A 57,671-nucleotide genomic window follows, 5' to 3' on the forward strand; every position below is an offset into this window, starting at 1 on the left:
TATAAAATCGGGGTTGGCGGCACTATCACTTATGAACGCGCCAATAAAACTCGTCAAGCAATCGCGAAGTTGCCTCTTGATGCCTTAGTGTTGGAAACAGATAGTCCAGATATGCCTGTATTTGGTTTTCAAGGCCAACCTAATCGACCAGAACGTATTGTGGAAAGTTTCAAAGCCCTTTGTGCCTTAAGAAATGAACCTGCTGAATTGATTAAAAAAGTCACATGGGAAAATGCTTGCCAGATTTTTTCTTGATCCACGTCACATTACTGAAATTATTTTGAATTAAATACTAGAAAAAAGAAACTGAGCATAATAATATCCGCCTCGTAGAAAGTTTTTCTCAACACACAATAAGGATATATTATGTCGCAAATCTATACTCAGGTGAGAAAGTTAGCGGAACAGTTTATTGAGCCTTACGCCGACGAACTCGATCAAAAAAAAGAATTTCCTGTTCAGGCATTTAAGGAATTAGGTAAAGCTGGTTGGTTTTCACTTTTAATTCCAAAAGAATACGGCGGAATGGGATTAACCCTAAAAGAACACGCTGAAGTCTGCATGGCGTTAGCTGAAAGTTCAGCCTCTGCTGGTCTCTGTTACATGATGAGTAACGTTGCAGTGAATTGCTTAAATCTATTCGGCAGCGATCAACTCAAACAAAAAATCTTTTCTGACATTGTTCAAAATCAAACCTTTGCCGCACTCGCCTATAGTGAATTAGGCACAGGTACTCACTTCTATATTACCGATGCAACCGCGCAATTTAATGCTGAACATGCGGTATTCAATGGCTTAAAATCCATGGTGACATCTGGCAATTATGCTTCTTATTATTTAGCGCTTTTGCCTTCCGAAAATGGTGAAACTATTGATAACTGGGTGCTTCCACTTGGTACTCAAGGCTTAACTTTTGAAGCCGATAGCTGGAATGGCTTAGGTATGCGTAGCAATGTCTCTTGCTTTATGCGAATGACCGATATGCCATTAGATCGTGGCTGGCGCATTGGCGAAGTTGGCGCAGGCGCAGAACAAGTATTTGGTGGCATTGCACCTGCCTTTATTTGTGGCTTGGCTGCTGTCTATAGTGGCGTCTGTAAAGCCGTGCTTACTGAAGCAATTAAACATTCAACACACCGTAAATACACATCGGGCACTGCATTAGCTGAAATCGAAACCGTGCAAATTCACTTAGCTAAAATCTATGCAAACACAAACGCTGCTGTATGTGCTACGCGAGATGCGGCTCGTGCAGCCACAGAAGGTGATGCAGATGCATTAGCTAAATTATTAGCCGCCCGAATTCTCGCAAGCGAAAACGCTATTACTCTTGCACAAATTGGTATGCGTATTGGCGGTGGTAAGGCCTATAACAAAATAGGGCCAATGGAACGCTATTTACGTGATGCATTAGCAAGTCAAGTAATGGCGCCAAGTGTCGATGTGCTAAATATTTGGTTAGGTAAAGCCATTACAGGTCAACAAATTCCATAAAGTGCGGTGAAAAATGAGTGAGAAATTAAAAATTGGGGCGGTCATCTACGCCCCACAAGTGACGGTTATTTGGGGCATTATTGCTGACTTTTTCGAAAAAGAAGGCTTCCCTATTGAACCCGTGTATTTCAAAGACTACAAAGGACAAGTTGATGCGTTACTCAATAATGAAATTGATGTGGCGTGGAACTCTCCCCTAGCTTGGTTAGATGGTTACTTACGTAGTGGTGGTAAAACCTTAAATGGTGCCATGCGTGATACCGACCAAGATCGTCAAAGCTATTTAGTTGTTAATGATCCAACTATCCAATCGATTGAAGATTTAAAAAATAAAACTATTGCTTTTGGTGCAATTGATTCCCCACAAGCGCGGTTAATTCCTATTGAGTTTTTACATCAACATGGCTTGGAATTTGGTCAAGATTATGTAGAAAAACGCTTTGATGTGGGTGTTGGTTTGCACGGCGATCATGTAGGCGGTGAATTAGATGCAGCCAATGCATTAAAAGATCGCCAAGTTTCTGCAACATGGATGTTAGATTTCAACTTTGAACGTTGGACAAAAGATGGCACGCTCGATCCAGCAACAGTTCGAGTACTTGCAAAAACACCATCATTTGACCATTGTATTTTCAGTGGACGCGTGGGATTAGATGAAACCAAATTCAATGCATTCACCGAAACCTTGTTCAAAATGGATTACAACAATCCAGAACATAAAGAAATGATGGATTTGGAAGGATTAAAACTTTGGGTTGCGGGCAGAACAAAAGGTTTTGCTCAATTACAAGCTGCCAATGAATATTTAAAATTCTTTTAATATCAATATGTCATGATGGGCGTGTAATAAACGCCCATCATTGTGGATTTTCTATGAAACCTTTCACAACTTCCCTTTTAGGCTCAATGCCTCGTAGCCAAGCACTTTTGATGGCGCGTAAAAAGCATGCACTCGGCAAAATAACCACAGCAGAGCTTGAGCAAATCGTTGTTCAAGAAACAAAACAAATTGTCGAACTTCAACAACGTACTGGCACTGATATTATCACGAGTGGCGAATTACTTCGCGACAATTACCTTTCTTTTATTGCACAAAAAATTCAAGGCGCGACCTTAATGAGCATGAGTGAAATGCTCGATCACATTAAAGAAAAGCAAATTTTTGAGTCAATGCTAGAAACCTTGGATGTTCCCGCACTTTCCATAAAAAATGCGATTTGCGTGGGAAAAATCAGCTACAAACAATCTTTAGTAGCAGATGAAATGTTGCTACTAAAAAATCTAACCAAGCAACCAATTAAAGCAACCTTGCCAGGGCCTTACTTAATGGCTCGCTCCATGTGGCTTTCGCCTGTGTCAGGGCAACATTATTCATCAAAAGAAGAAATGGCAAAAGATGTTGTTACTATCTTAAAGCAAGAAATTGATCATTTATGTGAGCTAGACGTAAGTGTAGTTCAATTTGATGAGCCTGTTTTGACAGAAGTTATTTTTAGCCATCATCAAACACGTTCATTTATGTGTGCTGCGTTAAGCGAAAAACAAGATTTTGCAGCGGAACTACAGTTTGCAAAAAGTTTAATTACTCAAATCTTTGAGTATGCAAGAAATAAAAATATCAAAACTGCATTACATGTATGCCGTGGCAACTGGAGCAAAGATGAAAGCGTATTACTGCGCGGGCCTTATACATCATTAGTGGATTTATTTGAATCGGCATTACCTGATATTTTAATGCTCGAATTTTCTACGCCAAGAGCGGGAGAATTAAGTTCGTTATTAGAAAGTGAAATCTTAAGACAAAAATGTATTTTAGGCTTAGGCGTCATCAATCCTCGTTCTGACGAGGTGGAAAGCGTAGCGCAGATAGTTCAGAGCGCAGAAAAAGCCTTAAATTACCTACCACCAGAGCAAATTTGGCTAAATCCAGATTGTGGATTTGCCACTTTTTCTAACCGCCCTTTAAATGGTTTTGATATTATTGAAGCCAAACTTAAGGTATTAAATGAAGCAAAATCAATATTGAGGGAACGTTATGTATAACGTACCTGAAAGTGAATGTTTTACAGCAAAATATCGAGCCGTATTACGCGGAGAAGAAATTAAATTATTCACACCGAATGACAGCATTTCTCTCTATTCACAAGTCAATTTCGATAACCAATCATTACAAAAAAGTGCGGTAGATTATTTTGCTGTTTCTATTTTAGGTGGAATTTTGAGCAGTGTAAAAGCCCATTTTGCTCAACAACGTGCCGATATTGTAGAAATGGAAGGAAAAATTTGGCTCAACCTCGCCAATCCTTTAACCTTACTGGGCGTTCGCGGTTATAATGAACAACCCCAAATAACAGATTGTAAAATCAAGATTTTTATTTCATCTGATTTAGATGATCAAACATTTGATCACCTCACTCAAACTGCATTAAGGAATTGTTTTATCTATAACACATTAAATAAAACGTTTTCTTTTACCGTCTTGTTTGAGCAAGTGTTGTAATTCATTATATTAGTCAAAAATACAACTTAAACACCATTGATATTTTTCTAATTTGAAATAATTATTACTTTTTGATATAATAAATGAAATTTTGGAAACAATCCTTCATATTCTACTGAGCGTTTCCTTCAAAATCGCACTTCTCCGTGCTGTCATTTGCGATGGTTCCATCGCACCATTTAGGGCTTAAGGCCTTGTTTTATTTAATCTGATTTTATTTTTATTCACTTAATTTTTAAGGGGAAAGCGTTGTCTTTATCTAAATTTATGGAAAAGCAAACGTCGTTCAATCCTTTGGTGATTGGTACAACGTTATTTTTTGTGGTGTTACTTGTCGCAATGATTTTAATCGCACCGGAACAAACACAAACTTTATTAAATGCCGCCAAATCGGGCATTTTTGCTAACTTTAGTTGGTTTTACATATTAGCATTCTCAGTGTTTTTGGGCTTTTTAGTCATTTTATCAGTCAGTAGCCTAGGTAATATTAAATTAGGCAATGATGAAGAAGAGCCTGAGTTCAGTTTTCTCTCTTGGTTGGCGATGTTATTTGCTGCCGGAATGGGGGTAGGGTTGATGTTCTTTGGTGTAGCCGAACCCTTAACGCATTATTTATCTGATATTACCGCAGGTACAGCAGAACACAAACAACAAGAGGCCTTGTTACACACCTTATTCCACTGGGGAATTCATGCCTGGGCGGTGTATGGCACGATTGCGTTGGCATTGGCTTACTTTGGATTCCGTTACAAATTACCTTTGGCATTACGTTCTTGTTTCTATCCGTTATTGAAAGAGCGTATTAATGGCAAGTTAGGCGATCTTATCGACATTATGGCGTTACTTGCCACCTTATTTGGTGTTATCACAACATTAGGTTTTGGTGCATCACAATTGGGGGCAGGCTTACATCAATTAGGCTGGATTAGTGAAAATAGCTTCAGCTTGCAAATTGTCGTGATTGCCGTAGTAATGAGTTTAGCGACATTTTCCGCGATTTCTGGCGTAGGGAAAGGGGTAAAAATCTTAAGTGAGCTGAATTTAACATTAGCTTTTTGTTTGTTAATTTTCGTATTAGTGGCAGGACCAACACTTTATTTGTTATCCGCTTTCAGCGACAACATCGGAACTTATCTCAGCAACTTAGTACAATTAAGCTTCAAAACCTATGTTTATGAACAAGAACATACTGGCTGGTTTAGCGGTTGGACAATTCTGTATTGGGCATGGTGGTGTTCTTGGGCGCCATTTGTAGGTTTATTTATTGCGCGAATCTCGAAAGGGCGTACCATTCGCGAATTTATTTTTGGTGTGTTGGTGATTCCTAGCATGTTCGGAATCTTGTGGTTTACCGTATTTGGTAATACGGCTATTTGGTTAAATGATGGGGAAGCTGCAGGTACGTTAGGACAAATGATTTCCTCGCCTGAAACGTTGCTTTTTAAATTCTTGGATTATTTACCGCTTTCTGGTGTGACCGGTTTAGTGAGTTTGGTGGTGATTTCTTTATTCTTTATCACCTCAGCAGACTCCGGTATTTATGTATTAAATAACATTGCATCACGCGATAAAAGCCTTGCAGCACCTCGTTGGCAGGCCGTGATGTGGGGTGTATTAATGTCAGTCGTCGCGATTGTTTTAATGCAATCAGGTGGCTTAGCTAATCTACAGGCAATGACCTTGTTAGTAGCGTTACCTTTCGCAATGTTGATGTTATTGATGTGTTTTAGTTTATGGAAAGGCTTGAATGCAGACAAAAAATATTTTGATACCAAAGTTAATCCAACCAGTATCTTCTGGACGGGGGATAAGTGGAAAGAACGTTTGGAACAAATGATGAACCAAACGCAAGAAAAAGATATTTTGCGATTCCTTAAGCATACGGTATTACCGGCTATGCGAGAATTACGCCAAGAGTTGATTAGCAAATATGACTTGAGCGTGCAAATTAACACGTTATTTGATCAAGATGAGCCTGCAGTCGAGTTAGTCATTCAGAAAGAGTTGATGCGAGACTTTATGTACGGGGTAAAATCTATTGGTCGCGAGGTATCAGAGCAATTAATCAATGATGATAACTTGCCACATATCCAACATAGCATGACCTATGAGCCATACACCTATTTCTTTGATGGTCGAGTGGGTTATGATGTGCAATATATGGATCAAGACGAATTGATTGCTGATATGTTGAAACATTATGAACGCTACTTAAGTTTGTTAGATGATGTGGGGCAAGAATTGATGGCGCACGAGCAAACAGAACTGGCTGAATAATAAGACTAAAGTGCGGTTGAAAATAACCTTCTTTTTGATCGCACTTTTAAAATTACCTCTTGAGGCCAATGCATAAAAAGAGTATATTCAAGCCCAAATTTTCAATTTAATTCTAACGGAGTTTTTCTATGTTTGGTTTATCCCCAGCACAAATGATTATTTTATTAGTCGTGATTTTATTAGTATTTGGTACTAAAAAGTTACGCAATGCGGGCTCTGATCTTGGTGCAGCAGTAAAAGGTTTTAAAAAAGCAATGTCTGATGACGAGCCTAAAAAAGATGCTGAGTTTACCCAAATTAAAGACGCTACGACAACCGCTGAAAAAACTGAAACTGTAAAAGATAAAGAACAGGCATAACCGTGTTTGATATTGGTTTTTCCGAACTTGTTTTATTGATGCTTGTGGGCTTAGTGGTGCTAGGCCCTAAGCGTTTGCCTGTGGCTATTCGTACAGTTATGAGTTGGGTAAAAACCATTCGCGGCTTAGCTGCCAATGTGCAAAACGAATTAAAACAAGAACTAAAATTACAAGAATTACAAGACAGCATTAAAAAAGCTGAATCTTTAAATTTACAAACACTTTCTCCAGAATTAAGTAAAACGGTAGAAGAATTAAAAGCACAAGCAGATAAAATGAAATCTGAGCTAGAAGCCAAAGCTGCTGAAGCAGGCACGACAGTAGAAGAACAAATCAAAGAAATTAAAAATGCGGCAGAAAATGGGGACAAATCCAAAGATGCTGTAGTAGCACTGGATTCATCAGAAATTTTGCCGAAAGAAGAAAATCAACTTACTGATTTAACCACGCTTGATGCTCACGAACAGGCAGAACTCACAGAACGCCTATCTGATTACTATCCCCCTGATGATATTGAAGTCATACCTGTATCGAAATCTCAAACGAAAAAATCTGAATTATAGGGAATTTGTATGAGCAATGTGGATGAATCTCAACCCCTAATTACACACCTTGTTGAATTAAGAAACCGTCTTTTACGCAGTGTGATTTGCGTTGCATTGGTATTTATTGCGCTCGTTTATTTTTCAAATGATATTTATCATTTTGTTGCAGCTCCCTTAACTAACGTTATGCCAAAAGGCGCAACAATGATCGCAACAAATATTCAAACACCCTTCTTTACGCCTATTAAATTAACGGCAATCGTTGCAGTATTTATTTCCGTTCCTTATTTGCTCTACCAGGTTTGGGCATTTGTTGCACCAGCTCTATACCAACATGAAAAAAGAATGATTTACCCATTGTTATTTTCAAGCACTATTCTTTTTTATTGTGGGGTGGCTTTTGCTTATTATGTAGTGTTTCCCTTTGTATTTAGCTTTTTTACCCAAACTGCACCTGAAGGTGTCGCGATTGCCACAGATATTAGTAGTTATTTAGATTTTGCATTGGCATTATTTTTAGCTTTTGGCGTCTGTTTTGAAGTCCCAATTGCTATTATTTTACTTTGTTGGACAGGTGTAACAACGGTAAAAGCCCTTACTGAAAAACGCCCTTATATCATTGTCGGTGCATTTTTTATTGGAATGATTCTAACCCCACCAGATGTATTTTCACAAACGCTACTTGCTGTACCAATGATTCTTCTATTTGAATTAGGTTTATTAGTTGCTCGTTTTTATCAGCCAAAAGAAGATGAAAGTGCGGTTGAAAATACTGAAGAATCAAATAAAATGGAATAATAATTGGGGGGCATCGCCCCCTTTCTCATTATATAAGAAAGAGGACTATAACATGACTCAACAAATTTTTACAGGATTTCCTACCCGCCGCCTACGTCGTTTACGTAAACATGATTTTAGTCGTCGCTTAATGGCTGAAAATAAACTCACCGTAGACGATCTTATTTATCCGGTATTTATTCTTGAAGGTGAAAACTATCGTGAGGCTGTTCCCTCTATGCCAGGTGTTGAACGTTTAACTATCGATCAACTTCTTATTGAAGCAGGTTTACTAGTTAAATATGGTGTCCCTGTTATTTCATTATTTCCTGTAATTGAACAAGATAAAAAATCTCTAATGGCAGAAGAAGCCTATAATTCAAATGGTCTAGTGCAACGCGCAGTTCGAGCATTAAAAAATACTTATCCAGAATTAGGTGTATTAACTGATGTTGCACTTGATCCTTATACAAGCCATGGACAAGATGGAATTATTGATGAAGACGGCTATGTTCTTAACGACATCACCTCTGATATTCTCATCAAACAAGCTATTTCTCATGCTGAAGCAGGCGCTGATATTGTTGCGCCAAGTGATATGATGGATGGTCGTATTGGCCGTATTCGACAAGCATTAGAAGAAAAAGGATTTATTAACACACAAATTATGGCGTATTCTGCTAAATATGCTTCTAATTATTATGGACCATTTCGTGATGCTGTCGGCTCATCAGGTAATTTAAAAGGCGGAGATAAAAAAACTTATCAACTTGATCCTGCAAATGGAGATGAAGGTTTACAAGAAGTCGCATTAGATCTACAAGAAGGCGCTGACATGGTCATGGTAAAACCAGGTATGCCATACTTAGATATGGTGTATCGCGTAAAAACACATTTTGGCGTACCTACTTTCGCTTATCAAGTTTCAGGTGAATACGCAATGCATATGGCAGCCATTCAAAATGGCTGGCTAAAAGAAAAAGAATGTATTATGGAATCACTACTTTGCTTCAAACGAGCTGGTGCCGACGGAATTTTGACTTATTTTGCAAAACAAGTCGCAGAATGGCTTTATTTAGAAGGGAAAAATAAGTAAAACCATAATATTATGATTAATAATTTAGATTTCATCTAAAAAAAAGCAAGAAATTTTAATTTTCTTGCTTTTTTTATTCTCTTTTTATCTTTTTATCACAATAAATATTGCAATATTAAGTCTCTCGTTACATATTGTCATTAAGCCCCATCTAGAGGGTGATTCAAATACATACAGAAAAATACAACATCAATAGAGGAAACACATTATGACAATAATTACATCATTAGACGAATTTCTTGGGAAAATCGCTCAAAGAGATGCTCACCAACCTGAATTTCTACAGGCTGTTCGTGAAGTCTTCACTTCAATCTGGCCTTTCTTGGAAGCAAACCCTAAATACCGTTCAGAAGCTTTATTAGAGCGTTTAGTTGAGCCAGAGCGAGCATTCCAATTCCGTGTGGCATGGACTGATGATAAAGGCCAAGTTCAAGTAAACCGAGCTTTCCGTGTACAATTCAACAGTGCAATTGGTCCTTTTAAAGGGGGAATGCGTTTTCATCCATCCGTTAACTTATCGATTTTAAAATTCTTAGGTTTTGAACAGATCTTTAAAAATGCCTTAACCACATTGCCAATGGGTGGTGCGAAAGGGGGATCAGATTTTGATCCTAAAGGAAAATCAGATGCTGAAGTGATGCGTTTCTGTCAAGCTTTAATGGCCGAATTGTATCGCCATGTTGGCCCAGATACCGATGTGCCTGCCGGTGATATTGGTGTAGGTGGTCGTGAAGTAGGATATCTTGCAGGCTATATGAAAAAATTATCAAACCAAGCAGCTTGTGTGTTTACTGGTCGTGGTCTTTCATTTGGAGGGAGCTTAATTCGCCCAGAAGCAACAGGTTATGGATTGGTTTATTTTGCCCAAGCAATGCTTGCTGAGAAAGGGGATAGCTTCCAAGATAAAACGGTTTTAGTTTCCGGTTCAGGTAACGTGGCACAATATGCGATTGAAAAAGCGATGGAGCTTGGTGCGAAAGTCGTAACCTGTTCAGACTCAGCAGGTTATGTGTATTTGCCTGAAGGATTTGATCGTGAAAAATTAGAGGCTTTATTAGAGCTCAAAAATGTAAAACGTGGTCGAGTAGAAGAATTTGCAAAACAATTTGGTCTTCAATATTTTGCAGGAAAACGCCCTTGGGAAGTGAAAGCCGATATTGCTCTTCCTTGCGCAACCCAAAACGAATTAGAGATTTTAGATGCGAAAGCCTTGATTAAAAATGGTGTGAAATTAGTCGCTGAAGGTGCAAACATGCCAACTACTATCGAAGCAACAGACGCATTCTTAGAGGCTGGTGTATTATTTGGTCCAGGTAAAGCAGCCAATGCTGGTGGCGTAGCGACCTCTGGCTTAGAAATGGCACAAAGTTCCCAACGCTTATATTGGACAGCAGAAGAAGTTGATGCCAAATTGCATCGTATTATGTTAGATATTCATGCTAACTGCAAAAAATATGGTTCTATCGCAGGTCAACAAAATATTAACTATGTGGTAGGAGCGAATATTGCAGGTTTTGTTAAAGTTGCTGATGCCATGTTGGCTCAGGGTGTATATTAATTTAACACATATAACATAAATGTTTCTTATCAACCGCACTTTAATTAGTTAAAGTGCGGTTATTTCTTATCACTTAATTTGATACTACATTTCTATATCTGGAAACAACATTTTAATGACGTTTTTAGTCAATCTTCTTGATTTACCTTGATAAGGGAAAATATGCATCATCATCATTGGATTAAAATTAGCTTCAATTACTCCCCAAGAGTTTAAGGATGATTCAGCTTGTTTTGTTAAATCAGGAATAATTAAATCGACCCCGCAAACTTTAGCCCCCATTGCATGAGCAACCCCTACAGCAATCTGTTTATAACTCTCATGCATGTTATCAGTCATATCAATAGAATCACCACCTGTACTGATATTAGAATTAGCACGTAACTGAACAATTTGACCAGCCTGAGGTACACTATCAGGTGTTAATCCTTGTTCTTTTAACTGTAATAATTCTATGTCACCTAAAGCGATCTTTTTGAGAGGTGAACGAGAACCATCTCCCCGTAAAGGATCCGCATTTTTTATCTCGACCAATTCACGTACCGTGTTCTTTCCATCACCTATAACATTTGCAGGTACACGCAACAACACTGCAAGCGTTTCATCCCCCAAAACAAAGAAGCGATATTCTGTACCAACTAAATAATCTTCAACCATCACTTCTTTATCTTCGCGAAAAGCAATCTCAATCGCTTTAACAAAATCATCTCGGTGTGTCACACCCTGTTTGAAAATTGTGATACCTAAACCATAATTTGTGGATTTTGGTTTAATAACAACAGCGCGTCCTTCAAATAAAGCATAATGTGCAACAGCCTGTTCAATCGATGTAAATTCCAAGCTTTTTGGTACATTAAAACCAGCCTTTGATAATACTTTCTTTGTCACTACCTTATTTTCCATAATCAATGGAGAGATATATTGATCATGACTAGTCATATTACCATTTTTAACATATTCAAGGTGTTCACCAAATTTAAGCGCAAGAAATTGATCATTCTCATCTAAAATTTCAGTCGTAACACCTTTTTGAATTAAATCAAATAATAAAGCTTGAGTGGAGAGTTCCATATTATCAAATGAAGATAAAGCATAAAAACGTTTAAAAGCTTGAGCTTTATATTGCTTCGCAAGTTTTACCCCCAAGGCTTTATAACTTCCCTCCTGCTCAATCGCTTTGAGCAATTTTCCATTTACTGTTAGACTTGGTTCTGCCAATTGCACCAATTTTTCTTCCGAAATTTTAACCGCTCTTTCATCTGCATTGATAATTTTCAACATATCAATAATTTGGCTTAATATTGCTTCACCTTCTTCTCTAAATGCTGTTTGCTCACGAGGATCTTCAAGAGATACTTGATATAATCTTTGTTTACCAAGCTCTACTTCTTTTTGACCACTTGTCTCATCAAGCCATAACATTCCTAATAAGAAAATATGAATAAATTTTGCATCATCTAGACTGATACCATATGGCTCAAGTGGATTCAAATCAAACAAACGAAATTCTGCATATTGAACGCCTTTTTCTAGCAATTCACGAGCTTTTTTCGAACCTCGTAAACGAACATTAGAATAAAATTCTTTTTCTGCAATCAAATGACCAGATTTAACTTGAAACTCTAATGTTTCTACATAATTTTCAAGGTTATCATGATTCACCACAACATTAGATGAATTAACGTAACCATAGGGACTAGAACGTAAACTACGTACTAACTGCCCCTCTTTCAAAGGAAAATTAAGTACGCCATTTCGAGAAAAATAATTTGCTTCCACTGTCGGACTTGCAGCAAGTAAATAAACTAAAATCCACTGATAGCGTAGAAAATTATTAGCTAATTTCATATATAGGGCATTTTGAAAATCTTTAAGATGAGCATATTCATCTTGCAACAAGAATATAGCTTTCACAAATTCAGATGACAGTTGGAAATTGTAGTGAATTCCACTTACCATTTGCTTGTATTTGCCATATTGTTTAGACAGATGCTCGCGATATTCAACATCTTCCTGTTTATCAAGCTGCGCCTCTTGAATCTCATTTTCTGGTGGTAATCCCGCTGGCATACTAAATGGGAAAATGTATTCATTTTCAGGTAAAGAACGCAACACCACCTCATGAATTGCAGAAAGCCAACGTAGGCTATCTTCCAGTTTAGCATTTGGTGGCGTAATCAACTCAAGCTGGCTTTCGGCAAAATCTGTTTGAATATAGGGATGATAAGAACGATTACCAAATACAGGTGGATGAGGCGTCGTTACAATATTTCCCTTATCGTCAATACGTTGACTTTCCTTTTCTAAACCAAATTGACCTTGCTGAAAAAGTAAACCTAGTTGATATTGTTTAACCCATTGTTGTAATTTCATTATGTACCCTTTCAAGTAAAACTTTTATTGAAATAATATCACACTAAAAGGGTCTGCTTTATGTTGAAATGGAACTGAATAGATGATTTAGTTATATAAAAATTAACTAAATAAACTAAAAGGGCCAAGTTCCTCAAATAACAGAACTCAGCCCTTAAATTATTTTTTAGGGGCCGACTTAAATTAGCTAGCATGCTAGTCTAAGTCAGCCCCAAGCTTAATCAAAAAAATTCAGTCTAAATAGACCGCACTTTGCACTTTAAAGAAATAAATTTATTTAATAATATCAATCACTTCCCTAACCAATCGTCCAATTTCGCCCCAATTTTTGGATTGAATCAATTTTTTCTCCACAAACCAAGAGCCACCGCAAGCCACAATGTTTGGAATAGCTAAGTAATCTTTAATATTATGTAAACCGATTCCCCCTGTTGGCATAATTTGAAGTTGAGCATAAGGTCCTAACAATGCTTTGATCATCTTCACACCACCCGATGTTTCTGCAGGGAAGAATTTTACCGCAGAAATTCCCATTTCTAATGCGGTTTCAATGGCCATAGGATTATTCACCCCTGGCGTTATTGGAAAATTTAAATCTTGACATAATTTCACAATTTTTGGATTAAATCCTGGTGTTACCACAAAATCCGCCCCACTATTTCTTGCTAGCATCACTTGTTCAGCTGTTAAAACTGTACCGGCAGCAATTAAAAAGTCAGGTCTATTTGCACGCAACAAACGGATCGCATCTGCTGCTGCTTCAGAACGAAATGTAATTTCCGCCACTGGCAAACCATTTTTATCCAACGTATCTGCTAGCGGCAAAATATCTTCCGCATAATCCAACGCAATTACAGGCACCACTTTCAATTGGCAGAGTTTTTCAATAATTTGTTGAGTTGTATATGACATAATTTTCCCTATTTAAAATAATTTTTTGCATTGTTGAAACAAATATCTTCAATCATTTTACCCAGTAATGAAATGTCATTTGGCACTTCACCTTTTTCAACCCATCCACCAATCATTTCACATAAAATACGGCGGAAATACTCATGGCGAGTGTAAGATAAAAAACTACGTGAATCAGTTAGCATTCCAACAAATTGACTAAGTAACCCTAATTGAGAAAGCTGTTGTAGCTGGCGCTCCATACCATCTTTTTGGTCATTAAACCACCAGCCTGATCCAAATTGAATTTTACCAGCTACGCCACCGGTTTGGAAATTACCAATCATACTGCCAATCATCTCGTTATCACGAGGATTCAGACAGTACAAAATTGTTTTTGGTAACTGATTTTGACGATCCATCGCATCCAATAAATGGGAAAGCGGTTCTGCATAAGCACGATCGCCAATAGAATCAAATCCACTATCCGCACCAAGCAATGTAAACATTCTAGTATTATTGTTTCGGATTGCACCAATATGAATTTGCATCACCCATTGGCGTTTACAATATTCCGAAGCAAGCCATACCAGAATTGCTGTGCTAAATTGTGCAATTTCTTCTTCTAATAGAGGTTGATTTTGCAAACGTTTTTGAAGAATATCATCTAATACTGATTCGTCCGGGATTGGAGCAAAACGAACAATTTCCATACCATGATCAGCCGATTTACAACCATGTTCATCAAAGTGATTTAAGCGTTTTACTAAGGCTTTTTGTAAATCAGCAAATGAACAAATTTCAATATCAGCGACTTGGCTAAGCTGGGCGATATAATCATTGAATGGTGGCAACTCAATTTTAAACACTTTATCCGGTCGCCAACTTGGTACAACCTCAATATCAAAACTATCATCATTTTTTATCGTTTGATGATATTCCAATGAGTCAATTGGATCATCTGTTGTTCCTACCAATTTCACATTCATTTTCTTCATAATTCCACGAGCTGAAAATTCAGGTTGCTGCAACATTTCATTGCATTGATACCAAATTTTATCTGCATTTTGTGGATTAAATAATGTATTAGTAATTCCAAAAGGACGACGTAATTCTAAATGTGTCCAGTGATAAATTGGATTACCAATACAAAGCGGAACAGTTTTTGCCCAAGCTAAATATTTTTGGTAATTATCCGCTTTGCCTGTAATTAATTCTTCCGGCACACCCGCCGTACGTAAAGCACGCCATTTATAATGGTCGCCTTCTAACCAAATTTCAGCCAAATCTTTAAATTGGCGATTTTCAGCCACTTCTTTTGGACTTAAATGACAGTGGTAATCAAAAATAGACTGATGTTTTGCATAGTCATGGTAAAGCGTTTTTGCTGTATTTGTTGAAAGAAGAAAATCTTCATCCATAAATTGTTTCATATTATCCTCCTACACACCGCTATAAGCAGAGAATCCACCATCAACCGGTACAATCACACCATTGACAAAACTCGAATAATTTTCATCGATTAAGAATAATAATGCGCCAAGTAATTCTTCTGGTTCACCAAAACGCCCCATTGGCGTGTTAGTGAGGATTTTATTTGCGCGAGCGGTTGGATGACCTTCTGCATCAAATAATAAAGCGCGATTTTGGTTACTGACTAAAAAGCCCGGAGCTATGGCATTACAACGAACACCCACTTTAGAAAAATACACAGCAAGCCATTGTGTGAAATTACTGATCGCAGATTTTGCACCGGAATAAGCAGGTATTTTCGTTAACGGTGTAAAGGCATTCATACTTGAAATATTGATGATATTTGCACCTTTTTTACCAATCATATCTTTTGCAAAAACTTGAGTTGGCAATAACGTACCCAAGTAGTTAAGATTAAATACAAATTCAATGCCTGATTTATCCAAATCAAAGAACGTTTTTGTTGTTTCATTCAAATCAAATTGATGAAATTCATTATCAGTAGTCGCTTTTGGATTATTCCCACCTGCACCATTAATTAAAATGTCACAAGTGCCAAAATCGGTTTCAATTTGATTTCTCACTTCTTTAATATTTTCAAGCTCTAACACATTTGTTTTATAAGCTTTTGCATGACCACCTGCTTGATTAATCTCTTGCGCCACTTTATCGGCTGCTTCAAAATTAATATCTAATAAAGCGAGATTAGCTTTTGTATGCGCCAACTTTTTTGCTAAAAATGCGCACAACACACCGCCAGCACCGGTAATGACGATCAATTTATTTTCTAAATGATGGTTAGCTGCAATATTCATATTGTACTCCGTTAATTAAATTCAGATTGAAGATGAGAAATGGCGTGTTTATCAATAATCGCGCCTTTATGTTGAATCACAATGCCCGCCACACAATTGCCTTGTTGACAACAAATTTTTAAAGGTTTATTTCGTAAATAACCATTTAAAAAGCCGGCATTAAAAGAATCGCCTGCAGATGTAGTATCCACAACATTCGAAATAGGTTTAGGTACAACTTGTCCATATTGGAAAGTTTGAGAATCTGAAAAAATCGCGCCATTTCGACCGCACTTTACAACCACTTTTGGTATACCAATTTTATGTAGACGAGTTAAAGTACCTTTCTCATCTTCATCATTCCACAATAATTGCTCATCATCAAAGGTGACAAGTGCGAGACTCACATAAGGCAACAATTGCATATAGCAATCTTGGGCATCTTTTAATGAATCCCAAAGTTTAGGGCGGAAGTTACTATCAAAAGCGACTTGCACACCTTTTTGAGCTAATTTGATCAGTTGTTCAACAAGAAAAGTGCGGTCATTTTTAGATAAGATCGCAAGTGAGATCCCGCTTAAATAAATCATATCCACTTGCTCTAGATCTGATAGAACCTTTGAAAAATCAGGATGTTGTACCATATAATGCGCAGCAGACTGATTACGCCAATAAAGAAACGTACGTTCTCCTTGTTCATCAAGCTGGATAAGATATAAACCAGGTTGGTGCTTTTCATCTTTTAACACCCAATCCGTATTTATACCATCAGCCTGCCAACGAGCACACATTTGGTCACTTAAATTATCGGTTCCTAATGCTGACACATAGTGAACTTGAAGGTCATTTGACAAACTCACCCGACTAAGATAAGTGGCTGAATTTAATGTATCCCCGCCATAACCTTGCCACATTTCACCAAATGGTTTCCCATTTAGCTCAATCATACATTCGCCGATGAATGCTATTTTTTTCATATTCACTCCCGAAATGAAAGGATACGCAAAGGCGTATCCTCCCGATATCAACTACTTGGTTGCTAAGCTGTCAATATGCTCAATATATTCTTTAAGCAAATGATTAGCTTTTGCAGCATCATGCATACTTTTTGTTGCATCAATAAACGGTTGTTTATCGACTTTTACAAATTCTACACCCAATTTATCTTTAGCTTCTTGAGTCGTTTCCGCGATCATTTTTTTCCATAAATCTTTGTGATACATCATGGAGTCATCAGCGGCTTTTTTGAGTGCTTTTTGTTGCTCTGGAGTCAATTTATCCCAAGATTTTTGACCAATTACAAGCACATCAGGAATCATAGTATGTTCATCTTCACTAAAGAATTTAGCCACTTCACCATGACGAGCCAGGGTTAATGCAGTTTGGTTATTTTCAGCACCATCAACTACTTTTTGTTGCAATGCTGTATAGAGTTCACCATAAGCTAAAGGTGTTGGCGAAGCCCCCATTAATTTGATCATTTCTACAGCAGTAGGACTTGGTTGAACACGAATTTTCATTCCTTTTAGATCTTCTGGTGATTTAATTGGCTTAGCTGCATAAAAACTGCGCGCACCACCATCATAATAAGTTAAACCGATAAACCCCTTGCCTTTTGATGAATCCAAAATTTTTTGTCCAACTTCAGGAGCAAGTAATGCACGATAATAATGGTCCACATTATGGAAAAGGTAAGGAATATTATATGCGCCATAAGATGGCTCAAAAGCTTCCAATTCACTCGCATTGGATTTTGCCATATCAAGTGAACCTGATTGCAGTAATTCCATTGACTCGCGTTGCGTACCAAGTTGACTATTCGGATAAATACGGATCACCACTTCACCATTAGTTAATTTTTTCACTTCATCTGCCATATATTGCATTGAAATATGGACAGGATGGGTTTTGTCATTATTGTGACTTAACTTCAATACAGTTTTAGCAGAAGCTGAAAATGCCATACCTGCTGATAACGCCAAGCTCAATACACAAGAAAGAACATTTTTTTTGATTTGCATAACGCATCTCCCATAAGTTAGTAAATTGAAAAACAATCCTGAACAACTTGGATGTTGGGAAGATGATAGACCAAAAAAATTAAAGTGGTCAATTCGATTATTTTAAATTGGTGATCCACATCACACTTTTAAATAAAAAAACTTGCAAAAAAGAAATTTCAAACCATAATTGGTTTACCAATTTAAGTGTAACGGCAAAAAGGAGTTATAATGAACAAGTTCATATCCATCATAAATAGGGTCTTATCAACACTTTGTGTTGCATTAAGTTCATTCTTGGTCATCTGTGTAGTTTGGCAAGTTTTATCTCGATATATTCTTAACACACCAAGTACTTATACCGATGAGATAGCTCGTTTTCTCTTCATTTGGGTTGGCCTAATGGGGGCCGCCTATGCATTAGGTCAAAAGAAACACCTTGCAATTGATCTTTTAGTTAGCAAGTTTGAAAACTCACCACTTAACCAAAACCGTTTACAACTTATTATTAATCTTATCAGTGTGGTATTCGCTACTGTTATTATGTGCTATGGCGGATTTAAACTTGTTATAGATACCGTTAATAATGGGCAAATATCACCAGTATTAGGTATTCAGATGGGACTAGTCTACCTTGCAATTCCTTTGAGTGGTTGTTTTATGTTGCTTTATCTTTTAAGGGATATTGTTGATAACATTCACAACATAAACTCAGCACATTTACCAACATCAGCTCATCAAGGAGAATAAAAATGGAATGGTCAAATATCATTGTACTTTGCTCTAGTTTCTTTGTACTTCTATTTATTGGTGCACCAATTTCATTTTCTATTGGTATTGCATCACTTCTTACTATAATGCTATCAATTCCTTTTGATGCTGCTATTGCCGTTATTTCTCAAAAAATGGCTTCTGGTTTAGATAGTTTCTCTTTGCTTGCTATCCCATTTTTTATCTTAGCTGGCAACATTATGAATCGTGGTGGCATTGCAATACGACTAATTGAATTTGCTAAAGTAATTGGTGGACGATTACCTGGCTCTTTAGCTCATGTGAATGTATTAGCTAATATGATGTTTGGTTCAATTTCTGGCTCTGCTGTAGCATCAGGAGCAGCAATGGGTGGGATTATGTCACCTTTACAAAAGAAAGAAGGATATGATCCAGCTTTCTCTGCTGCAGTGAATATCTCATCTTGTCCTACTGGATTATTAATACCCCCTAGCAATACATTCATTGTTTACTCTTTAATCTCTGGTGGTACATCGATTGGTGCATTATTCCTTGCTGGTTACATTCCTGGGATTTTGATGGGATTATCCATCATGATAATTGTGGCTATTATTGCGAAAAAAAGAAAATATCCTGTTTCACCTAAACCAACTCGCTCAGAAGCAATGAAAAAAACGCTAGATGCCTTACCTAGCCTCGGTTTAATAATCGTTATCATGGGTGGCATCATTGGCGGTATCTTTACTGCAACAGAAGCATCTGCTTTTGCCGTTGTTTATACCTTAATTCTTGCAGTTGTTTTCTACCGTGAAGTAACCATCAAAGAATTACCAAAAATTATTTTAGATTCTGTTGTTACAACCGCTATTGTGCTTCTCTTAATTGGTACATCAATGGGTATGTCCTGGGCAATGGCAAACGCAGATATTCCTTACACTATTAGTGATGCATTATTAAATATCTCTAACAATCCAATTGTTATCCTATTAATCATCAACATTATTCTATTAATTGTCGGTGTATTCATGGATATGACCCCTGCATTACTTATTTTTACTCCAATTTTCTTACCTATCGTAACAGAATTAGGTATGGATCCCGTTCACTTCGGTGTATTGATGGCATTTAACCTTTCTATCGGTATTTGCACTCCACCAGTTGGTAGCGCATTATTCATTGGTTGTTCCGTTGGTGGTGTAAAAATTAATCAGGTTATTAAACCATTATTACCATTCTATTTCGCACTTATTCTAACATTATTATTAGTGACTTACGTTCCATCATTAAGTTTATCGTTACCACAAATGTTATTAGGTTACTAATCTATTGATTGGAGAAAAATAAAGATGAAAACGCTTAAAAATTGGCAGTTTATAAAAAATCATAATCATCGTATTGATATTTCTTGTGATCATGGTTACCAACTTCATATTTTCGTATTAGAAAATGATATGCTGAGAGTAGCATTTACGAAAAATAACGAATTTAAAGTACCACATACCTGGGCTATTACCCCAAATCAAACTGATGTTGATTGGCAAGGTCGCGATAAATGGTCATTAGATGGTTTTACTTGTCCTGATTATGAAATAAAACAAACAGAAAAAACACTTGAAATTTCGACCGAACTTTTAAAACTAACCATTCATCAACCACTCTATTTAGAGTGGGAATACAAACAAGATGGTAAATGGAAACCTCTCTTTACTGATAGAAAAACCGGTGCTTATTTAATGAGCATTTCAAATACAGAAATCTCTCATTATTTACAAAGAAATACACAAGATCATTACTACGGTCTCGGTGAAAAAACAGGTAATTTAAATCGTCATGGACGTAGATTTGAGATGCGTAACCTTGATGCAATGGGCTATAACGCAGAATGTACGGATCCACTTTATAAACATATTCCGTTTTATGTTACTCACACAGAAGATGTTAGCTATGGTCTATATTACGACAATCTTGCATTATGCTGGTTTATTTTAGGCAGTGAAATCGATAACTACCATGCCTATTACCGCACTTATAAAGCAGAAGATGGTGATCTTGATTACTACGTTATTCTAGGTCCAAAAGTTTTAGATGTAACTAAAAAATATTGCAAATTAACTGGTGGAACAACCTTTGGACCTAAATGGAGCCTTGGTTATAGCGGTTCTACAATGCACTATACCGATGCACCTGATGCACAAGAACAACTTAAAAAATTTGTAGATTTATGTGATCAGCACAATATTCCTTGTGACTCATTCCAGCTTTCGTCAGGTTATACGTCTATCAATAGGAAACGTTATGTCTTTAACTGGAACTATGACAAAGTTCCACAACCAAAAGAAATGACAAAATATTTCCATGATGCAGGAATGAAATTAGCCGCTAATATTAAACCTTGTTTATTACAAGACCATCCACGTTATCAAGAAGTGGAAAAATTAGGATTGTTTATTAAAGATTCCGAATCTGAGAACTCAGAAAGATCTATGTTTTGGGATGATGAAGGTTCACATTTAGATTTTACTAATATGGATACCGTCAATTGGTGGAAAACAAATGTAAAACACCAATTACTGGATTATGGAATTGATTCTACATGGAATGATAATAATGAATTTGAAATATGGGATAATTATGCCAGATGCCATTATTTTGGAAAAGGTATGCCAATTAAGCTACTTCGCCCATTACAACCTTTATTGATGATGAAATCGTCTTATGAAGCGCAATTAGAATATGCGCCAAATAAACGACCTTATCTTATTTCACGTTCTGGCTCTCCAGGCATGAATAGATATGTTCAAACTTGGTCTGGAGATAATCGTACCAGTTGGAACACATTACGTTACAACATCAAAATGGGATTAGGTATGAGCCTTTCCGCTCTTTATAACGTCGGTCATGATGTTGGTGGTTTTTCAGGTAATAAACCAGATCCTGAACTATTTGTTCGCTGGGTTCAAAATGGTGTGATGCATCCACGTTTTACCATCCACTCTTGGAACGATGATAAAACAGTCAATGAACCTTGGATGTATCCACAAGTAACAAATATTATTCGTGATGCTATTGAACTACGTTATGTATTAATGCCTTATTTATACAACACTCTTTGGAAAGCACACCATGATAATGAACCAATGTTACGTCCAACGTTCCTTGACCACGAGCATGATAAAAACACATTTACAGAAAATGATGATTATCTTTTTGGCGAAGATTTATTAGTTGCATCAGTGGTAGAACCAAACCAAAGAGTACGCGATGTCTATCTTCCACAAAATTTTGTAGGTTGGTATGACTTTTACTCTCATAAGTGGTTTAATGGCGGCAAAAAAATCAAGGTAGATGCTCCATTAGAAAAAATTCCTTTATTCTTAAGAGCAGGAAGCATTATTTCAATGGCGAGAAAAGGACATAAAAATACATTATCTGATGACTATCGAGAATTATTAATTATGCCTTTTATAAATCAAGGAGAAAGAAATATTATAGTGTTTGATGATGATGGAGAAAGTTTTGATTATTTAAAAGGTAAATATTTGAAACTTGACATTCATCTAAAATGCACTAGCCAGACAATCGAACTCACTTTAGAAAAATCAGGTGACTACTTACCTAAATATACGGAAATCAATTTCCGCCTTCCGAAACAAGAAAGAAGAAAATTTATTATCAACGGTAAATTAGCTAACCAAAATTATAAATTGAGTTTATCAAACTAAAATTAGGAAAACTTATGAACTTAGATGACTTACGATCCTATAAAAAAATAGGAAATGAGTTAAAACAACAGCTAAATAATCATCAATATAAAATAGGCGATAAACTACCTGCGGAGCGAGACTTGGCTGATTATTTTGATGTAAGTCGTACAGTCATTCGAGAGGCCATCATTATGCTTGAATTAGAAAACCTTGTTGAAGTACGCAAAGGTTCTGGAGTGTATGTGATTGCATTGCCACAACGCGCTGCAAGTAATGATGAATTTTTAGATAAGGTTGATGTAGGCCCTTTTGAACTTTTACAAGCTCGCCAATTATTAGAAAGTAGTATGGCTGAATTTGCTGCGTTACAAGTAACAAGAGCAGATATTACTAAATTAAAAGACATTCTAGCAAGAGAGCGAAATACACTTGAACAAGGTGATGAAGATTATGTGGCAGATGAAGATTTTCATCGTACGATAGCAGAAATAACCCAAAATGAAGTTATCTTGCAAATGCAAAAAGCACTGTGGGATCTTCGTACTAATAGTCAAATGTGGAAAGGTTTACATCTTCATATTCCAAATCAAAGTTATCGTCACCTTTGGTTACAAGATCATGAAAATATTATTACAGCCCTGCAGAGAAAAGATCCTGCAATGGCAAAAAAAGCAATGTGGCAACATTTAGAAAATGTTAAGCAAAAACTTTTTGAATTATCTGATGTAGATGATCCTAATTTTGATGGTTATCTATTTAATATGAGCCCAATTGTTGTTGATCGTTAGAAAACTATAGGAGTTAAAAATGGAACAAGCATGGCGTTGGTATGGACCAAAAGATCCTGTTTCTTTATCTGATATTCGTCAAGCAGGCGCAACTGGTATAGTCACTGCACTTCACCATATTCCTAACGGTGAAATATGGAGTATTGAAGAAATTAAAAAACGCAAAACTGAAATAGAGAATGCTGGTTTAGTCTGGTCAGTAGTGGAAAGTGTACCAGTTCATGAAGAGATTAAAACTCAAACTGGAAATTATCAAAAATGGATTAATAACTACAAACAAACTCTTCGCAATCTTGCTCAATGCGGAATTGACACTGTTTGTTACAATTTTATGCCAGTTTTAGACTGGACTCGTACCGATCTTGCTTATGAATTACCAGATGGTTCTAAAGCATTACGCTTTGATCACATCGCTTTTGCCGCATTTGAACTTCATATTCTAAAACGTCCTGATGCAGAAAAAACCTATAATCAAGAAGAACAAGTTGCAGCAAGAACCTATTATGACAATATGTCAGAGCAAGATATAACGCAATTAACGCGTAATATTATTGCGGGCTTACCCGGTGCAGAAGAAGGTTATACTCTTGATGAATTTCAAACTCAATTAGATCGCTATAAAGATATTTCACCCGAAAAATTCCGTACGCATTTGGCTTATTTTTTAAATGAGATCGTACCTATTGCCCAAGAAGTAGGAATCAAAATGGCGATTCATCCAGACGATCCTCCACGCCCAATCTTAGGCTTACCACGCATAGTTTCAACTATTGAAGATATGCAGTGGTTTGTAGAAACTCAACCATTGCCAGCAAATGGTTTTACAATGTGTACGGGTTCTTATGGCGTACGTTCCGATAATGATCTCGTAAAAATGACAGAACAATTTGCAGATCGTATTTACTTCGCACATTTACGTTCTACTCAACGTGAAGGTAATCCACTAACCTTCCATGAGGCAGCTCATCTAGAGGGAGACGTAGATATGTTTAATGTAGTAAAAGCTTTATTAAATGAAGAATATCGTCGATTAAATCTAGGAGAAACACGTTTAATCCCAATGCGCCCAGATCATGGGCATCAAATGTTGGATGACTTACGTAAAAAAACCAACCCTGGCTACTCTGCCATTGGTCGGTTAAAAGGTCTAGCTGAATTTCGCGGTTTAGAGATGGCACTAAAAAAAGTGTATTTCAATAAGTAAAAGAAAAAGTGCGGTCATAAAAAACATTATTTTTATCGACCGCACTTTCTCTTATTTCATCAATCTTCTCATTCTAATATTTATCATTTCGACCACAACAGAGAATCCCATTGCAAAATAGATATAACCTTTAGGGATGTGAATATCTAAACTTTCTGCAATTAAACTAATTCCGACTAAAACCAAGAAGGCTAAAGCTAGAATTTTCAACGTTGAATGCGTATCTACGAAATCGCCGATTGGTTTTGCTGCAAACATCATCACACCAACGGCAATAATAATCGCCAAAATCATAACAGGAAGGTGGCTTGCCATACCTACCGCTGTAATCACGGAATCTAAAGAAAATACAATATCTAGCACTGCAATTTGAATTAATACGCCAAGATAACTCACTTTATTTTTTCTTTCCGATTCATGATGGTCTTGATGATTTATTGCTTCTTTAATTTCGCCTGAACTTTTTACAATCAGGAATAAACCACCGATTAATAAAATCAAATCACGCCCAGAAATTTCTTGATTAAATACAGTAAATAACGGTGCAGTAAGCTTCATCATCCAAGCAAGTGACATTAAAAGTAAAATTCTTGTCAGCATTGCTAAACCAAGTCCAACAATACGACCAGACTGGCGTTGGCTTTCAGGTAAACGTCCAACTAGGATACTAATAAAAATAATATTATCGACCCCTAAAACGATCTCCAAAGCAGCAAGTGTTGCAAGTGATATCCACGCTTCAGGATCAGTAATCCATTCAAACATAATTTTTCCTATAATAGAGTTAAATAAATCCGAAAGTGCGGATCATAATGGCTTTATAATGAAAAGCAATCGTTATTTACATTTAAGAGATAATTGATTAATCGTTTTTGAGCGTTTCAAAAATCGTTTCAGCAAGTTTAAGGGAAATTCCAGGTACAGAGGCTATTTCATCTAAGGTCGCCTTTTTCACACCTTGTAAACCACCAAGATATTTAAGTAAAGCTTGACGACGTTTAGCGCCCACGCCTTCGATGGTTTCTAAACCACTTTGTGTAAAGGCTTTTTGACGTTTTTTACGGTGTTCGCTTATGGCGTGATTATGGCTTTCATCACGGATATGTTGAATCAAATGCAATGCCAAACTATCATCAGGCAAATGAATTTCTCGGTCTTGTTTGCTGATAATCAGGACTTCCTGCCCTGCTCGACGATCCACACCTTTTGCCACACCAATTAAGTGCGGTCTATTTTTATCCCATTTTACTTGAAGATGTTGGAATGCATTCAGAGCACGATTTAATTGCCCTTTTCCACCATCAATAAAAATAATATCGGGAATTTTATCTTCTTCTAAATCACGCTCATAACGTTTCTGCAACGCTTGTTCCATCGCAGCATAATCATCCCCGCCAGTAATGCCTTCAATATTAAAACGACGATAATCAGATTTCAGTGGGCCTTCTTGATTAAAGACAACACAAGATGCTACTGTTTGATTTCCCATCGTGTGGCTTATATCGAAACATTCCATACGCTTAATTTCAGGAAGATTTAACAACTCACACAACGCTTGATAACGCTCTGACATTCGTGAAGATTGTTTAAGTTGTACATTTAAAGCCGCTTTAGCATTAACTTGTGCGAGCTGTAAGTATTTACTCTTATCACCTTTTACGCTTTCTTGAATCGTCACTTTTCTGCCCGCTTGCTCCGTAAGAAGTTGCTCAAGCTCTGATTTTTCAGCTAATTGACGATCGACAATAATGCTATTCGGGATACTTCGTCCTTGATGTCCTTGTAAATAAAATTGCCCTACAAAAGTTTCGGTAAGTTCCGATAAATCCGTATTAGCGGGTACTTTTGGGAAATAACTGCGATTGCCGAGCACTTTTCCTTGACGAATAAACATCACCTGTACACAGGCTAAACCGTGTTGGTAAGCAATAGACATAATATCCATGTCATCTAAACGCTCATTGGATACAAATTGTTTTTCAATAACCGAACGCACCGCCTGAATTTGATCACGATAACGAGCAGCCTGTTCAAAATCTAAATTTCTGCTTGCTTGCTCCATTTTACCGATTAAATAATCTAACACCTGTTGATCTTTGCCTTGTAAAAACAAGCGCGCTAATTCAACTTGCTGATTATATTCTTCATCAGAAACATATCCCTGTACACAAGGCGCAGAACAACGCCCAATTTGATACTGCAAACAAGGACGAGAGCGGTTGGAATAAACGGAATTTTCACATTGGCGAACAGGGAAAAGTTTTTGCAAAAGCGATAAAGTTTCACGCACGGCTCCGGCATGAGGATAAGGCCCAAAATATTCACCCGCAAATTTTTTAGACCCACGATAGGAAGTGATTCTTGGATGACGTTCTTTGGTTAATAAAATAAATGGATAAGATTTATCATCACGCAATAATACGTTATAGCGAGGCTGATAAAGCTTGATAAAATTATGCTCTAGCAGTAAAGCTTCCGTTTCAGATGAAGTTAGCGTGGTGTCAATATGATGAATTGACGCCACCAACGCTTCTGTTTTTTTACTGCTCAGATTTTTACGAAAATAGCTTGAAAGACGTTTCTTTAAATCCTTTGCTTTCCCAACATAAATAACCTGATCTTTATCGTCATACATACGATAAACACCAGGTTCGTGAGAGACATCCGCTAAGAACTTTTTAGCATCAAACATTTTAATTCGCCGCTAAAATTGCCCGCACTTTTTCCAAATCTTCAGCGGTATCGACTCCCACAGCAGGCACTTCTTTCGCAAGTTCAACATGAATGCGTTCGCCATTATATAACACTCGAAGCTGCTCAAGTTTTTCTAGATTTTCAAGTTGAGTCGGTACCCATTGCACATATTGCTTTATGAAACCCGCACGATATGCGTAAATGCCAATATGACGTAAATAAGCGTCCGCAGGCTGTACTTTCTGAACATCCTGTAAATTCATAAACTGATCACGATCATAAGGAATAACCGAACGGGAAAAATACAGCACATAGCCATCTTTATCTGTTAATACTTTCACTGCATTTGGATTGAATAATTCCTCAGCATCATGAATTTTTACCGCAAGGCTTGCCATATTGACATTAAATTTTGCTAAATTATCTGCCACTTGTCGCACGATAACGGGTGGAATCAAAGGCTCATCGCCTTGAATATTGACAATGATTTCATTGTCAGGAATCGCTAATTTTTCTACAACTTCCGCTAAACGTTCTGTACCAGAATTATGATTAACCGAAGTCATACACACTTCCGCACCAAAACTTTTGGCAACATCAGCCACATTTTCATTATCGGTAGCAATAATCACTCGGCTCGCCCCAGACTGTAGTGCTTTCTCAAATACATGTTGAATCATTGGCTTACCTGCAATATCAGCAAGAGGTTTTCCAGGTAAACGACTTGATGCAAAACGAGCGGGGATAATCACGGTAAATGACATAATTTATTCCTTATTCTTTAATATTTCAGCTTTATCGGCAAGCAACACTGGCACACCATTTTTAATAGGATAAGCAATCTGTTCATAACAACAAATTAATCGTTGATTTTCTTGCTCATATTGCAATCGAGCTAAACAACGCGGGCAAGCAATCACTTCAAGCAACAGAGGATTAATCTTTTCAGATATTTGTGTATTGCTCCACAAGTTTGTCTATTTTGACCCAAAAGAGCGGTAAATTTTCACGTTGTTTTTCAGCCTCAATAATCTCCGCATCCACAGGGACATACCACCAATTATCTTTGGCAAAAGATTGGCATTTTACGGCATCTTTTTCCGTCATAAAGAGCGGTTGATTTTCAGAAAGTTTTTCTAATTGAGACGCTTCAAAATGTTGATGATCTTGAAATGCTTGAGTTCGCTCTAATTGAATCCCTAACTTTTCTAACATAGTAAAAAAACGCTGTGGATTGCCAATCCCTGCAATGGCAACGCCAGCTTGAAATTCCTTTAATTGGCGTTTTTCATTGGTTTTTAAATTAATCGCGAAATGAGGTACAAGACGCATAACCGCATCTGAATACTGATTTTTTCCACCATTAGTGATCACAAAATCTACGGATTTTAATCGACTTGGTAACTCACGCAATGGGCCTGCAGGCAATACAAAACCATTTCCCAACGCACGCTCAGCGTCCATTACGACAATTTCTAAATCACGCTGTAATTGATAATGCTGTAAACCATCGTCAGAAATAATAATATCGCACTCTGCTTGGCTTAAGAGTAATTCAATCGCTTGCTGGCGATTCGGGGAAATCACTACTGGCGCATTGGTACGTTTCGCGATCAATACTGGCTCATCGCCACCTTCAATTGGATTCGTATTTTCAGTAACAAATAACGGATAAGTTTTAGATTTGCTTCCGTAACCACGAGAAATCACACCTACGCGCAGACCTCGTTTTTTTAATTCTTCCACAAGCCAAACAACCACGGGCGTTTTGCCATTCCCGCCAACAGACAAATTTCCCACAATTATCACCGGTTTTGGTGCGCGATAAGAAGGTTTGAGACCCAAAGAGAATAAGGCGCGACGAATTTGGCTAATCAACCAAAATAATAAAGAAAAAGGCGATAAGAGCCAAATAAGTTTGGAATTGGAATACCAGAAGGGCATAGAAAATCCTTTCTAATAAGTGCGGATAAAATAACGCGAGTTTTTCAACTCGCGTTTTCGATAATCAATAAATTAGCCACTAAACTGCATACTGTGTAATTGTTTATAGGCTCCATTTTGTTCAAGCAATGCCTTATGGTTACCGCGCTCACGAATTTCACCGTGATCAATCACAAGAATTTCATCCGCATTTTCAATGGTTGATAAACGATGAGCGATTACGATAACAGTGCGATCTTTCTTCAATTCATCTAATGCAGATTGAATTGCTCGTTCTGACTCTGTATCTAGTGCAGATGTAGCTTCATCTAAAATTAATACTGGCGAATTACGCAATAAAGCACGAGCAATCGCTAAACGTTGACGTTGGCCACCGGACAGGCTCGCACCGTTTTCACCAATGACCGTATCAAAACCTTGTGGTAATTTTTCAATAAACTCTAAAGCATAAGCCGCTTTTGCTGCAGCGATAATTTCTTCGCGAGAATACTTATCTTGTGCTGCATAAGCAATATTATTCGCAATGGTATCATTAAATAAATGGACTTGTTGAGAAACCACAGCGCAGTTTTCACGTAAATTAGATAAACGATAATCTTGGATATTTACGCCATCCAGTAAAATTTCACCTTGATCAATATCGTAAAAACGCGTCACTAAATTAGCGATGGTTGATTTACCCGATCCAGAACGCCCCACTAGGGCTACGGTTTTTCCTGCTGGCACGCTGAAAGAAATATTATTTAATGCAAGTTCCTCTTTTCCTTGATATGCAAAACTCACATTTTTAAATTCTAGCGCACCTTTCGCTGGTTCAGCTTGGTAAGTCCCATTATCTTTTTCTGGTTCTAAATCTAAAATGGCAAATAGCGTTTGACACGCTGCCATTCCACGTTGGAATTGAGAGTTTACATTCGTTAAAGATTTTAATGGACGCATCATCGCCAACATAGATGAGAAAACCACCGTAAAAGAACCCGCACTTAGGTTATCTTCCGCAATCAACGGAGTCGTCGCTAAAAACAATACTGCCGCCAAAGCAAGAGAAGCAATAATCTGCACCACAGGATCGGAAATGGAATCGGCAGTGACCATTTTCATACCTTTACGACGCATATTGTTACTAACTTTATTAAAACGATCTTCCTCGACAAGCTGACCACCAAACGAAAGCACAACTTTATGTCCTTTCAACATTTGTTCGGTTGTCGCTGTTAATTCTCCCATTGAATCTTGTAAATTCTTACTCAATTTACGGAAAATTTTTGAGACGATGGTGATCAACACCGCAATAATTGGCCCGATAACAAATAAAACAAGGGTTAATTCCCAGCTTGTATAAAACATTACAGCCAATAGCGAAATAATATATGCCCCTTCTCGCACAATAGTAATCAAAGATCCTGAGGAAGAACTTGCAATCATCTCAGAATCATAAGTAATACGAGAAAGTAATTTACCTGTTGAATTTCTGTCAAAGAAACTCACTGGCATAAACATCAAATGTTTAAACAAGCGGCGACGCATTGTCATGACAACTTTGCCTGATACCCACGCCAAACAATAATTAGAAATAAAGTTGGTCACACCGCGCAAAATAATCATCCCAACGACGACAAAAGCCATAATTTTCAAAAATGAATGGTTTGCCTTGCCAAAACCATCGTCCAACAAAGGTTTTAACAAGTAAATCAAACCTGAATCAGCCAACGCATTCAAAACTAATGCAATGCCCGAAACAACAAGCCCCGCTTTAAAAGGTTTAATTGTTGGCCATAAACGCTTAAAAGTTTGTAAGGTTGAAAAATCATTTTCTTGTAATTTTTGCTCTTGCATAATCGCTATCTAATGGTAAAAATTGCGCGCATTGTACCTTTTATTCGCTCGAGAATCCAATTACACGTGCATACCAAGGGGAAAATTCTGTGCGTGCTTGTTGGATTTCTAATCGGTCTTTAAAAAAATTTACCCTTACTTGCCCTGAAATAGCGGTATTTTCCACCACACTTTTATAACGATGTAGCCTTTCTATAACCGAATAATGGGGGAATTTCCACGGATTCCAACGCCCACTAGAAATAATGGCTACATCTGGTCTAACCTGAGAAAGCAAGTATTCACTTGTCGATGTTTTACTCCCGTGATGCCCTACTTGTAACACATCAATTTTGCCTAAAGTTCGGGCAAAAATTTGCTCATTTTTTACTTCAGCATCGCCAGTCAACAAAACGCTATGCTTTCCATCATCAACTAAAATCACACAAGAATGGGGATTATCAGCTCGTGTCACAACGTTGTGAGGAGAAAGTATTTGAAAATGTAGCCCTTGCCAATGCCAATCACGTCCAGCAGTACAAAAAGTGTGGTAATTTTCCCCATAATTTTTTTGCGAAGGGGTAATCAATTCCGCATTGGGATACGCCTTTAAAATTGTCGAAGCACCACCTGCGTGATCGTTATCGTCGTGGCTTAAAATCAATTTTTCCAAAACAATCCCTTCTCTTTGTAAATAAGGCAAAATTTCCAACTCAGCCATACTTCCACATCGCCAAGAAGAACCCGTATCATAAAGAATCCCTTTACCATTTTTCACAATCAGCGTTGCCAAGCCCTGCCCCACATCTAAAGTATCTACCTGCCAAGTTGGTTTGCTCAATTGTTTAAACAACAAAATCATAAAACACAGCGAAATAATGCTGAAAGAACATCGCAAAACGTTGATTCGTTCATTTTTTAGCAAGGGTTTACTGAGATTCAATGTAAAAAATTTTGCTCGTTTTATTTGCCAGTTTGATGATGAAACCTCAGGTTCTCGATAAATACGCCAAATAATTAACATAAAGATTCCGCTACAAAGTGCGGTTAAAACCAATGCTAAATTAAATGAAACCGTGAGCCAATTTCCTTGAAAAACAGAAATTAACCCAGTAATTCCTTCAGCCAGCTTGTTTGCAAGTTGCCAAGAAAAACAAGCTCCATTAGTAAAAACAGCAAATAAAATCAAGGGTACGAGGAAAAAACTATAAAGTGGTACGGCAATAAGATTGGCTAAAAATCCACTCAGCGATAAGCCATTAAATAGAAAAAGTTGTAAAGGTGTAAAAAAGAGCAATAACCCAAATTGCAAATGAAATAAACTTAAAATCCACCGCACTTTTGGTGAAAAGGATCGATTTTTCCATTGAAAAAGAGAAAAAGGCACATAACGATACCATAGGATCAAACAAGCAACGGCTCCACAAGAAAGCCAAAAACTGACCGAAAGTGGCATTAATGGATCACAGAAAAGCAAGAATCCGACAACCAACGTAAAAAGCTTAAGAGGCGAATAATGTCGCCTCATTATTTGAATGAAGAAAACAAAAACAAGTGCTGAAATGGCACGAAAAGTGGGCACGCTAAAACCAGCCAAATACGCATAAATTAAAGAAAATAAAACGCCGAAAACTAAAGGAAAATAAGGATGAATAAAACGGGTGGGGAAAAATACTTGCACAACACGCACCAAATAAAATCCAATCCCCATAGCCAACCCAATATGTAAGCCAGAAATAGCAATAAGATGCGCGGTATTGGTTTGTTGGTAAATTGACCAAGTGGTTTTATCTAACCAAGCCCGTTCGCCAAAAGCTAACGCAATCAATAAACCTTGTAGAGATAATCCTTCCGTTTGCCTCTTTACTTGTTGCAATTTTTCTGCACGCAGTGATGAAACATCAGCAATTTTCACCGCACTTTTTACCGTTCCAACAGCAGTAATCCCTTCTGAAAAATACCATTGTTGCCGATCAAACCCACCAAAATTTAATCGAGCAGAAAGGGGGCGTAAGGAAATTTCAGCTTGCCAAATTTTCGATAATTGAGGCACCGCTTTCGCTTTCCAATTTAAAAAAATTCGTTGCTCTCGTAAGTTATCCGCCAATGTTGCTGTAGCAATGAGAGTTTGATAATCCTGTTGGTGCAAAATTTCTTGAATCTCAAAAGTCACCACTTGTTTTTGAGCGGTAACGCTTTGAGCCTGTTGTAACAAGCTGAATGCGGAATGATGTGTATAACCCAGAGAAACAACAAAAAAAGCAAGAAAAACTAAGAAATTTCTACGCAAAAAAATAAAAAGAAAAATCAAAGTAATCGCAATAACGAAAGCAACTTGCCAAGGCAATAGCCATGACTGCGGTAGAAATAATAACGTTAAATCCGCAACAATCAATAAGATAACCAAAGTTATTAAGTTTAATTTCATTTTTATCGCAATTTTAGGCTTATCGTTCTAAGCCTAAAATAGATTTATCTCTATGTGCAAAAGGTTGCTGGCGTTTCTGCGATCTATATCGCAAAAATAAATGTTGCAGGAAAATTTACTTGCTAAAACAAACAACTTCTGATATTTATACCGCCCTCAAAAATTGGGTTCCTAAAAGTGCTGTCAGGAACAAACTAAAATAACAAGACAGGAAGTCGTGAAGTTCACGCTTAAATTCTGTATGTATTAGGAGTGAGAGATGTCAAAAGCATCGTTGAGCTTGCTAGATTTAGCAGGCGTAAAGCCTTATCAAATGAAAAAAGATGAAGAATATATGAGTGAAGATCAAATTCTTCATTTCAGAAAAATTCTTAATGCTTGGCATGAGCAAATCGTGGAAGAAGCTTCTCGCACCGTTGCACATATGCAGGATGAAGTGACCAATTTCCCCGATCCCGCAGACCGAGCAACTCAGGAAGAGGAATTCAGTCTAGAATTACGTAATCGCGATCGCGAACGTAAACTAATGAAAAAAATTGAAGCAACCTTGAAGAAACTTGATACCGATGATTTTGGTTACTGTGATTGTTGTGGTGAAGAAATTGGCATTCGCCGTTTAGAAGCACGCCCAACAGCAGATCTTTGCATTGATTGCAAAACTTTAGCTGAAATCCGCGAAAAACAAGTCGCTGGTTAATTCATTCTATTGAAAAATACAAAAGTGCGGTTAAAATTAGCCGCACTTTTTTGCATTTAAAATTTCGGAAAAATCCCCTTGTCTTTTTCTTTATGAAAAAGAGCCAAGTCATTTATTTCCAACTAAAAAAACGGAGTAAATTATTCTTACTTATATCAAAAATTTGTTTGGCAAGAAGACAAAAAAATCAAAAGAGGTTGCCAAAACAAGTGCTCATTCTAAACGAGTTGAGCGTTCTAATAATCAAATGCCAAAAGCACGGGCCAAAAAATCAGAACAAACACACCGCTACGATAAAAATGTGATTAAAGCGGCTCAATTTGGTATTTCACCGCGTGATTTTAGCCGTAATGCACTCACCGTAGTGGAAAAACTGCAACGTCAAGGTTTCGAAGCTTATATCGTCGGTGGATGTATCCGCGATTTATTGCTCGGCAAAAAACCAAAAGATTTTGATGTTGCAACAAACGCTCGCCCTGAGCAAATCCAAAATATTTTCCAACGCCAATGTCGTTTAGTAGGTCGCCGTTTCCGATTAGCACATATTATGTTTGGTCGAGATATTATTGAAGTTGCTACTTTCCGTGCCAATCACAGTGATGCTCGCAATGAAAATCAAGCGAAACAGAGCAATGAAGGCATGTTACTGCGCGATAATGTTTACGGTACGATCGAACAAGATGCAGAACGCCGAGACTTTACGGTCAATGCGCTGTATTACAATCCGCAAGACAATACCTTACGTGATTATTTTGATGGTATTCAGGATCTAAAAGCGGGAAAACTACGCTTAATCGGTGATCCAGTTACTCGTTATCAAGAAGATCCTGTGCGCATGCTACGCTCAATTCGTTTCATGGCAAAACTTGATATGTTCCTTGAAAAACCGAGCGAACAGCCAATTCGTGAACTTGCGCCTTTATTAAAAAATATTCCGCCAGCTCGCTTATTTGATGAAAGTTTAAAATTATTACAAGCAGGACAAGGGGTAAAAACCTATCGTTTATTACGCCAATATGGTTTATTTGAACAACTTTTCCCTGCATTAAGCCCATATTTTACAGAGAAAGAAGATAGCTTTGCAGAACGCATGATCGTCACCGCACTTACTTCTACGGATGAACGTGTTGCGGATAAACTTCGTATTAATCCTGCATTCTTATTTGCGGCATTTTTCTGGTATCCATTACGCGAAAAAGTGGAAATCTTGAAAAATGAAGGCGGTCTAAATAACCATGATGCTTATGCTTTGGCGGGGAATGAAGTTTTAGATTTATTCTGTCGCGCTTTGGCTGCACCACGTCGTCATACTGCGGTCATTAGGGACATTTGGTTCTTACAACTACAATTATTGAAACGTACTGGCTCAGCACCAATGCGCACCATGGAACATCCCAAATGCCGTGCTGGCTTTGATTTACTAGCTATGCGTGCGGAAATTGAAGGTGGTGAAACGATTGAATTAGCCAAATGGTGGCACGAATATCAATTCAGCAATAGCGAACAGCGCGAACAGTTAGTACACGAGCAACAACGCTTACATCCTAAACCAAAGAAAAAATACTATCGTCCACGCTGTCGTAAAACAACGCGCTCAGCAGAATAAGGGAAGAGATGATTACTGCATATATTGCCCTTGGTAGCAATTTGAATACACCAGTAGAACAATTACATGCTGCGCTTAAAGCGATAAGTCAGTTACTAAACACACATTTGGTAACGACGAGCTCTTTTTATAAAAGCAAACCACTCGGCCCACAAGATCAACCCGATTATGTGAATGCCGTTGCAAAAATTAAAACCGCCCTTAGCCCGCTTGCACTATTAGATGAATTGCAACGCATTGAAAATGAGCAAGGTCGAGTACGTTTACGTCGCTGGGGTGAGCGTACGTTAGATTTGGATATTTTGCTTTACGGCAACGAAATCATTCAAAACGAACGCCTAACAATTCCTCATTATGATATGCATAATCGTGAGTTTGTCATTGTGCCGTTATTTGAAATCGCATCGGATTTGGTCTTACCTAACACTCAACCACTAGCAGATTTGGTCAAGCAATTTGATGACCATGAAATGATAAAATTAAATCCCTAGAAATTTCACCGCACTTTTATGAACCTCAAAAGTGCGGTAGAATCTGCCCACATTTTTCTTCATTCATGACCCGTTATGGAAAGCTTAACTCAATATATCCCTGATGAATTTTCTATGCTCCGCTTCGGCAAAAAATTTGCGGAAATTCTTCTAAAATTGCATACCGAAAAAGCAATTATGGTTTATCTTAACGGTGATCTTGGGGCAGGAAAAACAACACTGACACGCGGAATGCTGCAAGGTATCGGCCATCAGGGTAATGTAAAAAGCCCAACTTATACGCTGGTTGAAGAATACAATATTGCTGGCAAAATGATTTATCATTTTGATTTATATCGTTTAGCAGATCCTGAAGAGCTCGAATTTATGGGCATTAGAGATTATTTTAATACGGATAGCATCTGCTTAATTGAATGGTCTGAAAAAGGCCAAGGCATATTGCCGGAAGCAGATATTTTAGTGAATATTGATTATTACGATGATGCACGAAATATTGAATTAATCGCACAAACAAACTTAGGTAAAAATATTATAAAAGCATTCTCTAATTAATTTATTTATGAAAACTAAAATTTTATTTTTTCTTTTTTTCTCAACGTTTAGCTTCTCTCTTTTTGCAGCCCCAATTACGATTGCGATTGACCCAGGTCATGGAGGAAAAGATCCAGGTGCAATCAGCCGAAACTTGGGCATTTATGAAAAAAACGTCACCCTTTCGATTGCAAAAGAGTTAAAAGCCTTACTCGATAAAGATCCAAATTTTCGTGGCGTATTAACACGAAGCGGTGATTACTATATTTCCGTGCCTGAACGTTCAGAAATCGCACGTAAATTTAAAGCGAATTATCTCATTTCCATTCATGCGGATTCATCTGAATCACCTGAACGTCGCGGTGCATCAGTCTGGGTGTTGTCAAACCGTCGAGCCAATGATGAAATGGGTCAATGGTTAGAAGACGATGAAAAACGCTCCGAATTACTCGGTGGCGCAGGAAAAGTGCTTTCACACAATAACGATAAATACCTAGATCAAACTGTGCTTGATTTACAATTTGGTCATAGCCAACGTACAGGTTATGAACTTGGTAAACATATTTTAAGTCATTTCTCAAAAGTGACGACCTTAAGCCGCAGCGTTCCTCAACACGCAAGCCTTGGCGTTTTACGTTCACCCGATATTCCTTCCGTATTAGTGGAGACAGGTTTTCTATCAAATTCTGATGAAGAACAAAAACTTAACTCCCCTGCTTATCGCCGTCGTATCGCCTATATGATTTATGAGGGATTAGTGGTTTTCCGTGGCGGAAAAGCCAAATCTTTCATTAGTGATGATATTGTTCAGAATAGCAAACAAAGTGATACAAAAAATACTGAAAAAAATGACCGCACTTCTGATAAAAATACCAATGAGAACAGCGTAAAAGATAGTGGACTTCGCCACACCGTCAAAAATGGGGAAAGTTTAGGAAGCCTTGCGAATAAATATGATGTCAAAGTGGCGGACATTGTGGCGTTAAATAAATTAAAACGCGAAGCGCTTTGGATTGGTGAAACTATCAAAATTCCAGATAATGGAAAAACTCAAAAGGCACAAGATGAAAAAATAAATTCATCAAAAAATAAAGAAAGTGCGGTGAAAAAAGCAGAGAAAACGACTGAGAAAAGCAATACTTTAAAAGTAGAAAAATCAGAAAATAAAACGGATAAAAATAAATCCTCAAATAAAACGAAAAAAGAGGAAACCTCATCCAATAAAAAATCTGATGAGAAAAAAGAAATTCCGCTTTACCATGTCATTCAAAAAGATCAGACAATCTATGCTGTATCGCGAGAATACAATATTTCAGTCAGCCAAATTTTAAAGCTGAATCCAAAATTAAAAGATGGTAAAGCCCTGAGCGGACAAAAAATTAAATTAAGAGAAAAATAAATGCCAATTAAAATTCTTTCCCCACAACTTGCTAACCAAATTGCTGCCGGTGAAGTGGTAGAACGCCCTGCGTCTGTGGTGAAAGAATTAGTGGAAAATAGCCTTGATGCAGGTGCAAATAAAATCCAAATCGATATCGAAAATGGTGGGGCAAATTTAATTCGCATTCGTGACAACGGCTGTGGCATTCCAAAAGAAGAATTAAGCCTGGCGTTAGCCCGACACGCTACTAGCAAAATAGCCGATCTTGACGATCTAGAAGCCATTTTAAGTTTGGGCTTTCGAGGCGAAGCATTGGCGAGTATCAGCTCTGTATCGCGCTTAACACTGACTTCTCGCACCGAAGCGCAAACTGAAGCTTGGCAAGTTTATGCGCAAGGTCGTGATATGGAAACCACAATCAAACCCGCATCACATCCTGTCGGCACAACAGTTGAAGTCGCCAATCTTTTTTTCAACACACCAGCCCGTAGAAAATTTTTGCGCACAGATAAAACAGAATTTGCTCATATTGATGAAGTCATTCGCCGCATTGCTTTAACAAAATTCAATACGGCATTTACATTAACGCATAATGGGAAAATCATCCGTCAATATCGTCCTGCTGAAGAGCTCAACCAGCAACTAAAACGTGTCGCCGCTATTTGTGGGGATGATTTTGTCAAAAATGCCTTACGAATTGATTGGAAACACGATGATTTACACTTATCGGGCTGGGTGGCCACACCAAATTTTAGTCGAACTCAAAATGATTTAAGTTATTGCTACATTAATGGCCGAATGGTGCGAGATAAAGTGATCAGCCATGCTATTCGACAAGCCTATGCTCAATATTTACCAACGGATGCTTATCCTGCGTTTGTGTTGTTTATTGACTTAAACCCGCATGATGTGGATGTCAATGTTCACCCAACCAAACATGAAGTGCGCTTTCACCAACAACGCCTCATTCATGATTTCATTTACGAAGGTATCAGCCATGCGCTAAACAATCAAGAACAGCTTAATTGGCACAAAGACCAAAGTGCGGTAGAAAATCACGAAGAAAATACGGTGCGTGAACCCCAACCGAATTACAGCATTCGTCCTAATCGAGCAGCTGCGGGGCAAAATATCTTTGCGCCACAATATCATGAAAAACCACAGCAAAATCAATCGCACTTTTCTAACACACTAGTGTTGCCAAATCATGTAAGTACTGGTTATCGAGATTACCGTTCTGATGCACAGAGTAAAACTGAGCAACGTTTATATGGTGAATTGTTACGTACATTACCGCCTACAGAACAAAAGGATATATCGAATACAGCACAACAAAATATTTCAGATACAGCTAAAATCATCTCAACTGAAATAATTGAGTGCTCATCACATCTGCGCGCCCTTTCACTTATTGAAAATCGCGCGTTGTTATTACAACAGAACCAAGATTTCTTTTTGCTTTCATTGGAAAAATTACAACGCTTGCAATGGCAATTGGCTTTACAACAAATACACATTGAACAACAGCCTTTATTGATTCCAATTGTGTTTCGCTTAACTGAATCACAATTTCAAGCATGGCAACAATATTCAGATGACTTCAAAAAAATTGGCTTTGAATTTATCGAAAATCAAGCACAATTACGCTTAACCTTAAATAAAGTGCCAAGTTTATTGCGTACACAAAATCTACAAAAATGCGTGATGGCAATGCTGACTAGAGAGGAAAATTCATCACCATTTTTAACCACGCTTTGCGCACAATTAGAATGTAAAACCTTTAACGCTTTAGCGGATGCACTCAATTTATTAAGCGATACAGAACGTTTACTCACGCAAACAAATCGCACGGCATTTACCCAGTTGCTAAAACCTGTTAACTGGCAGCCTTTATTAAACGAAATTTAGATTCTTCATGAAACCAACCGCAATTTTTTTAATGGGCCCAACAGCCTCAGGCAAAACAGATTTAGCTATTCAACTACGTAGCCAACTTCCAGTCGAAGTGATTAGTGTGGATTCAGCGCTCATTTATAAGGGAATGGATATTGGCACAGCGAAACCATCAAAAGAAGAACTTGAGCTTGCGCCTCACCGATTGATCGATATTTTAGATCCGTCAGAAAGCTATTCCGCAATGAATTTTCGCGATGATGCGCTACGAGAAATGGCAGATATTACTGCACAAGGCAAAATTCCATTATTAGTGGGCGGCACGATGTTGTATTACAAAGCCTTAATCGAAGGGCTTTCTCCCTTGCCTTCTGCTGATGAAAATATTCGTGCAGAGATCGAACAAAAAGCAGCTCAACAAGGTTGGGCAGCATTGCATACGGAACTCGCCAAAATCGATCCTATTTCTGCCGCCCGAATTAATCCAAGTGATTCTCAACGAATCAATCGTGCTTTAGAAGTTTTTTATATCACAGGAAAATCACTCACAGAGCTGACGGAAGAAAAAGGCGAAGCCTTGTCTTATGATTTTGTGCAATTTGCAATTGCGCCGCAAGATCGTCATATTTTGCATGACCGCATTGAACAACGCTTTCATAAAATGATTGAACTAGGCTTTCAAGCAGAAGTGGAAAAACTTTATGCGCGTGGCGATTTAAATATTAATCTACCGTCAATTCGCTGTGTGGGCTATCGTCAAATGTGGGAATATTTGCAAGGTGATTACGATCACGAGGAAATGATTTTCCGTGGTATTTGCGCAACGCGCCAGCTAGCTAAACGCCAGCTCACTTGGCTACGCGGTTGGAAAACGCCAATACAATGGCTGGATAGTTTGCAACCTCAACAAGCGAAAGATACCGTATTACGTCACTTAGATTTCTATCAAAAAGGTTAGAAAAAATGACCGCACTTTCTGCCCTCATTGAACAAAAATTACAATCTCTTGGCACAATTCTGTGCCAATCTTTTCCAGAACTTTCCCCAGAAAAAATTCACGACGCCATTCAACAAAATTCAACTCATCCTGAGCAGCCTGCTCATCAATTAGGCTATGCTATGGCAATGTCTGACTTTGTAGAAAAAGTCTTGCAAAAATACCCACACTTAGTGAAACAATGGTGGAAAAAATCCCCCAGTTTTGCAGATTGCTCTGCCTATACTGAACTTCTGAATAGAGAGTTAACCAATGTACATGACGAAACCGTACTCTATCAAACATTACGCCAATTCCGTAACATTGAAATGGCAAAATTAAGTTTTTGTCAAAGTTTGAATCTTGCCACTGTAGAAGAAATTTTTGTTCATCTTTCACAACTTGCAGAAAGTTTAATTATCGCTGCCCGCGATTGGCTTTATCATCAAGCCTGTGCGGAAATGGGGACTCCAATGGATGAACAAGGCAATCCGCAACAACTTTATATTCTAGGAATGGGGAAACTTGGTGGCTTTGAACTAAATTTTTCCTCGGATATTGATTTAATTTTTACTTATCCATCACAAGGGAATACGTCTATTGAAAATACGAATGCTCGACGTTCTGTGGATAATGGAAAATTTTTTACGCGTTTAGGACAACGCCTTATTTCTGCCTTAGATGAATTTACCTCTGATGGTTTTGTGTATCGAACCGATATGCGCTTGCGTCCATTTGGTGACAGCGGTGCGCTTGTTCTCAGCTTTGCGGCAATGGAACAATATTATCAAGATCAAGGTCGAGATTGGGAACGCTATGCGATGATCAAAGGGCGAATATTGGGTGCACAAACAAAGGATCCCAACGTTTCAAAATTACAAAAAATGTTACGCCCTTTTGTCTATCGCCGTTACATTGACTTTAGTGTGATTCAATCTTTACGCGAAATGAAAGGCAAAATTGAGCGAGAAGTACGCCGTCGTGGTTTGAAAGATAATATTAAATTGGGTGCAGGGGGGATTCGTGAAGTCGAATTTATCGTACAAGTGTTTCAACTCATTCGAGGCGGGCGAGAAATCAATCTGCAACAACATTCACTCTTAAAGATCTTGCCTGAAATTACCAAACTAGGATTAATTACCGAGCAACAATTCCACGACTTACGTGAAAGTTATATTTTTTTACGCCGCGTAGAAAACATTCTACAAGCTATTAATGATCAACAAACTCAAACACTACCAACCGATGAAATAGATCAAATTCGTTTAGTCGAAGCATGTAAAACATTCACCTGTTTAAATGAAAATAATCAAACCATTGAAAAACATTATCCAATAGAAAATTGGGACGATTTTTACCGCACTTTGCAACAAAAACAAGAAAAAGTGCGAGCGGTATTTACTCAATTAATCGGTGATGAACAAGATGAGCCTTCACAAACTGATAGCCAATGGCAAGATTTTTTAGAATCAGATTTTGAGGATATTGAACAAACATTATTAGAGAGTGGTGTATCAGAAAATAATATTGATGAAGTTTTAGAAAAGCTTGCTCAATTCAAAGACAGCCTAAATCACAGAGTGATTGGTTCGCGTGGGCGTGATGTTTTGAGCCATTTAATGCCAATAGTACTTGCACTTATTTTTGAACAAGAAAATTACCGCACTTTGCTCCCCCGAATTCTGAACATTATTGAAAAAATTTCGAGTCGCACGACTTATTTAGAATTATTATTGGAAAATCCTCGTGCCCTTCAGCAAGTTATTGAACTTTGTGCACAGTCTCAACTTATTTCAGAACAACTTGCTCGCCACCCTATCTTATTAGATGAATTGCTTAATACAGAAGCGCTACGCCATCCGTTGCCATTTACCCAATATCCTGCAGAGTTACACCAATATTTGCTTCGTTTACCACCTGATGATGAAGAACAGCTTATTGATGCTTTACGTCAATTTAAACAAGCAACCCTATTAAAAGTGGCCGCAGCAGATATTTTGGGGGCATTACCGGTGATGAAGGTAAGCGATCATTTAACCTATCTTGCCGAAGCGATTATTGAAGTCGTTGTAAATCTAGCTTGGAAACAAGTTTCCTCTAGATTTGGCGTACCTGAACATTTACAAAATGATGAAAAAGGATTTTTAGTGATTGGTTATGGAAAACTGGGAGGTATTGAACTCGGTTATAAATCCGATTTAGACCTGGTATTTTTGTACGATGCCGTAGAAAGTCAAACAACAGGTGGTAAAAAAGTGATTGATAGCAATCAATTTTACCTGCGTTTGGCACAAAAGATTGTGAGTATTTTCAGCATAAATACTTCCGCTGGCGTACTTTATGAGGCAGATATGCGCCTACGCCCGTCTGGCGATGCTGGCTTAATTGGCTGCTCTCTTTCTGCATTTGCCCATTATCAATTGAATGAAGCTTGGACATGGGAAAAACAAGCGCTTGTGCGTGCTCGCCCTGTATTTGGTGAATCATCTCTTAAAGATAAATTTGAGCATATCCGCCAGCAAGTACTTTCTGCATCACGAGATATTGAGCAATTAAAGCGAGATGTTGTGGAAATGCGAGAAAAAATGTTCACGCATTTGTCTCATTCAAAAGATGGTGAATTCAATCTTAAAACAGATCGCGGTGGTATCACTGATATTGAATTTATCGCTCAATATTTAATGCTTGCCAATGCTCCGCAAAACCCACAACTAACAAAATGGTCAGACAACGTACGTATTTTCGATGATATAGCTGAGGGTCAAATTATTAGCCAAACAGACTGCGACACCTTAAAACAATGTTATGTCGATTTACGCAATGCTATTCACCATTCAAATTTGATAGGTAAATCCTCCGTTGTGGATAAAACTGAATTTGTCAAAGAGCGGTCATTTATTCAAACATTTTGGGATAAGCTATTTAGTTCATAAAATACTAATTAAATCCCATTTTAATGAACTAAATCTAACATTTCCTGTGCATTGGCTAAGGCTAATTCTGTAATTTCACTTCCGCCCAAGAGTCTTGCCAAGGCTGGTACACGTTCAGCTTGTGAAAGTGCGGTCATTTGTGTTTCAGTTTTATTATCCACAGTAAATTTTTCTACATTGAACTGATGGTGGCCATGACAAGCAACCTGTGGCAAGTGAGTTACGCATAATACTTGGCAACGTTCACTTAATTGACGTAAAAGTTTTCCGACAACACTGGCTGTTTTTCCGCTAATGCCCACGTCCACTTCATCGAAAATTAACGTTGGAATAGCCGATTGATCAGAAGTTAAAACTTGAATCGCTAAAGAAATACGAGAAAGCTCACCACCAGAGGCAATTTTAGCTAACGGTTGAGGTTGTTGACCTAAATTACTACGCAAAGTAAAAATCACATTATCCGCACCGTTTGCTCCTACTTTATCTAAATCCGTATTCAACTCTACATAAAATTCAGCATTTTCCATTGCAAGTTGTTTTATCGACTGCGTGACATTCTGCGCTAAGCGAGCTGCAGATTGCTGACGACTTGCAGTTAATGCTTTAGCCGTTACTTGCATTTGTTCAAATGCGAGTTTTTCTTGCTCAATCAACATATCTTCACTTTCAGAAAAATCTAAAAGTGCGGTTAATTCTGCTTTTAATTTTTTGTGATGTTCCACAAGATCTTCAGGCTTAACTTGGTGTTTACGAGCAAGTTGTAAAGCCTGACTAATTCTTTGTTCGATTTCCTGTAAAAGTTGAGGATCTTGCTCGATATTACTTGATAAATTTCGCACTTCACTGGTTGCTTCTTGCACTTGAATCAACGCGTCATTCAACATACTTTGCACTTCAGCATATTGCGGATCAAGTTCAGCTAATTCATCAATATATTGTGTCGCACGATAAAGCAAACTATCGATATTTACCGTGTCATTTTCACTTAAAATTTGCAGGGCTGATTGAGAAAGTTGAGTTAACTGTTCACTGCTAGATAAACGACGTTGTTCATCTTCTAATTCTAAATATTCATTTGATCGAAGATTAAATTCATCTAACTCATCTACTTGATACTGTAAAAGTTGTTTACGTGCTTCATTTTCTGCCACTTTTTGTTGAAAGGTTTTTACTTGATTTTGAAGATTTTTCCATGCCTGATAATCTTCACGCATTTTCACAAGTAATTCAGGATGTGCGGCAAAATTATCAACTAACTGAAGCTGATAGTCATTTTTTAGCAATAATTGGGAAGCATGCTGCCCATTAATATGAACAAGATATTGACCAATTTCTTTTAATTGAGAAGCGGATACAGGAGTGCTATTAATAAAAGCTTTAGAACGTCCGTCTGCATTAATCACACGACGCAAAATACACTCAGTGGGATTATCTGGATCTTGTAATTCTTGATCATTCAACCATTGATAAGCAGGATTATGCGATTCTAGTTGGAAAGTTGCACAAATTTCTGCGCGTTCTTGCCCTTCTCGTACCATTGAGGTTTCTACTCTTTGTCCGAAACATAAACCTAAAGCATCAATGGCGATAGATTTACCTGCTCCAGTTTCCCCAGTAATAACAGACATTCCTTTCGCCAATTCGATATCAAGCTGGCGAACAATCGCAAAATTATTGATAGTAAGTTGAGTAAGCATAGCAAAATCCTTTAACTGTATATCAATCATATTACAACTGATTTAATTTACAGTAAAGGATTTTTTTACAGTGTTTTAAGATACACTTCGACTATGCTTTTTTATAAAAATTAAAATGATTTCAACCAACCTAATTTGGTACTTAATACATTGTAATAATTATAATTTTTTAGATGAAGCAATCGGAGTTTATGCTCGCTTTTTTGAATATGCACCACGTCATCAGGCGTAAAAGGTAAGGCTATTTGACTATCACAGCCTACTTCCAATTGAGATGTATTATGCTCAGCAAAACGAATCGATATTTTGCTATCACCATCAATAACAAGAGGACGAGAAGTCAATGTATGTGGAAACATTGGCACTAGCGCAATGGCATTAAGGTTCGGTGTCAAAATAGGTCCACCAGCGGAAAGAGAATAAGCCGTAGAGCCTGTTGGAGTAGAAACAATTAATCCATCAGAACGTTGGGAAAATGCAAACTTATCATTGATATATACATGAAAATCGATCATATGCGCAATTTTCGCAGGGTGGATAACCGCCTCATTCACTGCATTACCTGTCGATACAATTTCACCTGCACGCTCAATTTTTGCTTCTAATAAAAAACGTTCTTCCACGAAGAATTCACCTCGTTCTAAACAAGCTTCAAGTTGAGCATAGGCATTTTTCGGGTCAATATCTGTTAAAAATCCCAAATTACCACGGTTGATACCAATCAATGGAATATCATATTTTGCTAATACGCGAGCACGGCCCAACATATTACCATCCCCACCAATCACGATAACCAACTGTGCTTGGCAACCAATTTCATCAAGTGTTGCGAGATTTTCTGCAGGAAGCCCCAGTTTTTCAGCAACATCTTTTTCCATTATTACTTGATAGCCGCGTTCCGTTAACCAGTGAAACAAATTTTTGTGCATTTGTAGGTTAATGTCATTTCTAGGTTTTCCTACAAGTCCAATGGTTTTAAAGGAACGATATAAATTATTCATAAAATAAACCGCACTTGAATTTAACATTTTCGTCATTATATAGTTTTTTGTTAGACTATAGCTAACGACTATGGCGAATTTTGTATTTACGGAGAAAAAAATGTCAGAACAAGAACAAAAAATTGAAACCCCAGAAGTAGAAAAGCAAGAAGACTCTGTTGTGGAAGAAACACAACAAACAGAGCCTTCTCAAGAACTTGATCCTTTAGAAGAAGCAATTGCCCGAGTGCAAGAACTTGAAGAGCAGCTAAAAAATCAAATAGAAGAAGCGGCAAACAAAGAACAGGATATTTTACTTCGCTCTCGTGCTGAAATTGAAAACCTTCGTCGTCGTACTGAACAAGACGTAGAAAAAGCACATAAATTCGCATTGGAAAAATTCTCAAAAGACATTTTGAATACTATCGATAACCTAGAGCGTGCCCTTGCCACTCCAGCAAATAAAGAAGATGAAACCGTAAAAGCGTTATTTGACGGCGTAGAACTGACCTTAAAAGAATTAGTTTCAACCGTCGGGCGTTTTGGTGTGGAAGCTGTAGGTGTTGTCGGAGAAGCATTTAATCCTGACTTACATCAAGCCATTTCAATGCAACCTGCTGAAGGCTTTGAAAGCAATCAAATTAGCGTCGTATTGCAAAAAGGCTACACCTTAAATGGTCGAGTCATTCGCCCTGCTATGGTAATGGTGGCAGCTTAATTTATATTTTGTCTAAAAAGCGGTCGGTTTTTCGGCCGTTTTTACCAATTACTCCATAAGGATCCGCAATGGTTGATTTCGATCTCACCCCTTTAAAAAAGGCTATTTTACGGTTAGAAGAGGGTTTAATTCGTTATCAAGAAGACATTTCTGACATTCAAATTCGCGATGGCTTGGTTCAACGCTTTGAATTTACGTATGAAATTAGCCATAAAACCCTTAAACGTTATTTAGAAAAAACCTCCGCTAACCCTGATGAATTTGATGAAATGACTTTTCAAAATATCATCCGATTAGGAAATGAAAAAAATCTATTAATGAGAGATTGGACACATTGGCGAAAATTTCGAGATATGCGAAGCCGTACTAGCCACACTTACGATGAAGAAACAGCAATTCAAGTTGTTTCTGGCATACCTGAATTTTTACAAGAAGCCAAATTTTTACAAAAGGCTCTACAAGAGAAATTAGATGCTTATCATTTCTAGTCAAGAGCTTGAGATTATCAAAGCAATTTTACAACGCTATGTGCCCGAACATTCTGTTTGGGCATTTGGTTCACGTGTTAAAGGCACGACAAAACCCTATTCAGATTTAGATTTGGCCATCATAACAAACACCCCGCTTAATTTACAAACTCACGCCGATCTAGTTGATGCCTTTTCCGAATCTGACTTGCCTTGGCGCGTTGATCTTGTAGATTGGTCATTAACTAGCGAAAAATTTAAACAAATCATTTTAAATTGTTACGAAGTCATTCAGTAATCTATTCCCTCAGTCAAAACTTTGATCTCGCTCACAAAATCAAAAAATATTTGAGAAAAGTTCTCAACAACTTAATTTGATATTTTTCTAATAAAATCAATCTCTAACAAAATTCTCTTGCAATGAAACGCCTAAAAACACTACATATTGTGTGTTGATTATCTTTTTAGATCTATATATAGTGCACTCCGCATTTCAAAAACACTATATATTGGAGCTATATCATGAGTAACTTTGGGGTCATCAAGCGCGATGGTTCTCGTGCGGAATTTGAGATTCAACGTATCATCAATGCCATTAAAAAAGCCGCAAGTGCGGTCAATATTTCCGATGAATTTTATTGCCACCAAATTGGGCAAGAAGTAGGAAATGAAATTTTCACCCATCATCAAGGCGAGATTGATATTAATCAGATTCAAAAAATCGTTGAAGATAAATTGATGGCAAGTCGTTATCCCGAGGTTGCTCGTGCGTATATCGAATATCGTCATGATCGTGATTTAGCTCGCGAAAAACGTAGCCAGCTAACAAAAGAAATTGAAGGTTTGATTGAACAAAGCAACATCGAATTACTTAACGAAAACGCCAATAAAGACGCGAAAGTGATTCCAACACAACGTGATTTGCTTGCTGGGATTGTGGCAAAACATTATGCCAAGCACCATATTCTTCCACGCGATGTAGTAGAGGCTCACGAAAAAGGTGAAATTCATTATCACGATTTAGATTACGCGCCGTTCTTCCCAATGTTTAACTGTATGTTAGTTGATTTAGAAGGGATGCTTTCTCGTGGTTTTAAAATGGGTAATGCGGAAATCGAACCCCCTAAATCTATCGGCACCGCAACGGCAGTGACAGCACAAATTATCGCCCAAGTCGCCAGCCATATTTACGGTGGCACAACCATTAACCGTATTGATGAAGTGCTTTCCCCTTATGTGCAAATCAGTTACGAAAAACACCTCAAACATGCCCAAGAATGGAACGTGCCTGATGTTGAAGGTTACGCAAAAGCATTGATTGAAAAAGAATGTTTCGATGCCTTCCAATCTTTAGAATATGAAGTTAATACACTGCATACTTCGAATGGACAAACACCATTTGTGACCTTTGGTTTTGGTTTAGGTACAAGCTGGCAATCCCGCTTAATTCAGCAAGCTATTTTGAAAAATCGGATTCGTGGACTTGGAAAAAATCATAAAACGCCAGTCTTTCCAAAACTTGTTTTCACCATTAAAAAAGGCTTGAACCAAACTCAAGGCGATCCGAACTACGATATCAAACAACTCGCATTGGAATGTGCATCAAAACGTATGTATCCAGATATTCTCAATTACGATCAGGTTGTCAAAGTTACGGGCTCTTTTAAAGCCCCAATGGGATGCCGTAGCTTTTTAGGTGCATACGAAGAAAAAGGCCACGAAATTCACGATGGGCGTAATAATCTTGGCGTGGTGAGTTTGAATTTACCGCGTATCGCATTGGAGTCTAAAAACGAAGAAGATTTCTACCGCACTTTGGATGAACGTTTGGCTATTGCGAAAAAAGCATTAATGACGCGAGTTGCCCGCCTTGAAAATACTAAAGCTCGCGTTGCTCCCATTCTTTATATGGAAGGCGCATGCGGAGTGCGGTTAAAAGCGGATGAAAATGTGGCACAAATTTTCAAAAATGGACGTGCCTCTATTTCTCTCGGCTATATCGGTATTCACGAAACCATTAATGCGCTATATAACAAAGGGCATATTTTTGATGATGAACAATTACGCGAAAAAGGCATTGCGATTGTTCGCCACCTTAGCGAGGCAGTTAAACGCTGGCAAAAAGAAACAGGCTATGCCTTCAGCCTTTACTCCACGCCAAGTGAAAACTTATGCGACCGCTTCTGCCGTCTAGATACCAAAAAATTTGGCGTGATTGAAGGCGTAACGGATAAAGGCTACTACACGAATAGTTACCACTTAGATGTAGAAAAGAAAGTGAATCCTTACGATAAACTAGATTTCGAAATGGCATATCCCCCACTCGCCAGCGGCGGTTTTATTTGCTACGGTGAATATCCAAATATTCAACACAACTTAAAAGCATTGGAAGATGTGTGGGATTATAGCTACGATCGCGTGCCTTACTACGGCACAAACACACCGATTGACGAATGTTATGAATGTGGTTTCACTGGCGAATTTGAATGTACCAGTAAAGGTTTTGTTTGCCCGAAATGTGGCAATCACGATAGCACAAAAGTGTCTGTCACTCGTCGCGTCTGTGGCTATCTGGGTAGCCCTGATGCCCGCCCATTTAATGCGGGAAAACAGGAAGAAGTGAAGAGAAGAGTTAAACACCTTTAATTAACACCCTAGCAATAGCACGCATTTTTTAATGCGTGCTTTTTATTACCAACTTTGGCATTCCCCAAAATCTTCGCTAAAATAACCGCACTTTTTCTTATCCTCGAGGCAAGCAATATGTCAGATATTCTCAATAACCTCATTCATCTTCTTAAACTTGAAAAAATTGATGATTTAATCTTTCGTGGTGAAAGCCAAGATTTAGGTTTTCGTCAAGTATTTGGTGGACAAGTTGTGGCTCAAGCATTATCAGCGGCAATGCAGGTGGCGCCAGAAGATCGTATTTTACATTCTTGTCATGCCTATTTTCTTGCTCCTGGAGACAGCCAATATCCGATTATTTACGATGTGGAAACCTTGCGTGAAGGGCGTAACTTTTCTGCATTACGCGTAAAAGCCATTCAACATAAAAATACCATTTGTCATGTAACCGCTTCTTTCCAAGTGCCTGAAAAAGGTTTTGAACATCAAAATACGATGCCAAATGTTGGTACACCTGAAGACTTTACAGATGAAAATGTGATGCTACAAAAAGTGGCTCAAACCTTGCCAGAACCACTCAATGAAAAATTTGCCGCAGAGCGTCCATTTGAGGTACGTACCAAATATTTGAATAACCCATTTAACGGGACAAAATTGCCAGCCGAGCAATATTCTTGGTTTAAAACCAATGGTGAAACGCCGCTTGATATAAAAATTCAGCAATGTTTATTAGCTTATTTTTCCGATTTTCACTGTATTTTGACCGCACTTCATCCGCATGAAAAAGGCTTTTTACAAAAAGGAATGAAAGTGGCAACTATTGATCATAGTATTTGGTTCCATCGTCCGTTTGATTTAAATCACTGGCATTTGCACGCAATTGAAAGCAATAATGCGTTTGGAGGGCGAGGCTTGGCACGCGGGCAAATTTTCTCACAAGATGGTCAATTAATCGCGACAACACAACAAGAAGGCTTGATCCGTTTTAACGAATAAGAGAGAAAAAATGACCGCACTTATTACACAATTTTGGCAACAAGTTGAAACCGCACTAAAAACAGCGAATCCACAAGAAAAATGCAGCTTAGTTAATGATCTCTACGATAATCTTCTGCCACAAATTCAGTTGATTAAATTAGAAGATTTTCCCGAAGTCGTGCCGCAAGATAATATTGCTGCTTTTCCTGAAAAACCGCTCTTAGTTGCACCCAAAGATGTACCTAAACGTTCTTTTGCCACAGAAGAAGGCTATGCAGCGACATTGCACGCTATCGCACATATTGAGTTTAATGCGATCAATTTAGGCCTAGATGCCGCTTGGCGATTCGGGCGTAATGCACAACAAGAACTAGGAGAAGGTTTGGCTTTTGTGAAAGATTGGCTACGTGTCGCTCGTGAAGAAAGCACGCACTTTTCCTTAGTCAATGAACATTTGAAAACATTGGGTTATCAATATGGTGATTTTGAAGCTCATGCTGGATTATGGGAAATGGCACAAGCCACCGTGCACGATATTTGGGAACGAATGGCGTTAGTTCCTCGTGTATTAGAAGCAAGAGGCCTCGATGCAACACCTGTTCTGCAAGAGAAAATCGCACAACGTAAAGATTTTGCCGCAGTGAACATTTTGGATATTATTTTGCGCGATGAAATTGGCCATGTGTATATCGGCAATCATTGGTATCACGCACTTTCTAAAAAACGGGGTTTAGATGCGATGAAATGCTTTACTGAACTGTTACACAAATACCGTATTGTTATTTTTAAAGGTGTCATTAATACCGATGCTCGTATTCAAGCAGGTTTCACTCAGCATGAGTTGGATTGGATTTATGAAGTGGAACAAACATTAAAATCTTACATGAAAAAATAAATATCTTAATGTCTTAGACTTTTGTCGTTTGTGCTATTTCTTACTTCCGCATAATGATCTTCAAACTGGAAAACAGAATGCTCAACCCAGCCATCATAAAATAACTACAACAAACAACCACTCAAATTAAAATGATAGGTGATATAAAAAAGCCATACAATTTGTAACTGTATGGCTTTATAGAACATAAAATTAAATGTGTTGATTAATAAAATTTGCCAATTGTGTTTTTGGTAATGCCCCAACTTGAGTAGCAACAACTTGACCATTTTTGATCAATAATAATGTTGGGATACTACGAACACCAAATTGTGCTGGCGTTGTTTGGTTATCATCCACGTTCATTTTTACAATTTTTACTTTACCTGCAAATTCAGGAGCAAGCTCATCTAAAACAGGCGCAATCATTTTACAAGGACCACACCACGGTGCCCAAAAATCTAATAATACAGGGATATCTGAATTCACAACGATACTTTCAAAGTCAGCATCATTAATATGTAATACTTCGCTCATTTTTATTTCCTTATTTTATGAATAATGTTCAAAACAAGAACATTTTTGATTTACTAGTGAAATGAAGAATAACACTGTTTTAACAAATGTAAACTTATTGTTTTAATTGTCAAAAACTAAATAGCAAGTAAAATCTCACTTCATCCTCATTATTTCAAATTAGAAAATGCCTGTAATAAATCAGCCTTAATATCTTCTACATCTTCAATACCGACTGAAAAACGCAGCAAGGTATTAGTAATCCCACGGGCTACACGCTCAGATTCTGGAATATCCATATGAGTTTGAGTGGCAGGATAAGTAATAAAACTTTCTGTGCCGCCTAGACTTTCTGCAAAAGTAATCAATTTAATGGATTTTAAGAATGTATTAACCCAAGCTTCATCTTGCAAGCGGAAAGACAACATCCCCCCTTTATTTGGATAAAGCACTGATTCCACTTGTGGTTGAGCTTTTAAAAATTCCGCAATGGCTTGTGCATTTTCTTGATGACGTTTCATGCGTAAAGAAAGGGTTTTCATACCACGAATAGTCAGCCAAGAATCAAAAGGTGAAAGCACCGCACCTGCACCATTTTGAATATAAGCAATGCGATCACAAAGTTCTTGTCCTTTCGCAACAATTAAACCAACAAGTGCATCATTATGGCCAGCAATATATTTAGTCCCGCTGTGAATCACCACGTCAGCGCCTAAATCTAATGGACGAGAAAGCACTGGCGTTAAAAACGTATTGTCCACAATTAACATCAAGTTATGTTTTTTCGCAAGTTTTGCAATTTCAACCACATCACATTCTTCCATTAAAGGATTTGATGGGGTTTCAATAAAAATCGCTTTCGTATTTGGGTTAATTGCCGCCTCAATTTCAGAAGTAGATGCTGTATTGACATAAACAGGCTTTACACTATTGTTATTTTTATAAGAGAAATCTAATAGTCGATAAGTACCACCATACACATCGCTAGAAACGATCCATTCATCTGGGGCAGTGAAAAGCGTCATCAAAACTTGAATTGCCGCCATACCAGAAGAAAAAGCAAAACCACGATCTCCATTTTCTAATTTAGCTATCGTTTCTTCTAATACTGTACGAGTTGGGTTTTTAGTCCGCGTATAGTCAAACCCTGTACTCTCACCAATTCCATGATGCCCATAAGCTGTAGAAAGAAAAATTGGTGCAGAAACTGAACCAGTTCGCTTATCACTTCGATTACCAGCTTGTGCTAATAAGGTATCAATTGCATATTGTTGTATCATAACATCCTCTAAAAACAATAAAAATTCACCGCACTTTCATGCTATAAAATATACTGAACATTTTGGCATAAAGGGGAAAGTGATAAAAGCGGAAATTATATAATTGCATAAATTTCTATTTATTCATCATTTTGTGAGAATTATTTAAACAAAGTGAATCTTTTTTAAACGGTTAAAAAAAATTTTTTACTCTATGATTGACAGCTTTTTAAATTTCCGTAAAATGCGCACCACTAACAGCGAATGCGGGAATAGCTCAGTTGGTAGAGCACGACCTTGCCAAGGTCGGGGTCGCGAGTTCGAGCCTCGTTTCCCGCTCCAATTCGTGGCGTGTTAGCAAAGCGGTTATGCACTGGATTGCAAATCCATGTAGCTCGGTTCGACTCCGGGACACGCCTCCATAATACGCAAATGTTAGTTGTCTATATGCCCGAGTGGTGGAATCGGTAGACACAAGGGATTTAAAATCCCTCGCCTTTCGAGGCGTGCCAGTTCAAGTCTGGCTTCGGGCACCATTTAAACACCAATCCAAAGATTTTAAAATTTACTTTAAAATCATCTAATTGGGTCGTTAGCTCAGTCGGTAGAGCAGCGGACTTTTAATCCGTTGGTCGAAGGTTCGAATCCTTCACGACCCACCAATATTAAAAACTTTCAACGCTTAAAATTTTATCTTTCGATTACACAAAAAATACTAAATATATTATTCATATTCTATTTAAAATAAAAAAAATAACTACACTTAGTTTCCTAATATGCAGTTATCTTCGTATTAGCTAGAGAAATTAACGTACCTGACCTAATGGAATCTCAGCATCTGGTTCATTTGTAATGCGATTACGTAAATCACGACGAATCACTTCAATAGTCCAGAACCAGAAAATATGTCCCACTAATTCTGAAATATGTTCATATAATGGCCACTCTGCAACTGGCGGTGTTAAACCTAATGCAGGGAAAGTAATATAGTGAACACAAATATTGGCAATAATACCAGCTCCGATACCCTGCCAAAATTTAATTTTAGGGAAGCGTTCTGCAACTATACAATAACCAATAGCAAATACTAAAGAAAAAATAATATGCGTGACACCAATCCAGTTAAATGCATGATCCGCAAATGTAAATGCAGCTTGAGTCGGGTCAATACCAATGTAATCACGTAAAAAAACATGTGGTGGATTTAGAAATGCACGTGAGCATACAGAAAGAATCTGGTCTTGACTTAAACCTGTCACATCCACTTTACAAGCTGCTGCAAAGAAATCAATTGGGCTGCGTGGTGGAAATGGATGCTCAGCTCCCCATTTTACAAATGCAGAAATAATCCCTGCGATGATGCCGACAAAAATAGCTACGCCATAACGACGACGATTTGCAGGGCTTTGAGTAAAAATACCTGACATATTTTGCTCCGAAATTAAGAAAAAATAACTGCACTTGCTATACAAAACTCAGCCATAACCAAAATGCGACACAAATTTTGTTTTAATAACAAAATCTAGGTAGGAATGTTAAAGAATTTAAAAGATTAGTCAAGTGCCAACTATAAACAACAAATAATTTCACTTATAATGGCTCAAAATATTCATTGGGAAGTACTATGTTAGAAATGTTGAGAAATTGGTATATACGCCGATTAAGCGATCCTCAAACAATGGGGTTACTTGCTATTTTATTGTTTGGCTTCCTTGCTATTTATTTTTTTGGAAATCTAATCGCACCGCTGCTTATTGCTATCGTATTAGCTTATTTGCTCGAAATGCCAATTCGTTTATTAAACTTACGTTTACGCTTTCCAAGGATCATGGCCACTATTCTTGTCTTTGGTAGCTTTATCAGTATCGCTACCATATTCTTTTTAATTCTTGTACCAATGCTTTGGAATCAAAGTATTTCCTTATTAAGCGATTTACCAGCGATGTTTAATAAACTCAATGAATGGTTACTTAATCTACCAGAGCATTATCCAGAACTCATTGATTATTCTATGGTAGATTCCATTTTTAATTCCGTACGAGAAAAAATTCTTGGTTTTGGTGAATCAGTGGTGAAACTGTCTTTAACATCAATTATGAACTTAGTTTCTCTCGGTATTTATGCTTTCTTAGTACCACTAATGATGTTCTTCATGTTAAAAGATAAAAAAGAACTTTTACAAGGGGTGAGCCGCTTTCTTCCAAGAAACCGTCATTTAGCTTTCAAGGTTTGGATAGAAATGCAACAACAAATTTCTAATTATATTCATGGTAAATTATTAGAAATTTTGATTGTAACTCTAATTACTTATATTATTTTTCTTATTTTTGGCTTGAATTATCCACTTCTCTTAGCATTTGCTGTAGGGCTTTCAGTGTTAGTACCTTATATCGGAGCTGTGCTTGTCACCATTCCTGTTGCCTTGGTCGCATTATTCCAATTTGGTGTAAGCCCAACATTTTGGTATATCATCGTTGCTTTTGCCATAAGTCAACTTTTAGATGGCAATTTACTTGTTCCTTATTTATTCTCTGAGGCAGTAAACTTACATCCATTAGCGATCATTATTTCAGTATTAATTTTCGGTGGATTGTGGGGGTTCTGGGGCGTATTTTTTGCCATTCCACTAGCAACTTTAGTGAAAGCAGTTCTAAATGCTTTACCTGAAGATTAATATGAAATATTCAGATAAAGGAATAATTTAAAACAGCTTATTTCATTACTACGCGTTTTTAATTACCCTCTAGGATGAAATCTTTCATGCAATCGTTTCAATCGCTCTTTTGCCACATGAGTATAAATCTGTGTTGTGGATAAATCTGTATGCCCTAGCAACATTTGCACCACGCGTAAATCCGCACCATGATTCACTAAATGGGTGGCAAAAGCATGCCGAAGAACGTGAGGGGAAAGTGCATCAGCATCAATATCCGCGAGAATGGCATAATGTTTTACACGATGCCAGAAAGTTTGACGAGTCATTTGCTGTGCACGCTGACTTGGAAAAACAACATCAGAACTCTGCCCATTTAATAGAACAGGGCGACCATAAAGCATAAATTGACGAACCCAATAGGCAGCTTCTTCCCCCATTGGCACAATACGTTCCTTGTTTCCTTTACCAATCACTCGCACCACGCCTTGTTGCACGCTCATGTTTTCAATTGTAAGCGAAACTAACTCCGTGACACGAAGCCCAGTTGCATAAAGCAACTCTAACATTGCTTTATCACGCAACTCCAAAGGCACTTCAACATCTGGCGTATTGAGTAAATCTGACACTTGTTGCTCAGTTAAATATTTTGGTAGGCGACTGGGTAATTTAGGCGAACTTAGCACCGCACTTGGATCATCCACTCGGTATTTTTCCCGATATAAATATTGGAAAAGTTTACGCATTGCACTTAACATTCGCGCGGTGCTCGTGGCTTTGTAACCTTTCTCCAAGCGCTCACCTAGAAAACCTTGCAAATCAACAGCATCTAAGGTTTCCAAAGACAAGTCGTTTTTATCCAACCAATCACAAAGTGCGGTTAAATCCAAACGATAAGATTGAACGGTATTTTCTGAAAGCCCTTTTTCAATCCAATATTCATTAAG

The 57,671-nt window shown here is 37.7% G+C and carries 50 protein-coding genes and 4 tRNA genes (2 of these 54 cut by a window edge); 35 read left to right on the forward strand and 19 right to left on the reverse strand.

Annotated elements, in window-relative coordinates; translation table 11 throughout:
• From KP713_RS02820 to gdhA, 11 genes are all read left to right on the forward strand, one after another.
• On the forward strand, positions 1 to 255 hold the 3' end of the coding sequence (locus KP713_RS02820) for a TatD family hydrolase (RefSeq protein WP_215769789.1). 534 nt of this gene lie to the left of the window's left edge; 255 of the gene's 789 nt are visible here — the last part of the coding sequence; the start codon falls outside the window, past its left edge; its stop codon occupies positions 253 to 255.
• 111 nt (positions 256 to 366) lie between these two features.
• Positions 367 to 1,494 carry an acyl-CoA dehydrogenase family protein gene (locus tag KP713_RS02825; protein ID WP_215769790.1) on the forward strand — a complete coding sequence of 376 codons (1,128 nt, stop codon included), beginning with the start codon at positions 367 to 369 and terminating at the stop codon, positions 1,492 to 1,494.
• A gap of 13 nt (positions 1,495 to 1,507) precedes the next feature.
• Complete coding sequence (locus tag KP713_RS02830) at positions 1,508 to 2,314, forward strand: phosphate/phosphite/phosphonate ABC transporter substrate-binding protein (protein ID WP_215769791.1); 807 nt, start codon at positions 1,508 to 1,510, stop codon at positions 2,312 to 2,314.
• 53 nt (positions 2,315 to 2,367) lie between these two features.
• Positions 2,368 to 3,537 (forward strand): cobalamin-independent methionine synthase II family protein, encoded by a 1,170-nt coding sequence (locus KP713_RS02835; protein WP_215769792.1) that lies wholly within the window; start codon positions 2,368 to 2,370, stop codon positions 3,535 to 3,537.
• Entirely contained in the window at positions 3,530 to 3,994 is a 465-nt protein-coding gene (locus tag KP713_RS02840; RefSeq protein ID WP_065264541.1) for an OsmC family protein, read from the forward strand. The genes KP713_RS02835 and KP713_RS02840 overlap by 8 nt, the downstream gene beginning before the upstream one ends.
• Positions 3,995 to 4,243: 249 nt before the next feature.
• On the forward strand, positions 4,244 to 6,271 hold the full coding sequence (locus KP713_RS02845; RefSeq protein WP_215769793.1) for a BCCT family transporter: 2,028 nt from the start codon (positions 4,244 to 4,246) through the stop codon (positions 6,269 to 6,271).
• A 128-nt stretch (positions 6,272 to 6,399) separates the two neighbouring features.
• Complete coding sequence (tatA, locus tag KP713_RS02850) at positions 6,400 to 6,630, forward strand: twin-arginine translocase TatA/TatE family subunit (RefSeq protein ID WP_139989883.1); 231 nt, start codon at positions 6,400 to 6,402, stop codon at positions 6,628 to 6,630.
• Between the two features lie 2 nt (positions 6,631 to 6,632).
• Positions 6,633 to 7,193 (forward strand): Sec-independent protein translocase protein TatB, encoded by a 561-nt coding sequence (gene tatB, locus KP713_RS02855; protein WP_215769794.1) that lies wholly within the window; start codon positions 6,633 to 6,635, stop codon positions 7,191 to 7,193.
• Between the two features lie 9 nt (positions 7,194 to 7,202).
• On the forward strand, positions 7,203 to 7,973 hold the full coding sequence (gene tatC, locus KP713_RS02860; protein WP_215769795.1) for a twin-arginine translocase subunit TatC: 771 nt from the start codon (positions 7,203 to 7,205) through the stop codon (positions 7,971 to 7,973).
• A 52-nt stretch (positions 7,974 to 8,025) separates the two neighbouring features.
• A complete protein-coding gene (gene hemB, locus KP713_RS02865; RefSeq protein WP_140529816.1) occupies positions 8,026 to 9,048 on the forward strand; it encodes a porphobilinogen synthase in 1,023 nt (340 codons plus the stop codon).
• Positions 9,049 to 9,256: 208 nt separating this feature from the next.
• Positions 9,257 to 10,606 carry an NADP-specific glutamate dehydrogenase gene (gdhA, locus tag KP713_RS02870; protein WP_215769796.1) on the forward strand — a complete coding sequence of 450 codons (1,350 nt, stop codon included), beginning with the start codon at positions 9,257 to 9,259 and terminating at the stop codon, positions 10,604 to 10,606.
• An 84-nt stretch (positions 10,607 to 10,690) separates the two neighbouring features.
• Here the strand turns inward: gdhA and gshAB are convergent, their stop codons facing one another.
• The 6 genes from gshAB to KP713_RS02900 form a co-directional block, all read right to left on the reverse strand.
• Positions 10,691 to 12,979 carry a bifunctional glutamate--cysteine ligase GshA/glutathione synthetase GshB gene (gshAB, locus tag KP713_RS02875; RefSeq protein WP_215769797.1) on the reverse strand — a complete coding sequence of 763 codons (2,289 nt, stop codon included), beginning with the start codon at positions 12,977 to 12,979 and terminating at the stop codon, positions 10,691 to 10,693.
• A gap of 273 nt (positions 12,980 to 13,252) precedes the next feature.
• Positions 13,253 to 13,891 carry a bifunctional 4-hydroxy-2-oxoglutarate aldolase/2-dehydro-3-deoxy-phosphogluconate aldolase gene (locus KP713_RS02880; RefSeq protein WP_215769798.1) on the reverse strand — a complete coding sequence of 213 codons (639 nt, stop codon included), beginning with the start codon at positions 13,889 to 13,891 and terminating at the stop codon, positions 13,253 to 13,255.
• 8 nt (positions 13,892 to 13,899) lie between these two features.
• Positions 13,900 to 15,303: a glucuronate isomerase gene (gene uxaC, locus KP713_RS02885; RefSeq protein ID WP_215769799.1), complete on the reverse strand. Its 1,404-nt coding sequence runs from the start codon at positions 15,301 to 15,303 to the stop codon at positions 13,900 to 13,902.
• Positions 15,304 to 15,312: 9 nt separating this feature from the next.
• Positions 15,313 to 16,158: an SDR family oxidoreductase gene (locus tag KP713_RS02890; protein ID WP_046950199.1), complete on the reverse strand. Its 846-nt coding sequence runs from the start codon at positions 16,156 to 16,158 to the stop codon at positions 15,313 to 15,315.
• Between the two features lie 11 nt (positions 16,159 to 16,169).
• The gene (locus KP713_RS02895) at positions 16,170 to 17,114 is read right to left on the reverse strand and encodes a sugar kinase (RefSeq protein WP_215769800.1); all 945 of its coding nucleotides are present in this window, start codon (positions 17,112 to 17,114) and stop codon (positions 16,170 to 16,172) included.
• 51 nt (positions 17,115 to 17,165) lie between these two features.
• Entirely contained in the window at positions 17,166 to 18,158 is a 993-nt protein-coding gene (locus KP713_RS02900; RefSeq protein ID WP_215769801.1) for a TRAP transporter substrate-binding protein, read from the reverse strand.
• A 210-nt stretch (positions 18,159 to 18,368) separates the two neighbouring features.
• On the opposite strand from KP713_RS02900, the gene KP713_RS02905 reads away from it, so the two are divergent.
• Genes KP713_RS02905 through uxuA form a run of 5 tightly spaced genes read left to right on the forward strand, consistent with a single transcriptional unit; the run spans position 18,369 to position 24,565 of the window.
• Positions 18,369 to 18,887 carry a TRAP transporter small permease gene (locus KP713_RS02905; RefSeq protein WP_215769802.1) on the forward strand — a complete coding sequence of 173 codons (519 nt, stop codon included), beginning with the start codon at positions 18,369 to 18,371 and terminating at the stop codon, positions 18,885 to 18,887.
• 2 nt (positions 18,888 to 18,889) lie between these two features.
• Positions 18,890 to 20,191, forward strand: coding sequence for a TRAP transporter large permease (locus KP713_RS02910; protein ID WP_215769803.1), 1,302 nt, complete (start codon positions 18,890 to 18,892; stop codon positions 20,189 to 20,191).
• A gap of 24 nt (positions 20,192 to 20,215) precedes the next feature.
• Entirely contained in the window at positions 20,216 to 22,591 is a 2,376-nt protein-coding gene (locus KP713_RS02915; protein WP_215769804.1) for a glycoside hydrolase family 31 protein, read from the forward strand.
• A gap of 14 nt (positions 22,592 to 22,605) precedes the next feature.
• On the forward strand, positions 22,606 to 23,361 hold the full coding sequence (locus tag KP713_RS02920) for an FCD domain-containing protein (RefSeq protein WP_215769805.1): 756 nt from the start codon (positions 22,606 to 22,608) through the stop codon (positions 23,359 to 23,361).
• A 19-nt stretch (positions 23,362 to 23,380) separates the two neighbouring features.
• Positions 23,381 to 24,565, forward strand: a complete 1,185-nt coding sequence (uxuA, locus tag KP713_RS02925; RefSeq protein ID WP_215769806.1) for a mannonate dehydratase — start codon at positions 23,381 to 23,383, stop codon at positions 24,563 to 24,565.
• Positions 24,566 to 24,616: 51 nt separating this feature from the next.
• Here uxuA and KP713_RS02930 read toward each other — a convergent pair whose 3' ends face one another.
• From KP713_RS02930 to KP713_RS02960, 7 genes are all read right to left on the reverse strand, one after another.
• Positions 24,617 to 25,330 (reverse strand): TerC family protein, encoded by a 714-nt coding sequence (locus KP713_RS02930; protein WP_215769807.1) that lies wholly within the window; start codon positions 25,328 to 25,330, stop codon positions 24,617 to 24,619.
• Positions 25,331 to 25,427: 97 nt separating this feature from the next.
• Positions 25,428 to 27,257 carry an excinuclease ABC subunit UvrC gene (gene uvrC, locus KP713_RS02935; protein WP_215769808.1) on the reverse strand — a complete coding sequence of 610 codons (1,830 nt, stop codon included), beginning with the start codon at positions 27,255 to 27,257 and terminating at the stop codon, positions 25,428 to 25,430.
• A gap of 1 nt (position 27,258) precedes the next feature.
• A complete protein-coding gene (kdsB, locus tag KP713_RS02940; protein ID WP_215769809.1) occupies positions 27,259 to 28,023 on the reverse strand; it encodes a 3-deoxy-manno-octulosonate cytidylyltransferase in 765 nt (254 codons plus the stop codon).
• Between the two features lie 3 nt (positions 28,024 to 28,026).
• On the reverse strand, positions 28,027 to 28,212 hold the full coding sequence (locus KP713_RS02945; RefSeq protein WP_215769899.1) for a Trm112 family protein: 186 nt from the start codon (positions 28,210 to 28,212) through the stop codon (positions 28,027 to 28,029).
• On the reverse strand, positions 28,205 to 29,203 hold the full coding sequence (gene lpxK / locus KP713_RS02950) for a tetraacyldisaccharide 4'-kinase (RefSeq protein WP_215769810.1): 999 nt from the start codon (positions 29,201 to 29,203) through the stop codon (positions 28,205 to 28,207). The genes KP713_RS02945 and lpxK overlap by 8 nt, the downstream gene beginning before the upstream one ends.
• Positions 29,204 to 29,275: 72 nt before the next feature.
• The gene (gene msbA / locus KP713_RS02955) at positions 29,276 to 31,039 is read right to left on the reverse strand and encodes a lipid A ABC transporter ATP-binding protein/permease MsbA (RefSeq protein WP_215769811.1); all 1,764 of its coding nucleotides are present in this window, start codon (positions 31,037 to 31,039) and stop codon (positions 29,276 to 29,278) included.
• 40 nt (positions 31,040 to 31,079) lie between these two features.
• Positions 31,080 to 33,446 (reverse strand): DNA internalization-related competence protein ComEC/Rec2, encoded by a 2,367-nt coding sequence (locus KP713_RS02960; protein WP_215769812.1) that lies wholly within the window; start codon positions 33,444 to 33,446, stop codon positions 31,080 to 31,082.
• Positions 33,447 to 33,705: 259 nt separating this feature from the next.
• Here KP713_RS02960 and dksA point away from each other — a divergent pair, with 259 nt between their 5' ends.
• From dksA to glnE, 8 genes are all read left to right on the forward strand, one after another.
• Complete coding sequence (gene dksA, locus KP713_RS02965) at positions 33,706 to 34,143, forward strand: RNA polymerase-binding protein DksA (protein ID WP_005627987.1); 438 nt, start codon at positions 33,706 to 33,708, stop codon at positions 34,141 to 34,143.
• Positions 34,144 to 34,306: 163 nt separating this feature from the next.
• Positions 34,307 to 35,749, forward strand: a complete 1,443-nt coding sequence (gene pcnB / locus KP713_RS02970; RefSeq protein ID WP_502793468.1) for a polynucleotide adenylyltransferase PcnB — start codon at positions 34,307 to 34,309, stop codon at positions 35,747 to 35,749.
• Positions 35,750 to 35,757: 8 nt separating this feature from the next.
• Positions 35,758 to 36,240, forward strand: a complete 483-nt coding sequence (folK, locus tag KP713_RS02975) for a 2-amino-4-hydroxy-6-hydroxymethyldihydropteridine diphosphokinase (RefSeq protein WP_215769814.1) — start codon at positions 35,758 to 35,760, stop codon at positions 36,238 to 36,240.
• Positions 36,241 to 36,315: 75 nt separating this feature from the next.
• The gene (gene tsaE, locus KP713_RS02980) at positions 36,316 to 36,792 is read left to right on the forward strand and encodes a tRNA (adenosine(37)-N6)-threonylcarbamoyltransferase complex ATPase subunit type 1 TsaE (RefSeq protein WP_005635434.1); all 477 of its coding nucleotides are present in this window, start codon (positions 36,316 to 36,318) and stop codon (positions 36,790 to 36,792) included.
• Between the two features lie 7 nt (positions 36,793 to 36,799).
• Positions 36,800 to 38,170: an N-acetylmuramoyl-L-alanine amidase gene (locus tag KP713_RS02985; protein ID WP_005635430.1), complete on the forward strand. Its 1,371-nt coding sequence runs from the start codon at positions 36,800 to 36,802 to the stop codon at positions 38,168 to 38,170.
• Positions 38,171 to 40,060, forward strand: coding sequence for a DNA mismatch repair endonuclease MutL (gene mutL, locus KP713_RS02990; protein WP_215769815.1), 1,890 nt, complete (start codon positions 38,171 to 38,173; stop codon positions 40,058 to 40,060).
• Between the two features lie 7 nt (positions 40,061 to 40,067).
• Complete coding sequence (gene miaA, locus KP713_RS02995) at positions 40,068 to 41,003, forward strand: tRNA (adenosine(37)-N6)-dimethylallyltransferase MiaA (protein WP_215769816.1); 936 nt, start codon at positions 40,068 to 40,070, stop codon at positions 41,001 to 41,003.
• 5 nt (positions 41,004 to 41,008) lie between these two features.
• On the forward strand, positions 41,009 to 43,954 hold the full coding sequence (gene glnE / locus KP713_RS03000; protein ID WP_215769817.1) for a bifunctional [glutamate--ammonia ligase]-adenylyl-L-tyrosine phosphorylase/[glutamate--ammonia-ligase] adenylyltransferase: 2,946 nt from the start codon (positions 41,009 to 41,011) through the stop codon (positions 43,952 to 43,954).
• Positions 43,955 to 43,974: 20 nt separating this feature from the next.
• Here glnE and recN read toward each other — a convergent pair whose 3' ends face one another.
• Complete coding sequence (gene recN / locus KP713_RS03005; RefSeq protein ID WP_215769818.1) at positions 43,975 to 45,651, reverse strand: DNA repair protein RecN; 1,677 nt, start codon at positions 45,649 to 45,651, stop codon at positions 43,975 to 43,977.
• Positions 45,652 to 45,761: 110 nt separating this feature from the next.
• Positions 45,762 to 46,652, reverse strand: coding sequence for an NAD(+) kinase (locus KP713_RS03010; RefSeq protein ID WP_133498235.1), 891 nt, complete (start codon positions 46,650 to 46,652; stop codon positions 45,762 to 45,764).
• 100 nt (positions 46,653 to 46,752) lie between these two features.
• Between KP713_RS03010 and grpE the strand changes: the two genes are divergently transcribed.
• The 6 genes from grpE to KP713_RS03040 all read left to right on the forward strand — a co-directional run bounded on the left by grpE (position 46,753) and on the right by KP713_RS03040 (position 52,317).
• The gene (gene grpE, locus KP713_RS03015) at positions 46,753 to 47,349 is read left to right on the forward strand and encodes a nucleotide exchange factor GrpE (protein WP_215769819.1); all 597 of its coding nucleotides are present in this window, start codon (positions 46,753 to 46,755) and stop codon (positions 47,347 to 47,349) included.
• Positions 47,350 to 47,417: 68 nt separating this feature from the next.
• Positions 47,418 to 47,837 carry a nucleotidyltransferase substrate binding protein gene (locus KP713_RS03020; protein ID WP_215769820.1) on the forward strand — a complete coding sequence of 140 codons (420 nt, stop codon included), beginning with the start codon at positions 47,418 to 47,420 and terminating at the stop codon, positions 47,835 to 47,837.
• Positions 47,821 to 48,114, forward strand: coding sequence for a nucleotidyltransferase family protein (locus KP713_RS03025; RefSeq protein WP_111696527.1), 294 nt, complete (start codon positions 47,821 to 47,823; stop codon positions 48,112 to 48,114). Before KP713_RS03020 ends, KP713_RS03025 begins: the two co-directional genes overlap by 17 nt.
• A 224-nt stretch (positions 48,115 to 48,338) precedes the next feature.
• Positions 48,339 to 50,462: an anaerobic ribonucleoside-triphosphate reductase gene (nrdD, locus tag KP713_RS03030; RefSeq protein WP_215769821.1), complete on the forward strand. Its 2,124-nt coding sequence runs from the start codon at positions 48,339 to 48,341 to the stop codon at positions 50,460 to 50,462.
• Between the two features lie 117 nt (positions 50,463 to 50,579).
• On the forward strand, positions 50,580 to 51,440 hold the full coding sequence (gene tesB, locus KP713_RS03035; protein ID WP_118777377.1) for an acyl-CoA thioesterase II: 861 nt from the start codon (positions 50,580 to 50,582) through the stop codon (positions 51,438 to 51,440).
• A gap of 10 nt (positions 51,441 to 51,450) precedes the next feature.
• Positions 51,451 to 52,317 carry a ferritin-like domain-containing protein gene (locus tag KP713_RS03040; protein WP_215769822.1) on the forward strand — a complete coding sequence of 289 codons (867 nt, stop codon included), beginning with the start codon at positions 51,451 to 51,453 and terminating at the stop codon, positions 52,315 to 52,317.
• Positions 52,318 to 52,509: 192 nt separating this feature from the next.
• On the opposite strand, the gene trxA is transcribed toward KP713_RS03040, so the two are convergent.
• Together trxA and KP713_RS03050 are read right to left on the reverse strand one after the other, a co-directional pair.
• On the reverse strand, positions 52,510 to 52,833 hold the full coding sequence (gene trxA / locus KP713_RS03045) for a thioredoxin (protein WP_048954178.1): 324 nt from the start codon (positions 52,831 to 52,833) through the stop codon (positions 52,510 to 52,512).
• 149 nt (positions 52,834 to 52,982) lie between these two features.
• Positions 52,983 to 54,092: a methionine biosynthesis PLP-dependent protein gene (locus tag KP713_RS03050; RefSeq protein WP_215769823.1), complete on the reverse strand. Its 1,110-nt coding sequence runs from the start codon at positions 54,090 to 54,092 to the stop codon at positions 52,983 to 52,985.
• Positions 54,093 to 54,337: 245 nt separating this feature from the next.
• Here KP713_RS03050 and KP713_RS03055 point away from each other — a divergent pair.
• The 4 genes from KP713_RS03055 to KP713_RS03070 all read left to right on the forward strand — a co-directional run bounded on the left by KP713_RS03055 (position 54,338) and on the right by KP713_RS03070 (position 54,733).
• Positions 54,338 to 54,413 (forward strand) — tRNA-Gly (locus tag KP713_RS03055).
• 6 nt (positions 54,414 to 54,419) lie between these two features.
• A tRNA-Cys gene (locus tag KP713_RS03060) sits at positions 54,420 to 54,493 on the forward strand.
• A 27-nt stretch (positions 54,494 to 54,520) separates the two neighbouring features.
• Positions 54,521 to 54,607 (forward strand) — tRNA-Leu (locus tag KP713_RS03065).
• A gap of 50 nt (positions 54,608 to 54,657) precedes the next feature.
• A tRNA-Lys gene (locus tag KP713_RS03070) sits at positions 54,658 to 54,733 on the forward strand.
• 144 nt (positions 54,734 to 54,877) lie between these two features.
• Here KP713_RS03070 and KP713_RS03075 read toward each other — a convergent pair.
• Positions 54,878 to 55,498, reverse strand: a complete 621-nt coding sequence (locus KP713_RS03075; RefSeq protein WP_106013440.1) for a YagU family protein — start codon at positions 55,496 to 55,498, stop codon at positions 54,878 to 54,880.
• A 197-nt stretch (positions 55,499 to 55,695) separates the two neighbouring features.
• On the opposite strand from KP713_RS03075, the gene KP713_RS03080 reads away from it, so the two are divergent.
• Positions 55,696 to 56,745, forward strand: coding sequence for an AI-2E family transporter (locus KP713_RS03080; RefSeq protein ID WP_215769824.1), 1,050 nt, complete (start codon positions 55,696 to 55,698; stop codon positions 56,743 to 56,745).
• Positions 56,746 to 56,807: 62 nt separating this feature from the next.
• Here the strand turns inward: KP713_RS03080 and xerD are convergent, their stop codons facing one another.
• Positions 56,808 to 57,671: the 3' portion of a site-specific tyrosine recombinase XerD gene (gene xerD / locus KP713_RS03085; RefSeq protein WP_005636429.1), read on the reverse strand. 30 nt of this gene lie beyond the right edge of the window; the window shows 864 of its 894 coding nt (coding positions 31-894); its start codon lies off the right edge, out of view; its stop codon occupies positions 56,808 to 56,810.

Origin of the sequence: Haemophilus sp. SZY H36 (assembly GCF_018829625.1) — a bacterium.
Lineage (GTDB): Bacteria > Pseudomonadota > Gammaproteobacteria > Enterobacterales > Pasteurellaceae > Haemophilus > Haemophilus haemolyticus_K.

What these genes read in the sequence shown, in the direction of transcription:
- KP713_RS02825 (WP_215769790.1), top strand. Translation starts at nt 367, where the DNA reads ATGTCGCAAATCTATACTCAGGTGAGAAAGTTAGCGGAACAGTTTATT.
- KP713_RS02830 (WP_215769791.1), top strand. Translation starts at nt 1,508, where the DNA reads ATGAGTGAGAAATTAAAAATTGGGGCGGTCATCTACGCCCCACAAGTG.
- KP713_RS02835 (WP_215769792.1), top strand. Translation starts at nt 2,368, where the DNA reads ATGAAACCTTTCACAACTTCCCTTTTAGGCTCAATGCCTCGTAGCCAA.
- KP713_RS02840 (WP_065264541.1), top strand. Translation starts at nt 3,530, where the DNA reads ATGTATAACGTACCTGAAAGTGAATGTTTTACAGCAAAATATCGAGCC.
- tatA (WP_139989883.1), top strand. Translation starts at nt 6,400, where the DNA reads ATGTTTGGTTTATCCCCAGCACAAATGATTATTTTATTAGTCGTGATT.
- tatC (WP_215769795.1), top strand. Translation starts at nt 7,203, where the DNA reads ATGAGCAATGTGGATGAATCTCAACCCCTAATTACACACCTTGTTGAA.
- hemB (WP_140529816.1), top strand. Translation starts at nt 8,026, where the DNA reads ATGACTCAACAAATTTTTACAGGATTTCCTACCCGCCGCCTACGTCGT.
- gdhA (WP_215769796.1), top strand. Translation starts at nt 9,257, where the DNA reads ATGACAATAATTACATCATTAGACGAATTTCTTGGGAAAATCGCTCAA.
- gshAB (WP_215769797.1), bottom strand. Translation starts at nt 12,979, where the DNA reads ATGAAATTACAACAATGGGTTAAACAATATCAACTAGGTTTACTTTTT.
- KP713_RS02880 (WP_215769798.1), bottom strand. Translation starts at nt 13,891, where the DNA reads ATGTCATATACAACTCAACAAATTATTGAAAAACTCTGCCAATTGAAA.
- uxaC (WP_215769799.1), bottom strand. Translation starts at nt 15,303, where the DNA reads ATGAAACAATTTATGGATGAAGATTTTCTTCTTTCAACAAATACAGCA.
- KP713_RS02890 (WP_046950199.1), bottom strand. Translation starts at nt 16,158, where the DNA reads ATGAATATTGCAGCTAACCATCATTTAGAAAATAAATTGATCGTCATT.
- KP713_RS02895 (WP_215769800.1), bottom strand. Translation starts at nt 17,114, where the DNA reads ATGAAAAAAATAGCATTCATCGGCGAATGTATGATTGAGCTAAATGGG.
- KP713_RS02900 (WP_215769801.1), bottom strand. Translation starts at nt 18,158, where the DNA reads ATGCAAATCAAAAAAAATGTTCTTTCTTGTGTATTGAGCTTGGCGTTA.
- KP713_RS02905 (WP_215769802.1), top strand. Translation starts at nt 18,369, where the DNA reads ATGAACAAGTTCATATCCATCATAAATAGGGTCTTATCAACACTTTGT.
- KP713_RS02910 (WP_215769803.1), top strand. Translation starts at nt 18,890, where the DNA reads ATGGAATGGTCAAATATCATTGTACTTTGCTCTAGTTTCTTTGTACTT.
- KP713_RS02915 (WP_215769804.1), top strand. Translation starts at nt 20,216, where the DNA reads ATGAAAACGCTTAAAAATTGGCAGTTTATAAAAAATCATAATCATCGT.
- KP713_RS02920 (WP_215769805.1), top strand. Translation starts at nt 22,606, where the DNA reads ATGAACTTAGATGACTTACGATCCTATAAAAAAATAGGAAATGAGTTA.
- uxuA (WP_215769806.1), top strand. Translation starts at nt 23,381, where the DNA reads ATGGAACAAGCATGGCGTTGGTATGGACCAAAAGATCCTGTTTCTTTA.
- KP713_RS02930 (WP_215769807.1), bottom strand. Translation starts at nt 25,330, where the DNA reads ATGTTTGAATGGATTACTGATCCTGAAGCGTGGATATCACTTGCAACA.
- uvrC (WP_215769808.1), bottom strand. Translation starts at nt 27,257, where the DNA reads ATGTTTGATGCTAAAAAGTTCTTAGCGGATGTCTCTCACGAACCTGGT.
- kdsB (WP_215769809.1), bottom strand. Translation starts at nt 28,023, where the DNA reads ATGTCATTTACCGTGATTATCCCCGCTCGTTTTGCATCAAGTCGTTTA.
- lpxK (WP_215769810.1), bottom strand. Translation starts at nt 29,203, where the DNA reads ATGCCCTTCTGGTATTCCAATTCCAAACTTATTTGGCTCTTATCGCCT.
- msbA (WP_215769811.1), bottom strand. Translation starts at nt 31,039, where the DNA reads ATGCAAGAGCAAAAATTACAAGAAAATGATTTTTCAACCTTACAAACT.
- KP713_RS02960 (WP_215769812.1), bottom strand. Translation starts at nt 33,446, where the DNA reads ATGAAATTAAACTTAATAACTTTGGTTATCTTATTGATTGTTGCGGAT.
- dksA (WP_005627987.1), top strand. Translation starts at nt 33,706, where the DNA reads ATGTCAAAAGCATCGTTGAGCTTGCTAGATTTAGCAGGCGTAAAGCCT.
- folK (WP_215769814.1), top strand. Translation starts at nt 35,758, where the DNA reads ATGATTACTGCATATATTGCCCTTGGTAGCAATTTGAATACACCAGTA.
- tsaE (WP_005635434.1), top strand. Translation starts at nt 36,316, where the DNA reads ATGGAAAGCTTAACTCAATATATCCCTGATGAATTTTCTATGCTCCGC.
- KP713_RS02985 (WP_005635430.1), top strand. Translation starts at nt 36,800, where the DNA reads ATGAAAACTAAAATTTTATTTTTTCTTTTTTTCTCAACGTTTAGCTTC.
- mutL (WP_215769815.1), top strand. Translation starts at nt 38,171, where the DNA reads ATGCCAATTAAAATTCTTTCCCCACAACTTGCTAACCAAATTGCTGCC.
- miaA (WP_215769816.1), top strand. Translation starts at nt 40,068, where the DNA reads ATGAAACCAACCGCAATTTTTTTAATGGGCCCAACAGCCTCAGGCAAA.
- glnE (WP_215769817.1), top strand. Translation starts at nt 41,009, where the DNA reads ATGACCGCACTTTCTGCCCTCATTGAACAAAAATTACAATCTCTTGGC.
- recN (WP_215769818.1), bottom strand. Translation starts at nt 45,651, where the DNA reads ATGCTTACTCAACTTACTATCAATAATTTTGCGATTGTTCGCCAGCTT.
- KP713_RS03010 (WP_133498235.1), bottom strand. Translation starts at nt 46,652, where the DNA reads ATGAATAATTTATATCGTTCCTTTAAAACCATTGGACTTGTAGGAAAA.
- grpE (WP_215769819.1), top strand. Translation starts at nt 46,753, where the DNA reads ATGTCAGAACAAGAACAAAAAATTGAAACCCCAGAAGTAGAAAAGCAA.
- KP713_RS03020 (WP_215769820.1), top strand. Translation starts at nt 47,418, where the DNA reads ATGGTTGATTTCGATCTCACCCCTTTAAAAAAGGCTATTTTACGGTTA.
- KP713_RS03025 (WP_111696527.1), top strand. Translation starts at nt 47,821, where the DNA reads ATGCTTATCATTTCTAGTCAAGAGCTTGAGATTATCAAAGCAATTTTA.
- nrdD (WP_215769821.1), top strand. Translation starts at nt 48,339, where the DNA reads ATGAGTAACTTTGGGGTCATCAAGCGCGATGGTTCTCGTGCGGAATTT.
- tesB (WP_118777377.1), top strand. Translation starts at nt 50,580, where the DNA reads ATGTCAGATATTCTCAATAACCTCATTCATCTTCTTAAACTTGAAAAA.
- KP713_RS03040 (WP_215769822.1), top strand. Translation starts at nt 51,451, where the DNA reads ATGACCGCACTTATTACACAATTTTGGCAACAAGTTGAAACCGCACTA.
- trxA (WP_048954178.1), bottom strand. Translation starts at nt 52,833, where the DNA reads ATGAGCGAAGTATTACATATTAATGATGCTGACTTTGAAAGTATCGTT.
- KP713_RS03050 (WP_215769823.1), bottom strand. Translation starts at nt 54,092, where the DNA reads ATGATACAACAATATGCAATTGATACCTTATTAGCACAAGCTGGTAAT.
- KP713_RS03075 (WP_106013440.1), bottom strand. Translation starts at nt 55,498, where the DNA reads ATGTCAGGTATTTTTACTCAAAGCCCTGCAAATCGTCGTCGTTATGGC.
- KP713_RS03080 (WP_215769824.1), top strand. Translation starts at nt 55,696, where the DNA reads ATGTTAGAAATGTTGAGAAATTGGTATATACGCCGATTAAGCGATCCT.